62 protein-coding genes and 7 tRNA genes (1 of these 69 running past the window's edge) are annotated in these 55,502 nt (G+C 40.7%); 18 read left to right on the top strand and 51 right to left on the bottom strand.

Annotation, left to right across the window (positions count from 1 at the left end):
• From I6E70_RS14165 to I6E70_RS14130, 8 genes are all read right to left on the bottom strand, one after another.
• Positions 1-341: the 5' portion of a phage protein gene (locus I6E70_RS14165; RefSeq protein ID WP_002960021.1), read on the bottom strand. It extends 109 nt beyond the left edge of the window; only the first 341 of its 450 coding nucleotides appear in the window; the start codon lies at positions 339-341; its stop codon lies beyond the left edge, outside the window.
• Between the two features lie 8 nt (positions 342-349).
• Positions 350-1,450 carry a DUF2586 domain-containing protein gene (locus tag I6E70_RS14160; RefSeq protein WP_197188982.1) on the bottom strand — a complete coding sequence of 367 codons (1,101 nt, stop codon included), beginning with the start codon at positions 1,448-1,450 and terminating at the stop codon, positions 350-352.
• Positions 1,451-1,472: 22 nt separating this feature from the next.
• Positions 1,473-2,105 carry a phage virion morphogenesis protein gene (locus tag I6E70_RS14155; RefSeq protein WP_197188981.1) on the bottom strand — a complete coding sequence of 211 codons (633 nt, stop codon included), beginning with the start codon at positions 2,103-2,105 and terminating at the stop codon, positions 1,473-1,475.
• Complete coding sequence (locus tag I6E70_RS14150) at positions 2,098-2,571, bottom strand: phage tail protein (protein WP_197188980.1); 474 nt, start codon at positions 2,569-2,571, stop codon at positions 2,098-2,100. The genes I6E70_RS14155 and I6E70_RS14150 overlap by 8 nt, the downstream gene beginning before the upstream one ends.
• Positions 2,568-3,005: a head completion/stabilization protein gene (locus I6E70_RS14145; RefSeq protein ID WP_197188979.1), complete on the bottom strand. Its 438-nt coding sequence runs from the start codon at positions 3,003-3,005 to the stop codon at positions 2,568-2,570. The genes I6E70_RS14150 and I6E70_RS14145 overlap by 4 nt, the downstream gene beginning before the upstream one ends.
• A gap of 107 nt (positions 3,006-3,112) precedes the next feature.
• Positions 3,113-3,853 (bottom strand): phage terminase small subunit, encoded by a 741-nt coding sequence (gene gpM, locus I6E70_RS14140; protein WP_197188978.1) that lies wholly within the window; start codon positions 3,851-3,853, stop codon positions 3,113-3,115.
• A 77-nt stretch (positions 3,854-3,930) separates the two neighbouring features.
• A complete protein-coding gene (locus tag I6E70_RS14135) occupies positions 3,931-4,968 on the bottom strand; it encodes a phage major capsid protein, P2 family (RefSeq protein WP_197188977.1) in 1,038 nt (345 codons plus the stop codon).
• A gap of 42 nt (positions 4,969-5,010) precedes the next feature.
• Entirely contained in the window at positions 5,011-5,892 is an 882-nt protein-coding gene (locus I6E70_RS14130) for a GPO family capsid scaffolding protein (RefSeq protein ID WP_197188976.1), read from the bottom strand.
• A 192-nt stretch (positions 5,893-6,084) separates the two neighbouring features.
• On the opposite strand from I6E70_RS14130, the gene I6E70_RS14125 reads away from it, so the two are divergent.
• The 4 genes from I6E70_RS14125 to I6E70_RS14110 are packed head-to-tail and all read left to right on the top strand — an operon-like array spanning position 6,085 to position 9,711.
• Positions 6,085-7,869 (top strand): terminase large subunit domain-containing protein, encoded by a 1,785-nt coding sequence (locus tag I6E70_RS14125; protein ID WP_197188975.1) that lies wholly within the window; start codon positions 6,085-6,087, stop codon positions 7,867-7,869.
• Entirely contained in the window at positions 7,869-8,933 is a 1,065-nt protein-coding gene (locus I6E70_RS14120) for a phage portal protein (protein ID WP_197188974.1), read from the top strand. The genes I6E70_RS14125 and I6E70_RS14120 overlap by 1 nt, the downstream gene beginning before the upstream one ends.
• Positions 8,930-9,256, top strand: coding sequence for a phage holin family protein (locus tag I6E70_RS14115; RefSeq protein ID WP_002960036.1), 327 nt, complete (start codon positions 8,930-8,932; stop codon positions 9,254-9,256). Before I6E70_RS14120 ends, I6E70_RS14115 begins: the two co-directional genes overlap by 4 nt.
• Complete coding sequence (locus tag I6E70_RS14110) at positions 9,256-9,711, top strand: hypothetical protein (protein WP_149592050.1); 456 nt, start codon at positions 9,256-9,258, stop codon at positions 9,709-9,711. The genes I6E70_RS14115 and I6E70_RS14110 overlap by 1 nt, the downstream gene beginning before the upstream one ends.
• A gap of 17 nt (positions 9,712-9,728) precedes the next feature.
• On the opposite strand, the gene I6E70_RS20715 is transcribed toward I6E70_RS14110, so the two are convergent.
• Positions 9,729-10,289: a hypothetical protein gene (locus I6E70_RS20715; RefSeq protein ID WP_231620116.1), complete on the bottom strand. Its 561-nt coding sequence runs from the start codon at positions 10,287-10,289 to the stop codon at positions 9,729-9,731.
• A gap of 343 nt (positions 10,290-10,632) precedes the next feature.
• Here I6E70_RS20715 and I6E70_RS14100 point away from each other — a divergent pair, with 343 nt between their 5' ends.
• On the top strand, positions 10,633-10,878 hold the full coding sequence (locus I6E70_RS14100) for an ogr/Delta-like zinc finger family protein (RefSeq protein ID WP_089368130.1): 246 nt from the start codon (positions 10,633-10,635) through the stop codon (positions 10,876-10,878).
• A 67-nt stretch (positions 10,879-10,945) separates the two neighbouring features.
• Here the strand turns inward: I6E70_RS14100 and I6E70_RS14095 are convergent, their stop codons facing one another.
• From I6E70_RS14095 to I6E70_RS14035, 13 genes are all read right to left on the bottom strand, one after another.
• On the bottom strand, positions 10,946-11,320 hold the full coding sequence (locus I6E70_RS14095; RefSeq protein ID WP_197188973.1) for a hypothetical protein: 375 nt from the start codon (positions 11,318-11,320) through the stop codon (positions 10,946-10,948).
• A 97-nt stretch (positions 11,321-11,417) separates the two neighbouring features.
• Positions 11,418-11,816, bottom strand: coding sequence for a hypothetical protein (locus I6E70_RS14090; protein ID WP_197188972.1), 399 nt, complete (start codon positions 11,814-11,816; stop codon positions 11,418-11,420).
• Entirely contained in the window at positions 11,803-12,090 is a 288-nt protein-coding gene (locus tag I6E70_RS14085) for a hypothetical protein (RefSeq protein ID WP_197188971.1), read from the bottom strand. The genes I6E70_RS14090 and I6E70_RS14085 overlap by 14 nt, the downstream gene beginning before the upstream one ends.
• Positions 12,087-12,353: a hypothetical protein gene (locus I6E70_RS14080; protein ID WP_197188970.1), complete on the bottom strand. Its 267-nt coding sequence runs from the start codon at positions 12,351-12,353 to the stop codon at positions 12,087-12,089. The genes I6E70_RS14085 and I6E70_RS14080 overlap by 4 nt, the downstream gene beginning before the upstream one ends.
• 8 nt (positions 12,354-12,361) lie before the next feature.
• Positions 12,362-15,481 (bottom strand): replication endonuclease, encoded by a 3,120-nt coding sequence (locus I6E70_RS14075; RefSeq protein WP_197188969.1) that lies wholly within the window; start codon positions 15,479-15,481, stop codon positions 12,362-12,364.
• Entirely contained in the window at positions 15,482-15,763 is a 282-nt protein-coding gene (locus tag I6E70_RS14070) for a hypothetical protein (RefSeq protein WP_197188968.1), read from the bottom strand.
• Between the two features lie 18 nt (positions 15,764-15,781).
• Positions 15,782-16,090: a hypothetical protein gene (locus I6E70_RS14065; RefSeq protein WP_197188967.1), complete on the bottom strand. Its 309-nt coding sequence runs from the start codon at positions 16,088-16,090 to the stop codon at positions 15,782-15,784.
• Positions 16,090-16,689, bottom strand: a complete 600-nt coding sequence (locus I6E70_RS14060; RefSeq protein WP_197188966.1) for a DNA N-6-adenine-methyltransferase — start codon at positions 16,687-16,689, stop codon at positions 16,090-16,092. The genes I6E70_RS14065 and I6E70_RS14060 overlap by 1 nt, the downstream gene beginning before the upstream one ends.
• A 9-nt stretch (positions 16,690-16,698) precedes the next feature.
• Positions 16,699-17,103 (bottom strand): hypothetical protein, encoded by a 405-nt coding sequence (locus I6E70_RS14055; protein ID WP_197188965.1) that lies wholly within the window; start codon positions 17,101-17,103, stop codon positions 16,699-16,701.
• Between the two features lie 2 nt (positions 17,104-17,105).
• A complete protein-coding gene (locus I6E70_RS14050) occupies positions 17,106-17,375 on the bottom strand; it encodes a hypothetical protein (protein WP_197188964.1) in 270 nt (89 codons plus the stop codon).
• A gap of 15 nt (positions 17,376-17,390) precedes the next feature.
• The gene (locus I6E70_RS14045; protein ID WP_197188963.1) at positions 17,391-17,681 is read right to left on the bottom strand and encodes a hypothetical protein; all 291 of its coding nucleotides are present in this window, start codon (positions 17,679-17,681) and stop codon (positions 17,391-17,393) included.
• A 10-nt stretch (positions 17,682-17,691) separates the two neighbouring features.
• A complete protein-coding gene (locus I6E70_RS14040) occupies positions 17,692-18,096 on the bottom strand; it encodes a hypothetical protein (protein WP_197188962.1) in 405 nt (134 codons plus the stop codon).
• A gap of 10 nt (positions 18,097-18,106) precedes the next feature.
• On the bottom strand, positions 18,107-18,379 hold the full coding sequence (locus I6E70_RS14035; protein ID WP_197188961.1) for a helix-turn-helix transcriptional regulator: 273 nt from the start codon (positions 18,377-18,379) through the stop codon (positions 18,107-18,109).
• 96 nt (positions 18,380-18,475) lie between these two features.
• Between I6E70_RS14035 and I6E70_RS14030 the strand changes: the two genes are divergently transcribed.
• Positions 18,476-18,784 carry a DUF1889 family protein gene (locus I6E70_RS14030; protein ID WP_197188960.1) on the top strand — a complete coding sequence of 103 codons (309 nt, stop codon included), beginning with the start codon at positions 18,476-18,478 and terminating at the stop codon, positions 18,782-18,784.
• Here I6E70_RS14030 and I6E70_RS14025 read toward each other — a convergent pair.
• Positions 18,768-19,196 (bottom strand): hypothetical protein, encoded by a 429-nt coding sequence (locus I6E70_RS14025; protein WP_024591354.1) that lies wholly within the window; start codon positions 19,194-19,196, stop codon positions 18,768-18,770. The genes I6E70_RS14030 and I6E70_RS14025 overlap by 17 nt on opposite strands.
• Positions 19,193-19,411: a YdaS family helix-turn-helix protein gene (locus I6E70_RS14020; RefSeq protein ID WP_197188959.1), complete on the bottom strand. Its 219-nt coding sequence runs from the start codon at positions 19,409-19,411 to the stop codon at positions 19,193-19,195. Before I6E70_RS14020 ends, I6E70_RS14025 begins: the two co-directional genes overlap by 4 nt.
• A gap of 188 nt (positions 19,412-19,599) precedes the next feature.
• Here I6E70_RS14020 and I6E70_RS14015 point away from each other — a divergent pair, with 188 nt between their 5' ends.
• Entirely contained in the window at positions 19,600-20,220 is a 621-nt protein-coding gene (locus I6E70_RS14015) for a LexA family protein (RefSeq protein WP_197188958.1), read from the top strand.
• 50 nt (positions 20,221-20,270) lie between these two features.
• On the opposite strand, the gene I6E70_RS14010 is transcribed toward I6E70_RS14015, so the two are convergent.
• The 3 genes from I6E70_RS14010 to I6E70_RS14000 all read right to left on the bottom strand — a co-directional run bounded on the left by I6E70_RS14010 (position 20,271) and on the right by I6E70_RS14000 (position 23,771).
• Positions 20,271-21,380 carry a hypothetical protein gene (locus I6E70_RS14010; protein ID WP_197188957.1) on the bottom strand — a complete coding sequence of 370 codons (1,110 nt, stop codon included), beginning with the start codon at positions 21,378-21,380 and terminating at the stop codon, positions 20,271-20,273.
• A gap of 148 nt (positions 21,381-21,528) precedes the next feature.
• Entirely contained in the window at positions 21,529-22,227 is a 699-nt protein-coding gene (locus I6E70_RS14005; RefSeq protein ID WP_197188956.1) for a DUF4760 domain-containing protein, read from the bottom strand.
• 311 nt (positions 22,228-22,538) lie between these two features.
• Positions 22,539-23,771: a tyrosine-type recombinase/integrase gene (locus I6E70_RS14000; protein ID WP_197188955.1), complete on the bottom strand. Its 1,233-nt coding sequence runs from the start codon at positions 23,769-23,771 to the stop codon at positions 22,539-22,541.
• Positions 23,772-24,284: 513 nt separating this feature from the next.
• Here I6E70_RS14000 and fadE point away from each other — a divergent pair.
• Complete coding sequence (gene fadE / locus I6E70_RS13995) at positions 24,285-26,741, top strand: acyl-CoA dehydrogenase FadE (RefSeq protein WP_024594254.1); 2,457 nt, start codon at positions 24,285-24,287, stop codon at positions 26,739-26,741.
• Here fadE and I6E70_RS13990 read toward each other — a convergent pair whose 3' ends face one another.
• From I6E70_RS13990 to dnaQ, 12 genes are all read right to left on the bottom strand, one after another.
• The gene (locus tag I6E70_RS13990) at positions 26,742-27,857 is read right to left on the bottom strand and encodes a DUF6136 family protein (RefSeq protein WP_197188954.1); all 1,116 of its coding nucleotides are present in this window, start codon (positions 27,855-27,857) and stop codon (positions 26,742-26,744) included.
• A complete protein-coding gene (locus I6E70_RS13985; protein WP_121954355.1) occupies positions 27,854-28,444 on the bottom strand; it encodes an ABC transporter ATP-binding protein in 591 nt (196 codons plus the stop codon). The genes I6E70_RS13990 and I6E70_RS13985 overlap by 4 nt, the downstream gene beginning before the upstream one ends.
• 291 nt (positions 28,445-28,735) lie before the next feature.
• Positions 28,736-29,464, bottom strand: a complete 729-nt coding sequence (locus I6E70_RS13980) for a helix-turn-helix domain-containing protein (RefSeq protein WP_121954356.1) — start codon at positions 29,462-29,464, stop codon at positions 28,736-28,738.
• Between the two features lie 280 nt (positions 29,465-29,744).
• Positions 29,745-29,821 (bottom strand) — tRNA-Asp (locus tag I6E70_RS13975).
• Between the two features lie 54 nt (positions 29,822-29,875).
• Positions 29,876-29,952, bottom strand: a tRNA-Asp gene (locus tag I6E70_RS13970).
• 37 nt (positions 29,953-29,989) lie between these two features.
• Positions 29,990-30,066, bottom strand: a tRNA-Asp gene (locus tag I6E70_RS13965).
• Between the two features lie 38 nt (positions 30,067-30,104).
• Positions 30,105-30,181: transfer RNA gene (locus tag I6E70_RS13960), tRNA-Asp, on the bottom strand.
• Positions 30,182-30,212: 31 nt separating this feature from the next.
• Positions 30,213-30,289: transfer RNA gene (locus I6E70_RS13955), tRNA-Asp, on the bottom strand.
• A gap of 41 nt (positions 30,290-30,330) precedes the next feature.
• Positions 30,331-30,407 (bottom strand) — tRNA-Asp (locus I6E70_RS13950).
• A gap of 27 nt (positions 30,408-30,434) precedes the next feature.
• Positions 30,435-30,511, bottom strand: a tRNA-Asp gene (locus tag I6E70_RS13945).
• 97 nt (positions 30,512-30,608) lie between these two features.
• Positions 30,609-31,979, bottom strand: coding sequence for a TIGR03503 family protein (locus I6E70_RS13940; protein WP_197188953.1), 1,371 nt, complete (start codon positions 31,977-31,979; stop codon positions 30,609-30,611).
• Between the two features lie 9 nt (positions 31,980-31,988).
• A complete protein-coding gene (gene dnaQ / locus I6E70_RS13935; protein WP_024606537.1) occupies positions 31,989-32,702 on the bottom strand; it encodes a DNA polymerase III subunit epsilon in 714 nt (237 codons plus the stop codon).
• Positions 32,703-32,770: 68 nt separating this feature from the next.
• On the opposite strand from dnaQ, the gene rnhA reads away from it, so the two are divergent.
• Positions 32,771-33,235, top strand: a complete 465-nt coding sequence (gene rnhA / locus I6E70_RS13930; RefSeq protein WP_197188952.1) for a ribonuclease HI — start codon at positions 32,771-32,773, stop codon at positions 33,233-33,235.
• Positions 33,236-33,396: 161 nt separating this feature from the next.
• Here rnhA and I6E70_RS13925 read toward each other — a convergent pair whose 3' ends face one another.
• Positions 33,397-34,182 carry a class I SAM-dependent methyltransferase gene (locus I6E70_RS13925; protein WP_101217180.1) on the bottom strand — a complete coding sequence of 262 codons (786 nt, stop codon included), beginning with the start codon at positions 34,180-34,182 and terminating at the stop codon, positions 33,397-33,399.
• 53 nt (positions 34,183-34,235) lie between these two features.
• Here I6E70_RS13925 and gloB point away from each other — a divergent pair, with 53 nt between their 5' ends.
• Both gloB and I6E70_RS13915 read left to right on the top strand, forming a co-directional pair.
• Positions 34,236-35,009, top strand: a complete 774-nt coding sequence (gene gloB, locus I6E70_RS13920) for a hydroxyacylglutathione hydrolase (protein WP_197188951.1) — start codon at positions 34,236-34,238, stop codon at positions 35,007-35,009.
• A 155-nt stretch (positions 35,010-35,164) separates the two neighbouring features.
• Positions 35,165-36,745: a LysM peptidoglycan-binding domain-containing protein gene (locus tag I6E70_RS13915; protein ID WP_007586008.1), complete on the top strand. Its 1,581-nt coding sequence runs from the start codon at positions 35,165-35,167 to the stop codon at positions 36,743-36,745.
• Positions 36,746-36,810: 65 nt separating this feature from the next.
• On the opposite strand, the gene I6E70_RS13910 is transcribed toward I6E70_RS13915, so the two are convergent.
• The 3 genes from I6E70_RS13910 to I6E70_RS13900 are packed head-to-tail and all read right to left on the bottom strand — an operon-like array spanning position 36,811 to position 38,337.
• Entirely contained in the window at positions 36,811-37,260 is a 450-nt protein-coding gene (locus I6E70_RS13910; RefSeq protein WP_193154415.1) for a flavodoxin, read from the bottom strand.
• Complete coding sequence (gene truC / locus I6E70_RS13905; RefSeq protein WP_024593675.1) at positions 37,260-38,024, bottom strand: tRNA pseudouridine(65) synthase TruC; 765 nt, start codon at positions 38,022-38,024, stop codon at positions 37,260-37,262. The genes I6E70_RS13910 and truC overlap by 1 nt, the downstream gene beginning before the upstream one ends.
• Positions 38,017-38,337 carry a YqcC family protein gene (locus I6E70_RS13900; RefSeq protein ID WP_197188950.1) on the bottom strand — a complete coding sequence of 107 codons (321 nt, stop codon included), beginning with the start codon at positions 38,335-38,337 and terminating at the stop codon, positions 38,017-38,019. Before I6E70_RS13900 ends, truC begins: the two co-directional genes overlap by 8 nt.
• Positions 38,338-38,441: 104 nt before the next feature.
• Between I6E70_RS13900 and I6E70_RS13895 the strand changes: the two genes are divergently transcribed.
• Both I6E70_RS13895 and I6E70_RS13890 read left to right on the top strand, forming a co-directional pair.
• Positions 38,442-39,470, top strand: coding sequence for a DUF3549 family protein (locus I6E70_RS13895; RefSeq protein ID WP_197188949.1), 1,029 nt, complete (start codon positions 38,442-38,444; stop codon positions 39,468-39,470).
• On the top strand, positions 39,471-39,770 hold the full coding sequence (locus tag I6E70_RS13890; protein WP_002963032.1) for a DUF3301 domain-containing protein: 300 nt from the start codon (positions 39,471-39,473) through the stop codon (positions 39,768-39,770).
• 851 nt (positions 39,771-40,621) lie between these two features.
• Here the strand turns inward: I6E70_RS13890 and I6E70_RS13885 are convergent.
• Positions 40,622-41,275 (bottom strand): GNAT family N-acetyltransferase, encoded by a 654-nt coding sequence (locus tag I6E70_RS13885; protein ID WP_008169301.1) that lies wholly within the window; start codon positions 41,273-41,275, stop codon positions 40,622-40,624.
• 153 nt (positions 41,276-41,428) lie between these two features.
• Here I6E70_RS13885 and I6E70_RS13880 point away from each other — a divergent pair, with 153 nt between their 5' ends.
• From I6E70_RS13880 to I6E70_RS13870, 3 genes are all read left to right on the top strand, one after another.
• Positions 41,429-41,665 carry a DUF2789 domain-containing protein gene (locus I6E70_RS13880; protein WP_197188948.1) on the top strand — a complete coding sequence of 79 codons (237 nt, stop codon included), beginning with the start codon at positions 41,429-41,431 and terminating at the stop codon, positions 41,663-41,665.
• A 96-nt stretch (positions 41,666-41,761) separates the two neighbouring features.
• Positions 41,762-42,028 carry a hypothetical protein gene (locus I6E70_RS13875; protein ID WP_007378199.1) on the top strand — a complete coding sequence of 89 codons (267 nt, stop codon included), beginning with the start codon at positions 41,762-41,764 and terminating at the stop codon, positions 42,026-42,028.
• 13 nt (positions 42,029-42,041) lie between these two features.
• Positions 42,042-42,815 (top strand): Zn-ribbon-containing protein, encoded by a 774-nt coding sequence (locus I6E70_RS13870; protein ID WP_002958242.1) that lies wholly within the window; start codon positions 42,042-42,044, stop codon positions 42,813-42,815.
• Positions 42,816-42,878: 63 nt separating this feature from the next.
• On the opposite strand, the gene syd is transcribed toward I6E70_RS13870, so the two are convergent.
• Entirely contained in the window at positions 42,879-43,418 is a 540-nt protein-coding gene (gene syd, locus I6E70_RS13865) for a SecY-interacting protein (RefSeq protein WP_197188947.1), read from the bottom strand.
• 59 nt (positions 43,419-43,477) lie between these two features.
• On the opposite strand from syd, the gene queF reads away from it, so the two are divergent.
• Positions 43,478-44,323 (top strand): NADPH-dependent 7-cyano-7-deazaguanine reductase QueF, encoded by an 846-nt coding sequence (gene queF, locus I6E70_RS13860; protein WP_197102654.1) that lies wholly within the window; start codon positions 43,478-43,480, stop codon positions 44,321-44,323.
• A 58-nt stretch (positions 44,324-44,381) separates the two neighbouring features.
• Here queF and I6E70_RS13855 read toward each other — a convergent pair whose 3' ends face one another.
• Genes I6E70_RS13855 through I6E70_RS13845 form a run of 3 tightly spaced genes read right to left on the bottom strand, consistent with a single transcriptional unit; the run spans position 44,382 to position 50,715 of the window.
• Entirely contained in the window at positions 44,382-45,269 is an 888-nt protein-coding gene (locus tag I6E70_RS13855; protein ID WP_197188946.1) for a peptidylprolyl isomerase, read from the bottom strand.
• Positions 45,270-45,301: 32 nt separating this feature from the next.
• Positions 45,302-48,991: an autotransporter assembly complex protein TamB gene (gene tamB, locus I6E70_RS13850; protein ID WP_197188945.1), complete on the bottom strand. Its 3,690-nt coding sequence runs from the start codon at positions 48,989-48,991 to the stop codon at positions 45,302-45,304.
• Positions 48,991-50,715, bottom strand: coding sequence for an autotransporter assembly complex protein TamA (locus I6E70_RS13845; protein ID WP_121954060.1), 1,725 nt, complete (start codon positions 50,713-50,715; stop codon positions 48,991-48,993). Before I6E70_RS13845 ends, tamB begins: the two co-directional genes overlap by 1 nt.
• A gap of 214 nt (positions 50,716-50,929) precedes the next feature.
• Here I6E70_RS13845 and I6E70_RS13840 point away from each other — a divergent pair, with 214 nt between their 5' ends.
• Positions 50,930-51,265 (top strand): ribonuclease E inhibitor RraB, encoded by a 336-nt coding sequence (locus tag I6E70_RS13840; RefSeq protein WP_007378192.1) that lies wholly within the window; start codon positions 50,930-50,932, stop codon positions 51,263-51,265.
• 35 nt (positions 51,266-51,300) lie between these two features.
• On the opposite strand, the gene I6E70_RS13835 is transcribed toward I6E70_RS13840, so the two are convergent.
• The 3 genes from I6E70_RS13835 to I6E70_RS13825 form a co-directional block, all read right to left on the bottom strand.
• Positions 51,301-53,052, bottom strand: a complete 1,752-nt coding sequence (locus I6E70_RS13835; protein WP_197188944.1) for a DEAD/DEAH box helicase — start codon at positions 53,050-53,052, stop codon at positions 51,301-51,303.
• Positions 53,053-53,176: 124 nt separating this feature from the next.
• Positions 53,177-53,479, bottom strand: coding sequence for an H-NS histone family protein (locus I6E70_RS13830; RefSeq protein WP_007586043.1), 303 nt, complete (start codon positions 53,477-53,479; stop codon positions 53,177-53,179).
• Between the two features lie 111 nt (positions 53,480-53,590).
• Positions 53,591-54,469, bottom strand: a complete 879-nt coding sequence (locus I6E70_RS13825) for a tetratricopeptide repeat protein (protein ID WP_121954058.1) — start codon at positions 54,467-54,469, stop codon at positions 53,591-53,593.
• Between the last annotated feature and the right edge of the window lie 1,033 nt (positions 54,470-55,502).

Below are 55,502 nucleotides of genomic sequence, written 5' to 3'. Positions count from 1 at the left end.
TCGGCTTTGATGTTTAAAATTTCGTCTAGTTGCGGTAGACAGCCAAACGCTTCAATGTTCTTTTTGCCTGCCGCTACTTCTGCGTTAAATGCTACGTCGAACGGCTCAATGCCTTTCCAGCTACCTGCCTTTGCCGCTTGCGCTTGCACAATTAGCCAGTTTTCGTGGTCGAGCTTTAGGGTTACTTCGCCCTCCACGTCGCCGTCGATAAAGCCTTTTGGTACGCCACGCACTTTTTTAACTGTGCGGCCGTCGGTGATTTTTACGGTTGCTTCGATTACGTGCACCATTGAGTTACCAATGAAAATATCGAAGTCTTTACCGCCTAGTACTTTTTGCATGTTCGCTCCTACTCTGCGTTATCTAACATGATGCCAACTATGATGGTGTTGGGTGAATCGATTGGCTTAACTTTGAGAACGACTTGCAATGTAGTTGCGTTCATAAACGTTAGGCTGATGCTGTCGTCTTTTGGCGTGTCGATTAAGCCCGGGAACTTGTCGGCACCAATGTTAATTGAGCGCGCCATTTCGCGTAGCGGTTTGCCCATGATGCGCTTACCAAATTCAATGCCGCTGGCACTGTTGTTTAGGCGGCGGTTTTTAATGTTTTGAATGGCAATAATGCGCACGTCGCGTGCGGCCTTGTCGACAATGCGGCCTGTTTCGATTTGCTGAAAGTCGCCGCCTTCGGCATCTAACATGTTTACGTCGCCAAAATATGTGCCGTCAAAGTCTGGGTAAAACTGTGTACAACTAAAGCGCAGCGCGTCTAGTGCGGCTGTGGTTGAGTTGGTTAACGGTTTGCCTGCGGCATCTTCCGGATGCGGCATTAGTGACATTGCACCCGTAAGAACTCGCATTGGGCTATCTGCAATAGTGACTGCGCTTTTGCATAAACGCCCAGTTACTGCGCCTAGCTCGTCGCCAAATAACAAAGGAATAACAGCTGTTTGCGGTGCTACTACGCCTTCGGTTATTGGCTGCAATGCGGTTACTAAGTCTGACCAGTTTTGTAGCTCGGTTAGCCCAGGCGCTGCAACTAAAAAGCGCACGCGGCGAGCAAGACTTGCTAGTATTTCAAGCGCTTTAGCTTGATAGCTTTCTACTTCTGCTTTGCCCGTTACGGGCGTACAAATAACAATGATTTCGGGACTTACGTCTTGATCCATTGCTTCGTCAATAAGTGCCATTACGTCGGCGTCGATTGCGTGCGCTATTGCATAACCACTTACTAGGTCGTCGCCGTTGCGCTGCCATGCTTTAACTTGGGTTTTTAACGGTGAGTCGGCTACGCCAAACTCAGCATCAAAGTCGCTTTGTGCATTAATGGGTAGAATTTTGCCGTTGTTTTCGGCTGCTTGGCCGATGAACAATACGGTGCGTTCTACCTGTTTTGTAGCGCCACTGCCTGTTTGAATGGCGGCAACGGATACTTTACCTTGTGCCATGGTCGTTCCTTTTTTGCTTGCGCTACGCCACTTGCATAGCTTTGTTTAAAATAAAATTCATTTGCTCTTTTTGTTCGGCCATTGTTTGCCCCAAAAAGGAGCGGGCCGGTAAATCAATTTTCCATGTGCTCTTGCCTGAGCTGCCCTTTAATTCGCGCAGTAAAAACCCTGCTTGGTTAATACTTAAATTGTTTGTTATCCATTTAATACTTGGTCGCTTGCTGCCCTTGCCTTTGCCGCGCGGTATTTTGTAACCCTCGCTTATTAATGCTCTGGCTAAGTTGCGCGTGGCTGGGCCTTCTTTATTTTGTGCGGCACTGCTTTTGGGCTTACCTGCATCTAGGCTTATGCCCTCTTGGTGGGCGCGGGCTATTTTTCCGCTGTTGCCACCTTTAAAATATACGCTTGCGCTATTTGCGCCGTAGCGCACTTTCATGTTGCGCTTTAGCTTTGTTAGCATTTTCTTTTTTTTGCCGTTGGCGCGGCCTTGCCACCTTTTACCCGCTAAATCACTTTGCCTGGTGATCCGCTCTTTACTGCTTTTGTTTGCTGCACGTATTGCGCTGCGCAATATGTTGCGGCGCTTTTGTGGCTTGAGCTGTAAAAACGCTAGCTGCTCTTTGCTGCGGCCTTCATCAAACTTGAGATTAAGCACGGCTTACCTGCCCCTCAAGTGTGAACGCTTCGGCTATCCATAGGCTTTGCTCGCCAAAGTCGTAACGGTTGCCGTTAAATTCAAACGGGCCGTTGGGCGTTTGTATTAGCTCTATGTCTTCGCAAAGCTGCTTTATTATTAGCTCTACTTCGTTGCTGTTGTCGTCGTTAACGTCGGCACTAAATTCAATGTCGGCGCTGTCGTATCGCCCGCCGTTGCTTTGCAGCCAAAACGATGCAAAGGCACAAATAAGCGCTGCGGGTGCTGCGCATGGGTTTATGCTGATCGCTCCTGAGTAATAAAACCTTGCTGCCAACAGGCCGTTGCCGTTAATGGTTTTGCTGCTTGGCTCTATGCGGCCGCCTTCTATCCAGCTGTCGAACTGGGTGCTTAGCGCTAGGTTGCGGCCTTGATATTCTGCGGTTGCTAAATGCTGCTTAAGTTTTGCTATTTTGCTTTGGCTCATAGTAGCTCTACCGTTATGTTAGGGCTTAAGCCTTGCAGTTGGCGCATGGCGTTTATGCTTTCTCTTAACCAGTGTTCGTGGTTGTCTATTGCCGCTTGGCTTTGTGCTGTTGCGCTGTCGCGGTGCGTGCTGCCTAGCTTTGATACCAACAAGCTGGCTTTTGCTTTGCTGTAAACTGCGCGCTTATAAAACAGTGCTTGCTCGGCGCTTAACGTTTGGCCATTGGTAAGCTGTGTTTTTGCTAGCTCTTGGTTAATTTCGGTCTGTGCGTAAAGTAGCTTTTCTAGTAGTACGTCGCTTTTGCTGGCGTACTCTTGGGCAACGGCGTAATGCTCTATAAAATAAGCCGTGCTTAATGCCGGGTAATAGCCATTGCCTTCAACTGTTACATTGACACTTTGTAAATCTGCCTGTGGCATGCCGCTTAAGTTCATATTGCACCTGTAAAATACACACATTAAATTGGGTGCGGGCGCCACTTAGTCACGCGCGTTAAGCAAGTAATGCTAACGTTGTGCTAAGTTGCCCGCTGGCGTTGGAGCTAGTTAGCGGTTTGCTGCTCTGGCTCCGCTGGTTTAATCATTTTTTGCAATTCTTTTAGCAACGTTTTAACGCCTGCTTTGTCGTTAATGGATTGGGCCATTTCTGCAAAGTAAAGTGCGCTGCCTAAGTTGAGCTGTGCTTTATTTACTTTTGCGGCGATGGCATAAAGCTTGCCGCCCACTACTTCCAGCCCTGCCCAGTCTTGGTTTTTAACTACAAAAATTAAGCGGCGCAGGGTAAAGCCAATGTCGTACAGGCCTTGCTGCTGTGATTCGGCAAGGTAGTAATTTGCGTCGTCGTAGAGCTGGTCGATAACGAACGCTGCCCAATGCTTAGTATTAAACACGGTTGGCAGTGGTTGTTTTTGCTCGATCATTAATGGCAATAAGTCCATTACTGCATCCCAGCGCTTTAAATCAACGAGCCAAATAAACACCCACGCCAACACTTTGTTGTGGTGGTTTTGGCCGCTTAGGCGGTATTGGTTTATGTATGCTAGGTAGTCTTGGCGCTCTAGCGCTTCTGATTTGTATGTTGCTTTGTCGCTAATGTCGGCAAATGTTTTTAATTGAGCCAAGTCAGATTCAATGGCTGCTGCATAAAGCTGGTACTCGGTTTGCTCGTTTACGGTTGCTGGCGCATTGGCTTGAGTGGCGTTAGCCACTGCCGTTGGCGCTTTATTTTCAGTGCTTGTTGGTACTGCTTTAGCTTGGGCTAATGATTTTTTGAAAAGGCTCATTTAAAAATACTCGCTAATTGTTAAAAAAAGCCGCCCCGAAACTAGGGAGAAAGAGGCGGCTTGGCGCTGCTAAAAAACTATTCCCAACTGGTGCCTGCTTTGTTTGGCAGTTTTACATTGGCTGATTCGAAGTAGGCTATTTTTTCTAGGTCTTCGATGTAGTAACAGTCGTTACGCGATAGGTAATCTTCTACACGTTTCTTTTTTGGGTTGTCTTCTACGTGGGTGCGGGTTGAGCCGGCTTGCACGTAGTGGCTTAGGTTGTCGAAACTTGTTACTAAAATACCGCGCGATGGAAAGAACGGAATTTTATAGCTGGCTAAGCCACCATACGTTTTAATGATTTGCTCAATTTCGATTTTGGTTTTTTCGCTTGGCGTGTGCGACTGCTTTGCATACAACTTGTTTTGGTCGTTTGCTAGTAGTTCGTCGCCAATGATGGCAACCATGTTTACGCGCTTATGCTCTGGCACTGCTTGCAGTGCGTCGAACACGGCTTGGTCTAGGTTTTCGTAATCGCCACCTGCGCCAATACGAATTTCACCAACGGTTGCGCCTTCGCTAACTGCGCGCTCTGGTGCGTCGCGGCGAATGAGTTGCAGCCAGCCAATGTTTACGTCTTGCAGCATTGTGTTAGTTGTAATGTTCGTTGAGTCGGCGGCTGACGTGCCGTGAAAGCCAATTTTAATAATGTCGAGTGCAATTGCTTGGCGCACGTGGTTGCGGTAGCGCTGATGGAAGTCGGGGAATTTTGACCACTGATCCATTTTTGCCCATGATAAATGAATGTCGCATTCTACCGGGTAGCAACGGTATTCGCGTTTTGCTAAGCCTGCAACGTCGCGCGTTTGGCGCTCTTTGGTGTCGTCGCTTTCTACACCGGCACGCCCTGTTACGCCACCGTCTACGCTCATCATTACCGATTGGCCTACGATGTCGTCTACTAGTGCGGTGTTGATTAATTGTAGAAACTCTACTGAGTCGTACGTTGCGTCGTATAAGCGCTGCTCAGTTGTTGGCTCTACGTTGAACTGCTCGTTCATTGATGCTACGCCGTAGTTGCTAGCCATGCCTGCAAGTACTGCGATAAATAATTGTTTTGTTCTGGTTTTCATTTTCGTTCCTGCGTTTTGCTAAGTTAAGTTAGGGTGCGGCAATTAAAAGCAGTTGCTGTATTTGCCTTCGTCGCCTTCGTGTTCTTCGTCGGCGTTGGTTGTGTCACCCGCAGGTGTTTTTAATGCTTTGGCAAACTTGTCGCTAAGATCTTCAAGCGCTGCTTTTGTGCTTGATAGCTCTTCTTTAAGCTTTGTTAGCTCGGCTGACTCTTCGGCTGGCGGGGCGGTTTCTTCTTCGCCTTCTTTTTTAGGCGCTGAAAACGCATCAAGCTTTGCAGTTAGGCCGTCGAGCTTTTGGGCAAACTGCTCTAGCGGTGCGCAGAGTGCATCTTTTAATGCATTGGCTAATTGTGTTTCGTTCATGTCGGGTTCTTCCTTAGTGAATAGTCGTTTGAAAAAGGGTTTTTTAGGTGTGTCGATAGGCTCACATGACCCTAAGTCAACGGTTAATAAAGAGACTTCCGTGTCGTCTGGCTTGCTCTTACTACTGAAATGAATGCGGTCGGTGTAGCAGCTTGCTGGGTAGTCGGTAACGGCTAGACCTGTTAGGTATGTTTTACCAGTGCCCATGAAGTCGCGGCTTATTTCGATGCTAAAATATACGGCTTGGTCGGCTTTGTTTAATGCTACAAAACCTTGATTGGGCGCCAGTACGGCGTATAGGCACACTATACCTTCTTCGTTTTCGTATGCTTCTACGCTTACTACGTCGCCGAGCATGCCTGGTATGTCTACGTTGTGTAGGTTTTTAGCAGCCCAGCCTGACCAGTTAAATTCGTGATCGAGGTTTATGCGTGCGCCATATTTGCGCGGGTTGTAGGTTTCTACTATGTCGGCTACGTCTTGCTCGGTTATTTCGCGGCCGTCGACAGTCATGCCAACAGCGGCAATTGATAATGGTTTTGTGCGTAGTTGACCTGGCATATAAACAAACCTTTTAAATGTTTTTTAATTAAGCTTTATGCTTTAAAGTAACTGCAGTTTGCACCCTCCTTTTAACCCTTTCCAACCGTTTAACTTTTTGAAATTCCTATATTTAACTTTTAGGAATGGATAGGTTTTTAACAAACAGATTACGCCCTTTATTACTAATACACTGCCGCCATGGATTAATTAATGTGGCGCAATATGAAGGCTAACTACGGACCAGACATACGCAAAAAAGCACAGGATTTGTATGTTGTTGAGGGCTATACCTACGAGGAAATAGCTGATTTAGCAGGCATGCCAAGTGCGCGCAGCATTAGGCGTTGGTCTGAGTCTGAGAACTGGGCGGACATGTGCCCAACGTATAATGCCGAAATGGCGTTTAGTCGCCGCATTAATTTGTTAGCCGATAAAGACAATAAAACCGATGCTGAATATAAAGAGCTAGACTTTTGCACGCGCCAGCTGTGTGCGCTTAATAAAAGCAAGCTGGCTCCTGCCCCTAAGCAACGCGCTAACAATGACGATGCTGGTGCTGGTAATAGTGGCGGCAGCGGCAAAAAGTCGAAGAAGAAAAAGAAAAATGATTGCTCTGGCATTACGCTTGAAATGCTTGACGAGCTTAAAGACAAGCTTCTTTATCCCCACCAAAAACATTGGTTTGAAAACCAAGATCACCGTGCACGCTTTATTTTAAAGCCCCGCCAAATTGGGGCTACTTTTTACTTTGCGTTTGAAGCCTTTTACGATGCGGTTATTAATGGCCGCAATAAAATATTTATATCGGCGAGCCGTGATCAGGCCGAGGTATTTAAAGCCAATATTGTGGCGCTGGTGCGTGAGCATTTTAATGTTGAGCTAACCGGTTCACCAATGGTGCTTAATTTGGCTGGCGGCAAAACAGTTAAGCTTATTTTTAAAAGCACTAATGCGCGTACTGCTCAGTCGGAAAGTGGCGACTTATATATAGATGAAGTTTTTTGGATCCCTAAATATAAGAGCTTGCGCGGGTTGGCGCAGGCCATGGCAACGCATAAGCATTTGCGCATTACTTATTTTAGTACGCCGAGTGTTACGAGCCATGAAGCGTATGACCATTGGAATGGTAAGTGGTACCGCAAAACTAAGGCGTGTAATGATCCTGAGTTTGCGATTGATGTTAGCCATAAAAGTTTAAAAAACGGCAGGCTTTGCGAAGATGGCATTTGGCGACAAATGCTTACTGTGTACGATGTGGTTACCAGTGGGTTTGACCGCATTGATATTGGCGTGCTTGAAAACGAGTACAGTGTAGATGAGTTTAACAACTTGTTTATGTGCAAATTTATTGATGATGCGCACAGTGCGTTTAACCTTAAGCAGCTTATGAACTGCGTGGGCGACTCTACCAAGTGGCCTGACTTTGATTTAGATTACGAACGCCCTTACGGGTTAAAGCCGGTGGTTATTGGTTTTGACCCTGCGCGATTTGGCGATAAGGCGAGCGTGGCTATTTTAAGTGCGCCGATGAAGCCTGGTGAAAAGTTTTTGCTGCTTGAAGCAATTGATTTAAGCGGTAATGATTTTGAAGCGATGGCAAGCGAAATAAAACTACTTACCGAAAAATACAACGTTGTGCACATTGGCGTTGATACCACTGGTATTGGTTACGGCGTGTGGGAGCTTATTACTAAGTTTTACCCTAACGCTGAGCCAATACATTACAACCCTATTATTAAAAACCGTATGGTTATTAAGGCAATTAACGTTATTCAAAACCGACGCCTTGAGTTTGACCAGGACGCGGTAAACATTGCTAGCTCGTTTATTAATATTCGCCGTAAAGTTGTTGGCGACCAAATTACATATGCTACTAACCGCACGGCCACTACGGGCCATGCCGATATTGCGTGGGCAATTATGCACGCCTTGTTATTTGAACCTCTGGACGGTAATGCCCACAGCCGCCAAACATCTGTAGGAATTGCAGCTTAATGAAACCACGATTACAAGTAAGCAACGGCCAAGCGCCAAATTACAACCAACGAACTGCGGTGACTGATGCGTTTAGTTTTGGCGACCCCGAGCCATGTTTAGACAACCGGCTAACTGATTACGTTGGTGTATTTAGTGACAGCAACGGCATTTATGCGCCGCCCATTAGTTTGCAGGGTTTAATTAAACTGCTGCGCGTTAATGCTCAGCACGGGCCCATTTTGTATTTTAAGCGAAACATGATTTTAAAATGGTATAAGCCTAACCCGCTTTTAAGCCATCAATCTTTAAGTAAGTTTGGCTTTGACTTGCTGTGGAGCGGCAACGCTTATTTGCAAATTATTAAAAATTCGTTTGGGCAAATTATTAAACTGCGCCACCTGCCTGCACTGACTATGCGCTATACGAGTACGCGCGGTGTGTATGCGCAATTAAGCAACCGTAGCCATGAGCCTATTTATTTTAATGCTGGCGAAATTATGCATGTAAAAGAGTACGACCCGGGGCAAGGCATTTACGGTATACCGCAATATTATGGCGGTATTCAGTCGGCATTATTAAATGAAGATGCGACCTTGTTCCGCAGACGGTATTACAAGAACGGTGCGCATATGGGTTTTATATTTTCAATGGCTGATCCTAATTTAAGCGCTGAAGATGAGACGGCATTAAAAGATGCAATACGCGATAGCAAAGGTGTGGGTAACTTTAGAAGTTTGTTTTTTAATTTTAGAAGTAATAAGGCCGATGCCGAAAAGGCGATAAACATTACACCGGTTGGTGATATATCTACCAAAGATGAATTTGAGCGAATTAAAAAAATTACGCTTAACGATATGCTGAGTATGCACCGCGCACAAGAAGCGCTAAGCGGCCAGTCGTCTGGTGAAAGTGCGGGCTTTGGCGATTTAGATAAAATTACCCGCGCCTATTACAACAATGAAGTTGTGCCACTGCAGCAAGATGTTTTAGGTATTAATAATTATTTGCCTAGCGCGCAGCATATTGAATTTAAAGAGCCTGAGTATTCAGACTTAAACCCAACACCCAAGGAAGACACATGAGCTGGATAGATATAGTTGAATTTATTAAACAGTGGGGGCAGTTGCTTATGTTGAGCTTTTTAGCGGCGGCTATACAAATGTATTTAAGCCGCAAGGTGTTTACGTTTTTTCATTATTTTATGAGTGTATTAATTGCTGTTTTTGCGGCTTACTTGGCGGCTATGTTTTGCGAGTGGCGGCAATTTGATGAAAGCTTAAAAACGGGTGTTATTGGTGTAACCGCTTATGCGGCCCCGCACATTTTAGAGGGGATCAATAAATTTATTGAAACGTTTAGCAAAGACCCAAAGGGCTTTATTAAATTAATTAGGGGCGGCAAATAATGGGCTGGTTAAAAACATTAGTTTCTTTTATCACTGACCCAATAGCCGACTTAACCGGCGGCTATGTTGAGCGCAAACGCATAGCGGCAGAAATGGCGGCCGATGTTGCACGCGCTGAAAACAACTTTAAAATTGCCCAGTTTGAAGCTAAAGCAAAACGCTGTATGCAAGCCGAGCAAAACGACGCCGATTATGACTTTCTTGTTTTAAAGAACCGCGACAAAACCATCATGGATGAAGTGATTATTTTATTCTTTTTGGGGTTGTTTGTGTGCCATTTTATACCGACCATGCAACCGTACATGCATAAGGGCTGGCAAGCAATGGGCTATGGAGGTGCGCCCTGGTACTTTGAATTTGTGATTGTAGGTATTGCCGTTTCAACGCTTGGATTAATGCGATTGTTTAGAGCATTTTGGGGAAGTAAGAACGTCAATAAAAAAAGCGCTAGTTAGGAGCTAGCGCTTTGGTGTTACAAACCACTTAGTTTGCTTTGCCATTCTTCTAAATTAAAAATACTGTTATCTATTCTTTGTGTAACCTCGTATTTATTATCCGTTATTGGGTTTAGCACATCATCATAAATGGCAGCCAGATAACAATGTTCATTTTCAGTACTTCGCTTACTTGTGCCTATGTGCTCTACCTCTAGCTCAAGCCTATTAGCTATTCTAAGTGTGTGGTTTTCTAGGTCATCGTTTGAATAATCAAGGCTAGTTAGTAACGAGTTTAACTCAACCAATAAAGCATCAACTCTTTCTTTTATTAGTTCTAATTTCATATCTTGCCTCTTTGAGTACCATTCAATTTCTAATGCGTTTTCCAATTTACCTGCAACAACTTCAAGACGCTTAAGTGCCCTTGTAAAATTTGGCCCAGGCACACCATTAAGTGTTGCTGCATTGGTCTTGCTTATACCGCGAACTAAGTAATCGCTAAGCGCCGATTTTATATCTTCACTGGTGCTTTTACCAAACGACAAAAGCACATCTAATCGCTCTTGGCTTTGTGAGCCTTTATATAAATACTTCATAAATTATTTATCGCTTAAGTGATAATTAATTTATTATATTTCAATATTCAACAAATGCCCACCTATTTGGTCTTTATGCTGTCACTTTGTGTCAAACATTGTCACACTTTTGTCATTGCGATCCTTTTAAACTTCCTTTTAGATCCTTTGGTTATAAGGGCTAGCTAAAAATGGCTTGTCACTGGGGGTGTCAATTAAACGCATTTTTTGCACGAAAGCGGAAGGCGAGGAGGAGTGATTTTTTTAGCTCTTTGATTCTCAGCCAATAGTTAAATGGTTATTTGTAACGCACTCAACCACTGTATATAATGACAGTGTACTTTATTAACGATTGGTGAATATTATGGCGCGGGTTACTTGTCCAAATTGCGAAGCTAAAGCTACGATTACATCGCGTGAAACGCAAAGCGCGCACGTAGTAAATTTATATTGTTCGTGTACTAATACTCGTGAATGCGGGGCGACGTTTCGTATTACCCAATCGTTCGATCACTTCTTAAACCCTCCGGTACAAAGCACGCAACAATTAGCCGCCGCGCTTATTAAAAGCCTACCTCGCGAACAGCAATTAGAACTGGTTGGGCTTTAGCTTTAGCTTTTACTTTATTGCACGCATTAAAAAGCCCGTTTAATACGGGCTTTTTTGTGTGTGCTGTTTACTGTCTGCGCTGGTTATATTGTGACTGGTTTTGCTGTGGCGCGCTTTGCTGCTGATCATACTGCCCTTGGTATTGTGCTGGCGCATAACCTTGGCTTTGGTTTTGGTGGTTTTGTGGCTGGTTATTGTGCGTTTGACCTTGCTGGCTTTCACTTTCCCAAAATATATATAGTTTCAACGGGCCTTGTTGATTAATTGGCATAGTGTCGAGTTCTATTTCAATACTGTCGCTGCCGCCTTGGTTGCTGCTCGGCCATTTAGTGGCTCGGCCTAAAGTGGCGTAACGGTTTTTGGTTTCATTGCCTTGCTGGTATTTTTCAGCAATACAAGCAACGCGGCCTTTATCTAGTGGTTTGTTATTTTGTGGGTGCATAGTGCGCTTCCTTTTTGTTTAATGTTTTATTTAATGATTTGTGTTTTACAGCTGAGTGGTACACCCAGTTGCGACGTTTAACGTTTGGTTTCATTGATCACCATAATTCGCTTAATTCTTTTTCTAACTGCTTTTGCGCTAAGCGCTCTTCTAGCAGTTCGCGGGTTGACTTGCTGCGCTGCTGATATTGCGGGCGCGGCTCTTGGTTTTCGTGGTGCGGCATTTTAGCCGGTGCACTTACTGTTTTTGGTGAAACAATTCGCGCTTTTTTAGTACTTGGCTTTGCTGTTGTTTTTATTTGCCCGGTGCGAAATTTATATTCTTTTCGCTCGCAACCGCAGCCCTGGACATGACCCAAATTATCTTTGCGCACTACGCGAGTGGTGCCGCACACGCATTTACACATAAAATGCTGCACCCCTCGGTTGCGGCGGTCTTCGTTTAATACTGTCCAGTTGTTGAAAACGTCACCCGCTGTTACTTTACCTGTGGCCATGTTCTTGCCCTCCAGCCAATAAGCTTGGGCGCTTAAATAACAATGCGGCATTTTGTAACTGGTCAATAGTGACTCTGCGGCCATCAATAGCGACGACTTTAATTTTGCTCACTGGGTCGTTTTCTTCAATAATTTCGTAGCGTGAGTTCTTTTTAATATTTTCAATACTGCGGTTACCATCTTTTAGCGACTCGCCAAAGGCATGGCCTAACATTCTTGCTGTATAAAATAACCCTGTTGAAAGCATTTTCTCTGCTGCTGATTGTGTGTTCATAATGTCACCTGCTGTTTTGGTTGTGGTCTATTGCTTACTGCAAAAACATCGGCGTTAGGTTCTTGCTGATAGCCGGTGCAAATTTCGGTAGCAAAAACGCTGTTATTGTTTTTTCCGCACTGGCCGTATTGGGTTTTAGGCGCTGGCTTATCGAATTTAGCAATAAACGGGCTGTGCTGATCATCTGCAAAACCTTTTGGGCAAAACGCCTGGCAACTAATACATGCCTTTGGCATGAGTACCTTTGAAATTTGAATAGTCATATTTGCTCCTACGCCATTAAATCCAGTGCCCACCAATCGTTACTGCTGATTGCTGATGCTTCACCAGCTAGTACTAATCTAGCTAAATCTAAGTCGCCGATAATGTCGGCAGTGTATTTATTAAATTGGGTGTTTGATGGGGTGTTACGCCCGTCTAGCTCTGCATACATGTGCGCTAGGTCGTATAGCTCGCGAGCGTATGCATAATGTTTGTCTGTTGGGGTTGGCTTAATAGACGATTTTGGCGCTTGCATGTTCAGTTGCTCAAAGCTGTGTAGCTCGCGCTCCTGCATGTAGTACACGCGGTTAGCTTTAATAACGTTGCCTCCTTGGTTTAACTGCTTCATTTGAGCGCCAGTAAACATATTTAAGAGGTCGCCTTCTGGTTTGGCTGTTTGCTCGTCTACATTTGGGGTGTGTTTTTGGGCTTCGGTATTAGCTATATAGTCAATAGCGTGCTGGCGATGCTCTTTTTGCTGCGCTGACTCGTCCAGTACCACTAAATGGCCGTCTTTTATTAGGTAAATATGGCCGTTATTTCTAACTCGTTTACCCGCTAACAGATCCTTTTTAACGTTAATGATCTCTTTTGAAGTAAATCCGATCATGTCTAGCAATAATTCGTCTGTATGCCCTACAGCTAAAGGCGTACGATTATTCCCACTAGTCCAAGGTAGGTCAGCTACGCTGACGTTGTTGGCATCCTGCCCACCAATAACGGCGGTGTTTTCTGCTGCTGCTGTGCCTATAACTTGCTTAGACCAGGTATGAACGCGGGTAACAAGCGTGCAAAGGCCAAAGGTGTCTTCAACGCCCTTTAGGGTTTTAGTAAATTCTGCGTATTGATTGCCGTACTCGGTATGCTGGTAAGCGGGCTTAAAGCGCGCATCGCGGCCAATGCCAAATCCACCCATTAGCGCAACAAAGGTTTTAAAATCGCCCTTGTCGGCCGCTTGGCGTATTTGCTCTAACTGCTCGTTGCCTTGCACTTCTTCACGCACTCGGCGCAGTTCGCGCCAAATAGTAATTGATGGCGACTTTTGAAACTGAAACTGCCTAATGCCCCATGTGCTAGCCCATGCTTTAACCGGGTTAACTGCTTGGGTTAGCTTTTCGCCTGTTTCTGCGTCGTACTCGTTGGCCAGTGCAAAGCCATCAATATTTTTACTTACGTACTTAGCAACATAAGCCGCTGCGCCGCCTGATTTTTTGCCGTCTTTGCCAATTTGCGCAGGTAGCATTTTTATAGCGGTGTAGCGTGGGCTGCTCGGAAAATAGTTTTTAACCGGTGCACGGGTGTACACCTTTTTAGATTTATTTAAACCCCAAATTCGGCGTGCTTTTGTGTAGCGTGCGCGTAATGATTTGCGGTTTTTAAAACGCTGAAAAAATACCTCACGGTCGTCGCGGGTAAAGTAGCGGCGTAATATGTGGTTAACTTTGTCGTAGTAACGGGTTGGCATCCATAAAAGCATGTGCCAGTGAGTGCAACCGTCTGCATGTGGTTCTGCTACGCGTATACCAAAGTATGGTATTTCTTCGCGGTCTAATTTTGCGCGGGCTTGTGAGTAAAGCTTATTTAAATATAGGCTTGCATCTTTTGGCGTTGACCCATCCCACGTAGGCGAGTTTGCATGAAAACGGCTAGGCGCTGTAATGTTATAAAAGCCGCCTGTGTAGCCCATTTCGTCGGCCAGTTCTTCGGTTTCGCGTATGCGTAGCATTAATTCGTTGCGCATGTTTTCAGGGTTGGCAACGCCTGCTTCTACTGCTTTCATTAGCGATATAACATCGCTTTGTTCGTTTACTAATTCTAGGCTTTCTAGGTAGCGTTGGCCGCGTTCGCGATTGGTGGTGTATTCGGCAATTGCTTGCTTTGAACAATACGCACTTATGCCACGGCGCTTGGTGGTTTTAGCGCCTTTTTTATCAATGCTGTTAAATAGGTCGCGGCCTACTTCGCCCGTTGCAATTTCTAGGTGCTCTAGGTAGCGGCTGCGTACTGTTTTAAGTTTACGCGCCCACCACTTATGATCTTGTGCTTTTAAAAGCGCTACTTCGGCATCGGGTATTGTTAGGTATTCGCTTTTTTCGGCAAACTGTAATTGCACGCTAAATTGTGCGGCATATTCGTTTACTTTTTCGTGTATGTCGGTTGCACCCCACGTAGGGTGTTCTTTTGCTAGGTCGGCTATTATTTCAGCTGTTTGCATAGCCAATACATTTGCATGTTTTTTGGTTTTATCGGCATTGGCTAATATGTGCCACGGTAATGGCATAGCATTAGTAATTTGCTCTAGTATTTTAAGGCGTGGCTTTAATGTTTTAACGGTACGACGTAACCAGTTATTTGCACTGTATTGAGCGCGAATATTTGCGCTTGTTGGCTGTGCTTTTTGGTGCGGGTTTTTAGTGCCGCTAAAGTCGTAAAGCGCGCGGCTTATTTGTATTAGTTCGTCTTTGGTTGCGTTGGCTGTGCTTTTTAAGCTGGTGTCGTATTTATTAATAAAGCGCTTAGCTACACGCATTTGCAGTGGCTTGGGTACTTTGCTTAAACATTGGTAAACAAACTTAACCTCTTCAGCGTCGTCTATTGCGTTAATAACCGACATGGCTGAGCTAGAAACCTGATCGCCTACTGCTTGTTTTAAATTTTGCTCGGTTAAAGGTTGTTTATTTTTTGCGTTGCGCTGCTTTTGTGCAAACTCCATATTTTTAGCAGTTTGGCGTACAAAGCTGGCTTGTATGCTGGGTGCGCGTTTGCTTTCAATAATGTCTTTTACAATAAAATTATGAATATTATTGTTATGCACTTTTTTAAGTGCCGCTTTAGCTGGCTTACTTAATTTAAGGTTAGTTACATCAATGCGGTGTTGTGCTGTTTTAAGCTCATCATAAAGCCAAGCGTTTGCTTTTTCGCTTGGGTTTATGGGCTCGTCTTTATACCAGGCATTATTTGGTGGGGTAATTTTGGCAATGTACTGCTTAACCATTTTATATTGGCTGTACGCAGTAAAACGGCCAAGGCCGTTTATTAATGTTGTGCGGTGTTCAATGTCGTCAACGGCCTTAACCAAAGTTAAAGCCGCTTTACATACATCAAAGTTTACAATGGGCCACATGCTCATTTATGCAAACTCTATTTCTACTAAATCTTTACCTACTTGAACGGCATCAATAGCGGCGCACATTTGGTCGTAAATTGGTGCGTACTCAATGTAGTCATCGGCAATAAGTTTAACCACTGGCATAAAGTCAGTTAGGCAGTTTTCGCACTCCATAAGCATGGCAACGGTAGAGCGCTTGCCTAAATTTTTAATCGTAAAGTTTGCTTGCTCTACCGCGTGCTCAACAATGTTTTTAACTAATAGCTTATTTTTAGGCATAACTTGGTCTTTGATAGTGTTCATTTTAGTATTCCTTTGGGGTTAAAACGGGATGTCGTTTAATTCGTTGGGTAGGTGTATTTGATGAAAAACTTCTACATGTTTTACATCGTGATGATCCTGAATCATGTATTCTTTATATGAGTAGTTAAACCAAGCATCTGCACGCTCAGCCTCTTCTATTGTTTGTGAGTTAATGCAATCAAACCGCGCTGATATTTCTGGGGCGTATTTTTCAAGTGCTTGGGTTGCTATCTCGTGACCAACAGAAAACGTCTTTCTAAAGTCCATTGATTTTTCACAATGAACTAAATAGCTAAGTGCCGCTTTTGCTTTTGGGTGTAGTTTCATTACTTCACTACTCCAAGCGCTGAAAATATCTTTCGGAACTCTGCGGTTCTATCGCCAAGGTAAGTAATAAAACAGCCTTTTGGTGCACCTTTTTTTACATTGCCTTGCGCATCGTTAAAATGTGTACGGCCATCAATAAAACAGCTTAAACCTGCGTTTAGTAACTTTTGGCACCATGCTTCTGAGCTATTAACAAAGGTGATGTTCATTGCTTCTTTAAAGTTACCTTGTGCATATTGGTCTAAGTAGTAATCAATCCAATCGCCATTACTTGCTACATCTTCGGTAATGCAGTGGCCACGGTATTTACTGTAACTAGGGTCGTTACACACTTTTTTAACGCACTTTGGTTTACAGGCCTGCTCACCTTTATTGAATGGGTGATTTAACCAAACTGTGTTTGCTATCCAATTTCGTGTTAATGCATCGTCTTCTTTGGTTAAGTAACACGTTGCTTTTACTGACTTGTTAGCCACTACACAACTTGCTGGGTCTAAATCAATAACCGGAAACATTTGGTGTACATACTTCAAAACTTTGGCGGGTGTGTAGAACTCAACATTGCCACTGTCTTGATTGATTAGTTGATCGGGAGTCATGGCTAATCCTTAGTGTGTTTGTGAATCAGTTTTTGACTGTTCAACTAAATGCGGAACAACATCAAACTTAGGTGGGGTTCTTTCAAAGTGTTCGCGGCCAAGTACGTTTGCGTCGGTAAAAGCGGCAACAATGTCTTGCAGTGCTAAAATGCCTTTACGTACTGCATCACGCTCTTGCAAATTAAATTGATAAAAGCTCATTTCTATATGGCGTTGTTTAAGCCCCGCAGCAATACACACTATTTTGCGTTGTTGATCAGTTAAAACGGCATTGAATAAATAACCTGGTGTGCGCGTTCTATCGCTCATTAATGCTTTTATTTCAGCTAGGCCTTTTGGTACGTGGCGGCTAGTTACTGCTTTTAGTGGCGCTGGTTGTGCATTTTGGGTTTGTTTAATAAGTGCGTTAGCCATGGTTATACTCCTTGTGCTTGTTGTGGTTTAGATAAAGCGTGCGTTTTTAACCAGTACACGGCTTGCTGTATTGTTTGGCTTTCGCTGCCGTGGCAGTAAATAGGCAATGGCAACTCGCCAACAAAGGCTTGTAGGCACGGTTCAAATTCAACTGATTGACAATTAACGGCTTCTTTAGTACTTATTTTGCACGTAAGTAAATACTCAGCTTTGGCAGCTAAATTAGGTAATGCGTTATACGTGTTTTGGTCAAATATTTTGTATGTGCTCATTGCCCTTGCTCCTAGTTATTTGCCGTACTTTCTACCGCAGTAACAGCAGTAGTTTGCATAAATACTTACATCATCTTTGCGCAAATTTTTAGCGTGTCCACCGCCCTTTTTTGGCACCCTAAATTCAAACTCAACTCTTGGATTAACCGGCGCTCTGTCACCGCCACTTAAAGAAAAAGTTTCGTCACGCCATTTGAAATCAACATCTATAGCACCTTCAGGTATTGTTCCCTGCGCAATTAAATGATTTTTAACGCACTCTAGGTTATCGGTAAAACAGTTACATGCTGTATTTTCAGTAGTCATAAAGTTGCTCCTAGTTAACTAAAATTGTTTCTATGCCTTTGCTAATTGCGTAATTACACACCTTCGGGCAGTCATCAACCCAAAGCGTAATTTGCCCTATATGGCTATCTATAAATTTCTTCTTGTATTCAAATGGTGGCGTCTCGTCTTTTGCAGACCTTTCTATAATTACATCAGGATTAAGGCCGTGTTTACCGCACCATGTTTGTGTGCCAAATTGGGAGCTGGTAACAATCACAGGTGACTGGCTGTTTTTAAAAATTTCTGCATTTGACGCTATCAATGTGCCATTTGCGTTAACAAACCTTTGCCACTTATGCCACGCTCTATTTTTAAGTTTTAAAGCGCCTCTTGGAGCAAGCCTGCCACTCCCACTAATGTCTCTAAGCGTGCCATCTAAATCAAAAACCTCCATTGCTTTGCTCCTAGTTTGCTTGATGTTGACCGTAAAACTCGTGAAACTTTTCAGCGCCTAGGCGCATCCACTCTTCTATGTCTTCCTCAACCCATACCACACGACCGCTTGATGCTTTGTGCGATTTAGGAAATTGGCCGCTTTCCATTAAGCGATAAATAGACGAACGGTGAATGCCGCACTTTTCTGCTACATCGGCTGGGCGTAAATAACGGTCGTTAATGGTGATAACTTCGCCGCGTATGTTGCGGCGGTAGTGATCGGCTACGTTTGATTGGCTCATGCTGCATCGTCCTTTTGTATTTCTATAAAATCCCCCTCTGTTTTGGTATGTTGCAAGTGCGAAATATTCACAAACCAAAACAAAGAGGAAAAACTCATGTCAAACCCAATCTTGAGCGACTGCATAAAAGCGCTTTCAAACAGTCTTACACTTGCAAATGGACTCACCCATCCAGTTGACGACTCAAAAGCAAAATGCTTATTTAAAGCACTCCGCAAAAAAGGCATTGCCTTAAGTGAAGATGAAGTACTTTTACTGGCTATCGAAAACAACTGGCCTGAAAAACACGCCAAAAAGCTAGCCGACATAGCACAACGCATTAACGATGGGCGCAGTGTTAAAATTGACCGATCAACAAGCTGGGGTGAAACCACCTTAGAAAAAGCCATTAAAAATCATCCTTAAAACGTGACTCGAACGGGTCAAAGTCATCTTCCATCCAACGAACGGCTAACGTAAGTAGGCTATAAAGCGCAGTTTCTGCGGCAGCAATATCAACGTTTAACTGCGCTTTATATTCTGTCGCTGCTAGTGCTGCCTTATCTACTGTTGTTAACTCGCCATTAGTTTTTTTACTAAGCACGCTTGGCATATCAGATGCTAACCGCCCACCTATAAAACCAAGTAACTGCTGTTTAAATCCGTCTACACCACCATGACACGCAGCAAAGTAGGTGCTAATTAAGGCTCTGTGGTAATCAAGCGCGGCCATACATACTTTTTCTGACGCAGTAAATCGTTCGTCTTCGCGCAATGCTTCTTCTCTAACGCTAATATCCATTACATCAATTGGGTCTACTTCAATTTCAGTGCTCATGCTGCATCATCCTTGTTTGCTTTTTGATGATCGGCTAGTAATTCATGTACCGTTACTTCACCGTTTGTTAGTTCTGAAATACGCGGTATGTATTTCGCTGGGGCTTGCCCGTGGCGGCTTAGCCAATGAAATACAACTGACTGCTTAGTACCTAGAATGTTAGCGAGCTTGGTTTGCCCACCAATTATTTTTACTGCTTTCTTTATGGCTGACATTTTTAATCTCCAATAGCTGCTAACCACTTTTTTCTATAATACGATCTCTTTTATTGGTTTGTAAACCACTATTGGTTGTATTTATAAAAATAAAACCAATAATAGCGATTTGACTAAAACCACTTAAAGTTGTGATAATCTAAATCAACCACACTTAAAGTGTTAAAAATAAACCTTTTGGAGATAATATGGATATTGCAAATCGTGTTAAAAAGCTAAGGAAAGCACTAGATTTAACTCAGCATCAATTAGCTGAATTGGTAGGCGTTGCGCAAAACTCGATACAAAAACTAGAAAAAGGCGATACCAAGAACCCACGAAATATTGAAGCATTAGCGCGAGCCCTTAAATGCACACCCGAATATTTGCGCTTTGGCATTAGTGACAACATAAACAGTAACGTTGCACCTGGGCCAACACTTAAAGCGGCTGTGCCATTAATAAGTTGGGTGCAAGCTGGCGCATGGTCTGAGATTAGTGAAATTAAAGCGTATGATGCGGAACGTTACTTATGCCCCGTAAAATGCAGCGACCTAACTTTTGCATTAAAAGTGCAAGGCGTGAGCATGGAACCTAAGTTTTATGAGGGTGATTTAATATTTGTAGACCCTGAAGCTGAGTGCATACACGGTTCGTACGTGGTCGCGCGTTTGGACGACGACAACCACGCCACGTTTAAGCAGCTAATAATTGAAAACGGCCAAAAGTTTTTAAAAGCAGCCAACCCCAATTGGCCAGAGCAATTAATACCGATTAATGGCAACTGCACGTTGGTGGGTAAAATAATATTTGCAGGTAAGTCTTTTTAGCTTTACTAAATTGCAGGCACAAAAAAGCCCGCTCTTGGCGGGCTGTTTGTTTAGCGTGATTGTTTTATTAGTCTTTCTAAATTATCACCATTAATTAACAGTTCTAAAAACTCCATTTGATTACATTGATAGCGCTGCTTGTAGGTGTATTTTTTATCTATGATTTCAAACAAATCAAATAACACACTGCCTAGATACATTTCGTTTTTATCTCTATCCCAACCCATCTGATCACCAAACTGCACTTGGAGTGTAATATTAGTGTTTTTGGCAGGAAAATTGTCACCCATTTTAAACTTTAGAATTGGACCCTGCGTCCAAACCATTGAGCCAACTTTATCTTTTATTCGCTGCTCATATTTTATATCAAGCGCATCTCTAAACGTGTAAGGCACATTAAAATACCAGTGTTCATTATTTAGCGTTCCTTGGCTTATTGCAGAGTTGTAATAAACGTTAGGCAAGGCGGCTAATTCTCTTTTTATTTTTGTTTTGCCATCAATAGGCCACATTGTTTTCAAGTGTTTTAGCATTGCACTTTCTAAAAATTTAAATTCTATACTTTGGCTTCCTAATAACTCTTTGCACCATGTAAACAAACGATCGGCTGCGGTATTTAAATGGCTATACGATATTGCTGATTTCTTTTTCTTATAACGAACTACCCAATTTTTAGTACGCTTTATTATGACTTCTTTAAAGTCACCTGTTAGTTCATCAATCTCTAGCTCTGTTCTGTATTCTTCAAAACATACTTGTAGCTCTGGTAATTTTTTAGGGTTACCGTTTTTAAACCTTGCGTAAATTGAAAGGTCTTTTTCACTTTCAGTCAATTCAATTAACCACTGTTCAACAGGGAAATGTGGTGCTATTGCATTTTTTATGTCTAGGAGCGTTTGCTGTGGCTCTACCTTTGGTGGCTGACTAACCTCTGACGATCTATCTTTTGTTAGTTCGCCATTTTCAGAAATAACTTGTATTCGTTCCATTAGGAATGTTTTTAAGGCGTTGGTGGTGTAGCATTTGGCTCTTACTTTATTGCCTTTAACACTTATTGGCCCTAAAACACGAGACTGACCGCTCATGCTGCCACCGTGGTAAACCACGTTTATTTTTTGTTTGGTGTCGATTGCGTTTTGAATTTGTTGCTCTGCGCTCATGATTATCCCTTTTCATTGAAAGGGATAGATTAAGTTTTCGTTCAGGTTTTAACAAGCTGGGGATTTATACAGGTAATAAATTGCAGGCACAAAAAAGCCCGTACTAAACGGGCTCGTAATCATCTTGTATTTTCATAAATTTATTCTCCTAGTTTACTAATTCTATAATAGCGGGTAAGCATGGAATAGACAGTAAAATATTGGCAATTATTAAGTACTTTACCTCACTACCACTTTTCTCGTTTGTATCAGTAAATAGTTCGTAAGCTTTTTCTAACCAGTGAAACGGCCTATTTTCTTCTGACTCTCTAAACTTTGGGTGCTTTTCCATTCTAGCCTGTTGAACAACACGCCTTTCAGTTATATATGGCTGTAATGTTTCCCATATATAAATAACAGTTGATCCACGGTTGTCTTGGATTATACCTTTGTCGTAAAATCCTTTAAAAATCCCTTCGCATAGGTGCTCTAGCTCATTTAGCTTATCTAATACTGGTCTCATTTCTTCTATAGTTGCGCTATTTCTGGCAAGGTAAATTAGCGAATCGTTTTTTTGGTTTTCGTTATCTTTTAGGAAGTCTTTTACGTATATGTACTCGGGGCCTATTTTCCCCTTTCCTTGATGGATTACGTCAATAGTGTTTTTTTCACGGGTTCTTATGTTGTGATTGGTTACTGTATAGTAAGCAGATGATAGCGCGATTGTTGCTGATAACAGCACCGCCATAGCAGACGCCAACGGGAAATATTCTTTCGTCAACAATGCTGGCACACCAACATACACTATGCTGCATACAAGAACGCCAGCTAAAAAGCTGGCGTTAATAAGTAGTATTTTTTGTTTCATTGTTAACCTAAGAAGTCTAAACCTTGATCATCGCCCATTGCTATATGTTTAATCATATTTACTCCTATGTATCTACTTTATAATATTAATTAACTAAATTTATGTCTTACTTTTGTTTGCACAAACTTGTTATATGAATTTTATTAGGCCGCATCAGTTTGTTGTAGCCTTATGATATTTTCAGTTTTTTATAAAATTTTTAATAATTTTTTTATCTGCTTTTACAATTTTTTATTAAATTACACGGTAATATAATAAAGCTAATAGAATATATGTCAATATTATATCTGTTTATTTAGTCTCAACCTGTCTTAATTTATTGCCTTTATAAATCTCTCCCACACTTCTATACTTTGACGTTTTTCTTTCATGTAGTCGTATCTGTCGTAGTGCACGCTTGATACGTCAAACTTGTTATGCTGCTGGAGTATGTCGCGGTTTATCTTATCTATGCCTGCTTTGCCCATAAGTGTTTTACATGTACGCCTTAAGTCTCGTGGATTAAAGTGGGGCACGTTGTTTTTTTCACTCCAGCGTATTATTGCCATTCTTAATGTTGATACGTGGGCGGTTGCTGTTGGGTTGTCGCGATGCGGGAACATTTGCCCTGCTTTGCCGCTTTGCTGCATTAGCTCTTGTATTATTGGTATTGCGGTTTCGCATAATGGCACTATGTGATCGCCCCGCTGTTTTACTTTTATTCGGCTTGCGGGAATGGTGAATGTTTTGTTTTTTATATCAAAGTCACTTACGTACGAGCCATAAACTTCTTTTACACGTTGACCACCAAGTAACAATGCTAGCTTTATGTATTGGTGGGTGTAATAAGGTAGGTCGTCGGCATTCCATACTTTTTTAAGTTCATCTTCGTTTAACCAGCGTTCGCCTTTGTTTTTTGGCGTTTCAAAATTAATGTCTCTTATGAAGTTGGTTTTTATGTCGTAGTAATTTGGCTTTTTGTATTGCTCTGGCGAGTTATCAAAATCGATAGCGAATTTTAGTATGCTCATTAATACGCTGCGAACTAGGCGAGCTTGTTCTTTAGCGCCCCGGTTATAAACTCGGTAAATAATGTCGCGGGCCATATCTATTGTGAACTCGTCGGACATTAAATCGGGTGCTATAAATGGGGTGAGGTTTCGCTTTATTAGCTTTTCGGTTCGGTCGATGGTTGATGCTGCCCAGCGAGTACTTATATATGCATTAAAATCATCAAGCATTTGATGCATTGTTTTTTTGGCTGCCGATTCAAGCTTGGTTTTTTGATTTTGTAAGCGGTGCTCTTGGGGGTCAATATTGTCGCTTAATAATGCTGATATTTTTGCATGCTTACTACGCGCTTTTTTCAGATCAACAATTGGGTAGTTGCCAAGACCTATCACTTTACGCTTGCCGCTTATGTGATATTGAACGCGAAACGTTTTAGCGCCCGATTCACTAACCCTTATTTGTAAGCGCCCCTCGCCGTAATTGCCCGACTCGGTTAATACGTAGCGTTTTTCTTTTGCTTTAAGTGCTTTTATTGATTTGTCTGTAAAGTTCATCTTTGCTCGTTTGAAACTGTGACCACCACACGGGTCACAGTTTTGGTATCAGTTTAGCTTAAGATAACAATAACAGAATGAGACAGAATAAACATCTTTAGCCTTTGCATTCCTCATGCTTAAAGGGCTTTGCTACAGCTTGATACAGCATGAATGCTAGAAAACCGACATGCCAAGTAATTCACACATTAATAAAATAACCCTTAAAAACCATACATTAAAATAAATAGCGTTATATTTGTGTATTAAGCGTACACTAATTTGCAGCCCGCTATAACGGCTATACTTACTTAAAAAGTGTCATTTTGCTATTAGATTTATTTATTTTTACGTTAACACTACTTACGGTTAATGCTTTGACTATACGATAGTTATTGTGCGTTCCTCTGTCGGGTAATTAAATATCGTATTTAAGTTACTTTCTACTACAATTTAACATCGTTATGTACTTGAAAATTACTGTTACTAGCGCTACTCTAAGTGAGGTGGTCTGACCTCTATTAAGGAATAAAAATGACACTCATATTTACACTGGTTCTAATCGCGTTGCTTTGCACTGCGGTTTACCACAGAGCAAGTTGGAACACAGCACTTGGTGTTTCGGCTATAACTTTATTAATTGGTACCTTTGCGGGTGCTTTTGGTTTAATTAGCTGGTTGATCTTTTTGATCATCGCGGTTCCTCTTTCTGTTACTGGCCTTCGTCAGCAATATATCATCAAGCCTATTTTTGCTACGTTTAAAAAAGTAACGCCAAGCATGTCTGATACTGAAAAATCAGCTATTGATGCCGGTACGACGTGGTGGGAAGCTGACTTATTTTGCGGTAACCCAGATTGGAAAAAACTTCACCAATACCCAGTTCCTAAACTTACTATTGAAGAGCAAGCCTTTGTTGATGGCCCTGTTGAAGTAGTATGTAGCATGTTGGACGATTGGGAAGCAACGCACGAACTAACCGACCTTCCTCAAGATGTATGGCAATATCTAAAAGATAATAAATTCTTTGCCATGATCATCAAAAAAGAATACGGCGGTTTAGAGTTTTCTGCATTTGCACAATCATGTGTACTTCAAAAACTAACAAGTAAATCAACATTACTTTCGTCAATTGTTGGTGTACCGAACTCTTTAGGCCCAGGTGAATTATTACAACACTATGGTACAAAAGAGCAAAAAGATCATTACTTACCGCGCCTAGCGAGCGGTCAAGAAATTCCATGTTTTGCGTTAACTTCGCCAGAAGCGGGTTCTGATGCAAGCTCAATTCCAGACTACGGTGTGGTATGTAAAGGGCAATGGAATGGTGAAGAGGTTGTGGGTGTTAGTTTAACGTGGAATAAGCGTTACATTACACTTGCCCCAGTGGCTACCGTGCTTGGACTTGCGTTTAAATTACAAGATCCAGACGGCCTAATTGGCGATAATAAAGAGCCAGGCATCACCTGTGCACTTATTCCAACGGATACTCCTGGAGTTGAAATTGGTCGTCGACATTTCCCGCTTAACGTACCATTTCAAAATGGTCCTACTCGCGGTAAAGACATTTTCGTACCACTTGATTATATTATTGGTGGTCCAGATATGGCTGGTCAAGGCTGGCGCATGCTGGTTGAGTGTTTATCGGTTGGTCGTGCAATTACATTGCCGTCAAACTCTGCCGGTGGCATTAAAATGATTGCTATTGCGACAGGTGCTTATAGCCGCATTCGTCGTCAGTTCCGTTTACCTATAGGTAAAATGGAAGGTGTTGAAGAGTCACTAGCTAAATTAGCTGGTTACGCTTACAGCTCTGATGCTGCGGTTAGCATGTCTACGGGTGCGGTTGATTTAGGCGAAAAACCATCGGTTGTTTCTGCCATTATTAAATACCACCTGACAGAGCAAATGCGTGATGCAACTATTCATGCAATGGATGTACTTGGCGGTAAGGGCATCATGCTTGGGCCAAATAACTATTTAGGTCGTGGCTATCAAGGTGCACCTATTGCCATTACCGTTGAAGGTGCAAACATCTTGACCCGTAATATGATTATTTATGGTCAAGGTGCGATTCGCTGTCATCCATTTGTACTTACCGAGCTTGGTGCGTGCGAAATTGAAGACCGCGAAGAGGCGCTTAACGTATTTGATAAAGCGCTAATGGGTCACATTGGTTTTACTATGTCGAACCTTGTACGTACTAAGTGGCTTGCTCTTACCGGCGCTCGTTTTACAAGTGTGCCGTACAACGACGAAACTGCTGAATTTTACCGTATAGCGTCACGCTTTAGTGCATCACTTGCACTTATGTCTGACATTAGCATGGCAGTATTTGGTGGCTCACTAAAACGTAAAGAACGTATTTCAGCACGTTTAGGTGATTTACTTAGTTACCTATACTTAGTATCTGCAACGCTTAAGCGTTACAACGATGAAGGCCGTAAAAAAGAAGATTTTGCTCTAGTAAAATGGAGTTGCCAAGATCACCTTTACCATTGCCAACGTGCACTTGCTGATTTAATTAATAACATGCCTTCGGCTCCACTACGCGCCGTGTTAAAAGTATTGTTATTCCCGTTTGGTCGCCCTGTTCGTAAACCAACTGACCAACTTGAGCATAAACTAGCACAACTACTACAAGTACCTAGCGAAACGCGTAACCGTTTAGCAAGCTACGTATACCTAACAAATGAGCCACTTAACCTTGTAGGTCGTCAAGAGCAAACGCTTAAAGACGTCCTTGATGTTGAGCCATTATTTGAAAGAGTATGTAAAGAAAAAGGCCTTAAACTGCCATTCTTTCAGCTTGATAAAGTAGCGCAAATGGGGCTTGAAGCAGGCATTTTAAGCCAAGCAGAGGCTGATAAACTAGCTGCTGTTGAGCAATCTCGTTTAGATGTTATTAACGTTGATGACTTTGACCCAGCTGATTTACTTGCAGGCAAAGCAGCACGTAATAGCGTTAAAAAAGAAGCTGATGCTGCGTAACTAATTTAGTAAAGCAAGCAGCCCAGCTGTAAAAACAATCCAAACCAGCGCATAATGCGCTGGTTTTTTTTGTGCAAAATAAACCTGCAACAAACACCACGGTAAACCTAAACTCAACAAAATAATGTTTAATCTCTCAAACGTAATGCTGTAAGTTACAAAGGTCGCTAAAAATAACAGCATACTAGGTATAAACTGGCTAATATAAAACGTCCGTGCTTTTTGGAATGTATTAAAAAACAAGCGATATTGTGCATAAACTTTAGCGCAATCAAATTGTAATGAGCTGCAAAATAATACAATAAAAGCCATCGCCACAGCATCAAGTATATTAACGAGATCGGCACGCTCAGCGACTAACGTAGACGAGCCCATAAACACACATAAAAGTAACGACATACGCCATACCAGTGTCCAGCTATGGTTTATAAAGTAGCAAAACCAAAAGCCAAATAATGACCGAACACTAACACGCCCATTTATATTAACTCTAGGTATAAGCAAGCTAATGCTAAAGATGATTGAAAAACCAATATGATAAATAAGCGGCGGTATGTTGGTGGGAGTGAATAAAAAAAGGCCGCTTAACATAAAACCATAAACTAGTGCGCTAGGTTTGTATAAACACACAATGCCTAATCCTAACTGAATAAACATAAACACTATAAAATGCGGTACTTTTAACCACTGTACCAAGGTAAGGTCAAGCGCTATCAACAAACTAGCGATAAGCCAGCCATTGCTGATAAATAACAATTTAATATCGGCTAGGTGAAGCCAGCTAGGGTGAGCGATCGTAAGTTGAAACATCCGTTGGTTACTATTTTTAATCGCCAGTTTCATTGCGCTTATCATCACGCTTTGCAATAACAAGTAAAATAGTGCCATTTGCGCGCCATATAAAGGCGTATCTGCACTATCTATAATTTTCCCTAAGCCTAAAAAAAGCAATAATACAAAACCAAGAGCGGATGATCCCAACACCACTAAAAATAACAAACCAAAGTTTTTTAGCTGTTGAAGCAATTGCTTAAGCTCAAACGTGTACGCTAAATACCGGTAACCTATAAACGCGAGATACTGATTAAGTTTGCTTTTTATGCTTATGATACTCATAGCGAGACACACTTAAAACCATGCTCAATAAACACAGCGGGCTCGTGGCAAGTAATGATAATTTGCCCATTGGGTTTGTCAGCCAAATAAGCATCGAGTTGGCTTAAAAGAGTGTGAATACTGGTTTGATCGAGCGCAGCACTTGGCTCATCTAATAATAAATAAGGTGATTTACGCATTAATGCTAAAATTAGCTGGCATTTTTTTTGATTGCCCGACGACAGTGCTTCGAATCGCGTATTTAAAAATGCATTAAAGTTAAACCCGTTAACCAGCGAATGGGGCCAATCGCAACCTAATGTGTTAACAGATAAATCAATAATTTGATTTGCAGTTAAAAAATCTGGTAACGCAATACGGTCACTGGCAATTGCTACGGTTTTTGTTGGAGTGTTCAATCGGCTACCAGCGAATAAAAGTGAACCACTTTGGGGCTTTTCGAGTCCTGCTAGCATCATAAGTAATGTCGTTTTTCCATGGCCGTTAGGCGCTTCAATACACCCCTTTTGATCTGAAAAAACTTTATTGTAATCCTTAAAAACAACATTGCCTGTAAATTGCTTATTTAAGCCTATAACCTCAATCATAAACATCCCTCTAAATTAATTATTTATTATAAGAGTTCTGTTATGAGAAACAGTTCATGATTGAAGTAATATTTTAGCTAATAGCGCTAAACAGTTTATAAAAAAGGATTAAGGCTTAGCTCCCCCTGATACAGTCTCTGTCATTAATAAGTATTTTAATAATAACATGTTTGTTAAAGGCAATTTTATTCAGTATGACCCCATAGGAAGCCTTTGGCTAATACATGCACTCTACCTGAAAGTTTTTTGCTATAAATATAATGAAAAATTACTATAACTTATTTAAACTTATTACTGACAGCTTGTTAACCTTGGCTGTAACACTGAAAGCACCAAACCAAACACAGCAGCAAAAAGGCCTAAAAACTCAAGCCAACTATTACCCATATGTTCAATCGTATGTGGCTCCACCTTCACTAAAAGATAAACTCTCTTACCACCCTCAACCTTTTCTACAAATGACTCACCGACATACTCACCCATTAACTTGTAAAGCTCTTTACGCCTAACCTGCATTTCATAACGCCCCTCTTTGAATGCATTACTTTTACCTGGGATAAATAGTGTATAGTCCCTCCAATTTTCAAAAATATCTTGAGGTTCATCTGCTCTCACCACACCGAATGATTTGTACTCATAAAAGTTTTCGTTAAATACATCATTTTTATACCCTGAATAAAATAACGCACAACCAATAGATATTAAAAACATAGCCAAGTAAATAAACTTACGTTGCGTGGCCGAGTTTTTCACTGTTTTATTTTTATACCACTGTTCGACATCCGGTATTTGTATTAACCTAGCTTTATCATGACTGGATACGAGGGGTTCCATAAACTTATCAATTGAAAGATCTAATGCTATCAATAAGGATCTAAATATTTCATTTGAGGGAATTGATTTATCGTTTTCAAGTTTTGATAAATAACTTTGCTCTATCCCCGCCTGCTCTGCAAATTCAGGCTGGCTCAATTTTTTGTCATTTCTTAGCTGCTTTAGTTGTTGACCTAATGTACTCATTTTAGTGCTTCCGTTTTTAAAGTGAGACTAGATTCTTGGCTATTCATGCAGATATAAAAAGCTGAATATTAAAGAATAAGCTGGAATATTAGCAGGTTAGTATAAAGGAGTCGATCTGGCAGCTGGTAGCTGATAGCTGATAGCTGATAGCTGATAGCTGATAGCTGATAGCTGATAGCTGATAGCTGATAGCTGATAGCTGATAGCTGATAGCCAAAGAATGTTTTATTTAATTATTTAATCAAGGGTTTTATAAACTTATTATTGAGGAAATAACAAGTGGCGGAGTGGACGGGACTCGAACCCGCGACCCCCGGCGTGACAGGCCGGTATTCTAACCAACTGAACTACCACTCCGCAGTGGTATGTGCATGGGGTAATGCACTTACTAATTTTAATCATGATATCAAATGGCGGAGTGGACGGGACTCGAACCCGCGACCCCCGGCGTGACAGGCCGGTATTCTAACCAACTGAACTACCACTCCGCAGAGATATCATTATACTTGTTATTACTTAATTTGTTGGCGGAGTGGACGGGACTCGAACCCGCGACCCCCGGCGTGACAGGCCGGTATTCTAACCAACTGAACTACCACTCCAGCATACAAATTTTGTAATATAACATTGTTTAAATAGTTGGCGGAGTGGACGGGACTCGAACCCGCGACCCCCGGCGTGACAGGCCGGTATTCTAACCAACTGAACTACCACTCCAGCGCATATTTAAACTGTTATTTTTTCTTATTGGCGGAGTGGACGGGACTCGAACCCGCGACCCCCGGCGTGACAGGCCGGTATTCTAACCAACTGAACTACCACTCCATAATAAGAATATGTTTTACAACCATACGTTGTGTAAGTGTTGGCGGAGTGGACGGGACTCGAACCCGCGACCCCCGGCGTGACAGGCCGGTATTCTAACCAACTGAACTACCACTCCAGCTTTTACTTACAAGTTTTACGAAAATGGCGGAGTGGACGGGACTCGAACCCGCGACCCCCGGCGTGACAGGCCGGTATTCTAACCAACTGAACTACCACTCCATATTTCCGTTGCTGTTTAGGTCTCCCTGACAGCGGCGTGAATAATACGAACCAACCCCTATTTCGTCAAGGGCTTTTTTGTTTTTTTATAGGTTTTTTAGTCATCTGTCATCGAAAGGTTTAAAATTTCACCTGATCTGTCATTTTTTGAGCCATTTTTACCGACTTGATTTTTTCCTGTGTCGGCAACATCACCTTCACTTGTTTTCTTTTTCTTTAAAAAAGGCAGCTTCACTTTAAATTTAATCGGTTTTTTCTGAACAAATATACGAATTAACAACCAACCGAGTAATAAAATGAGCGTATTGCAGCCTACAATTAAACTAATAATTGTAGATGTGGCCATTTTTTCTTCAACAGGCTCACTCTCAATCATTTTATCTGGCGTAATAATCGTTGCCGGATCAATTTCGGGCACCGCTTCTATGGGTCGTTCTATCTCAAATTTATACGTTGGTAGCGTTGCCATAAATTCACGACCATTAATATTAGTGCCAAAAACAGACAGTTCAACACTATATCTACCCCAATCATAATTTTTAACACTAAGTTGACGTGAATCGTTAGCAGCAGCATCTATGGTAAACATTTGCTCTTCGTTATTGGGATAGTAGATTTTCCCCTGGATGATGACTGTTTCTGGCTTAACAATACTTGGGTCTATATTTATAGTTAACAGATGCTCGTCTGTGTCTTGCTCTGCTAACGCGACTTCGGTTACAAAAGGCGGCTCGTGCACTTCTATTGTATTTTGCACAATGCGACGCTGCAGCAGAGGTGTTGCAACGTAAAGCTCTGGTGTCCATTCACCCGCAGGGAAATCTAAAGTAAACTCGCCGGTAAATACACCATCTTTAGGGCGTTCATCAAATCCACGTCCATCGTCTTTAAATTCAGCTACTTCTTGAATGCCTGCGCCAAAGTTAGCAAAGTTTTCATTGTTGGTACTTACAAAGTCAACATTAAGGCTAACAACATCTCTAAATAGGTTTGTGTTAATTGGCTCACCATCGTTTAGTATTTTTCCGGTGATTTTTATTGTCTCCCCCCTAAACAACATTGAAGGAAGAGGCTCTGCCTCAAGAGATATCTCGCCTAATACAACTATTCTGCTGTCGGGTAAAATACTGCCTATTACTTGCCAAGGACCTGCCATAGGTTTTTTTATGGTGACTAAATCGTAGCTGAGTTCGTCAAACCAATCTAAGTTAGGGTTTTTAACAGAGTCAGTAGCAAAGTACTTACTGCCATCGGGCCTCACTAAAATAACAGCAGGTGCACCTGATTTTCTAAAAAAAAGCAGTGTTATTTCATCTATTTTGCTATCTATGCGAAAACGATTGTCAAGTAAAGGGATCTCATTTTGATGCCCATCGCGCTTGAGCACTTCTACTTGTTTTACGCCATATGCATTGCCAGTACATAAACTAGCTGCACATAACGCTGTTACAAAATACATCGTTTTCATTAAATCGCCTTATTCAGCGCGCCATATACATTGGCCGCCTTCTTTGTTTACAAGATCTAATCGTGCTTCGTGTGCGCTTTGCTCAGCGTCGCTTGCTCGTAATACAACTAATGGGGCTCTATCACTATTTAAACGCTTTATACCGCCCTTCTGTTGCTCGCTGCCGTCATCTTTATTTTGATTCAAATTTAGCTTTGTTTGACCGCCCGTCATGGCAAGGTACACATCGGCTAAAATTTCAGAATCCAGTAGCGCGCCGTGAAGTGTTCGCTTTGCGTTATCTACATCGTAACGACGACATAATGCATCAAGATTGTTCTTTTGACCTGGATGCAAGTCACGCGCCATTTTAAGCGTGTCGAGAACTTGACAAAAAGTCTCTGTTTTAGGATAGCCCTGATTAAGTAGTGCAAATTCATTATCCATATGACCAACATCGAACGGGGCGTTATGAATAACTAACTCTGCCCCTTCAATATAGTCGAAAAACTCTTGGGCAATTTGATGAAACAACGGTTTATCACGTAAAAATTCGTTAGTGATACCGTGAACGTCGATTGCTTCTTCTTCGCTTGGGCGTTGTGGGTTTATATAAACGTGAAAGTTATTGCCTGTTAAACGGCGATTTACTAACTCTACACACCCAATTTCTATAATACGGTGCCCTTGTTTAGGGTCTATGCCGGTGGTTTCTGTATCTAAAACTATTTGTCTACGTGCCATATCGAATTTTGCCTGATTCTGGTATCTTTCTATAATCACTTTATTGTACATAAGATCAAGGTAAAACAGTGCAAAAAACCGTAGAGATTTACACCGATGGCTCATGTTTAGGTAATCCAGGCCCCGGCGGTTATGGTATTTTTATGATTTATAACGGCCACGAAAAAGAAATGAGCCAAGGTTATAAACTCACAACGAATAACCGAATGGAAATGCTCGCGGCTATTGTAGCCCTAGAATCACTCACTCGAGAATGCGAAGTAAATCTAACAACCGATAGCCAATATGTTAAGCAAGGTATTGAATCGTGGATCACTAACTGGAAAAAACGTGGCTGGTTAACATCAGCTAAAAAGCCGGTTAAAAACGTCGATTTATGGAAACGCCTAGATAAAGCCTGTAGCGAGCACAATGTAACCTGGAAATGGGTTAAAGGGCATAGCGGCCATAAGTACAACGAAATAGTTGACGATTTAGCGCGCGATGCCGCTGGCGGTAAAGATTTACTAGAAGATGTAGGCTACCAGCCTTAATTTATTCTGAGCTAGTTGTTATACCAATTTTATTAAAAACATGTTCATTCTATCGCATTAAATAACTCACTAACTGCGTTAAAATCATTCATATAGAACAACTATATGTCACAATTTTCGCCTTGTTAATGTGCTATTTTCTTAGCGCTATAATAGATCACTTATTTAATGCAATTGGTATTATTTTCTTGCTCGCACGATTTAAAGTGTTGCTTTGACGTTTGTCTAAGGCCTGCCCCTTTTACTGGCGCAAACTGCGGCCTTGCATGCCACTTAGGTTTTATTGGCGTAAGTGGCGCAACTCTTTTTCGTGCCACCAGCATATAAACACTGCCCATCGGTTTTAAATACTGTTTTGCAAAAGTCCGCCAAAACTCAAATCTTGATAGCCTATTACCTCTTGCCAGTGATGAATAAATAAAACGTTCGTCACTTACAATTTCAAAACCCAATAAATTTAGCCAATCTTTAACCCTCGCAGGGGTAAAAAAGCGCCCCGTCCATGGTAATTTCTGACCACTAAAAGGCAGCATTTGTGCAAGTCCGCACAAACTAAACGGGTTAAATCCCGTAATTACTATATAGCCGCCCGGAATAAGTGTGCGATGTGCTTCTCGTAAAATGTGATGTGGGTCTGAATGATACTCTAAGCAGTGACTTAGTATGCATGCATCAATACTGTGCTCGTAAAATGGCAGTTCATCTATGTCAGCAACTACCCCGGTGTAAGGCCCAGGCTCTGCAACACACACCTGGTGTTTAATCGTACTTATACTTGTATTTAATTCGCCACTTAAATTACCTAGCTTAAGCATATGATAGCCAAACATACGCGGCAGCCATTGCTCCATTTTGCGTTCAATATCTTTGCGCAAATAATCCCCATGAGGAAACTGTTGCCACGACAGTGGTTTGGGTCCTTCTTGAAAACTAAGGGCTGGTTTCATTTTTTGAGCTCGTTATACTATGCGATAAGTGTCACTTTATAGAGCAATTTACCATGGTGCAAGTCAAAGCAATTAAAGCCTTTTCTGATAACTACATTTGGTGTTTAACTACCGATAATAGTAACCAAGCATGGGTAGTCGATCCAGGCCAAGCACATCCCGTATTAACATACTTAGCTGAGCACAAACTAACGCTTGGTGGTATTTTAATTACGCATCATCACTACGACCACACTGATGGCGTAGCTGCATTAGTTGACGCCTATCCGAATATACCGGTTTATGGCCCTGCAAATAGTCCATTTAAAGGCGTCACTCACACACTCACTGATGGTCAAAGCATCAGTGTGCTTAATATTAACTTTAATATTTTGGCAACTCCTGGGCACACGCTTGATCATATTTGCTATACAAATGATGAACTTGCTTTTACAGGCGATACATTGTTTAGCGGTGGATGTGGGCGCTTATTTGAAGGCACGCCAAAGCAAATGTGGGAATCGTTTAATAAACTAAGAGAGCTGCCTGCAAGCTGCAGTGTGTATTGCACGCACGAATACACGCAAGCTAATCTTGCCTTTGCCAAAGCGGTTGAACCACGTAACCCAGAACTCCTTGCGTACAGTAAAAAAGTAGATGAATTACGCAGTAATAACCAAATCTCCCTACCCACTTCTATTGGACAGGAGCTAAAAATAAATCCATTTATGCGTAGCGATTTGCCAACCATTACAGAGTTAGTGCCAGAAAAATTCATCTCGGTTACAAAAAACAATGAACCTTGGGGAAACTTTGCTAGTCTGAGACAGTTCAAAGACAATTTTTAATGCACAAACTAATACTTTAATATTTATTTTATTAGAATCATTAACTTAAGATATAGTGATGATTCTATTTCTGCGTTTTAAAAAGTCATTAAGTGGCAATGTTAACTCATAACAGGTAGTATTCGCCGAGTTTTTTACCCGATGTATTGGTATTTATGAATAAATCTCCCCTATTAGTAGCCTTGGCGTTAGCGCTAAGTGGTTGTCAAACTGTGACAACTCTAGACTCAGACTCTCAAGTCGCCACGCAAGCAAACCAACAACTCGAAGGCGCAAGTCCTAACGACATTAACAATGCATTGATGGTAAACGCACAATATCAGCAAGTTGACCCTGATGAGCAAGAAGCTCCCGTGTTTGATGATGTATGGGAGCGAATTCGCTACCAACTTTCTATCGAAATACCGCAAAACCGCCCTGTTGTTACTGAACGTAATTATTACGCTCGCCACCAAGCCTATTTAGATCGTATTTCTAAACGTGCAGAACCTTACTTACACTTTATCGTTGAAGAAGTAGAAAAGCGCGAAATGCCAATCGAAATTGCACTACTGCCTATTGTAGAAAGTGCATTTGACCCGTTTGGTTATTCTAATCGCAGCGCATCTGGCATTTGGCAGTTTATGCCTGCAACCGGTGAGCGATTCGATTTAAAGCAAAACTGGTGGTACGACGGTCGTCGCGACATAGTGCAATCGACTCGCGCAGCACTTGACTACTTATCGTATTTACATAAAACACTTGAAGGCGATTGGCTAAATGCGATTGCTGCTTACAACTCGGGTGAAGGGCGCTTGATGCGCGCGATTAAAAAGAATCGTAAAAAGCATTTACCTACCGATTTTTGGTCTCTTGATTTACCTAGCGAAACAACAGCCTACGTACCAAAGTTATTAGCACTTGCCGATTTATTAAAACGCTCAGATGATTTTAACGTTACATGGCAACCAGTAATTAATGCACAAGTGGTTGAAGTGGTTGATGTTGGATCGCAAATAGATTTAGCGCTTGCTGCTGATATGGCTGATATGACGCTTACTGAGTTATACAGATTAAACCCTGGTTTTAACCGCTGGGCAACTGATCCTAATGGCCCTCATTCTTTATTATTGCCTGTTGATAAAGCAGAGGAATTTAGCCAAAAACTAGCAAACACTGATGTTAAAAACAGATTACGCTGGCAGCGTTATATTGTGGCTCGAGGCGACAGCTTATCGGTAATTGCCAAAAAGTTTACAACAAGCTCAAGTGCAATCCGATCGCTTAATAAACTCAAATCAAATACGATTAAAGTAGGCCAAGAGTTATTAGTCCCGCTTACTGATGGCGCTATAAATAGCGAGCATTTACCAAAGCAGATGCGTTTAGCTGCTAATAAAGCAACTCGCACAAAGCTTTCGCACACAGTTAAAAGTGGCGATACATTATGGGACATTAGCCGCGAATATGACGTAACTATGGATGAGCTGGCTAAATGGAATAAGCTAAAGAAAAACTCTGTACTGCGCCTAAATCAAAAACTAACTGTGTATAAGTCAGCTAATAAACCACAAGCAACGGCAAGTACCAACCGTACTATTACATACAAAGTACGCCGTGGTGACTCACTTGCACGTATTGCGTCTAAGTTTAATCTAAGCGTTAACGAAATTATTAAGTGGAATAATTTAGCCGGTCAAAAATACTTACAACCTGGCCAAAAGCTAAAACTTAAAGTAGATGTTAGAAGTAGTTAATTTATAAAGCTATAAAAGCAAAAAGGAGCGCATGCGCTCCTTTTTTAATACCTTAAAGTTAAGGATTAAGCAGGTAGTTTTTCTAGCCATACTTTTAACCAAGGCTCAGTTACTGGCCATGGTTCAAAATCTTCACATGCATCTATTTCTAGGCGGTTGCCCACAGGCTTTGCTTGTAAATCGCGTAGTAGCTCGTCAAAGCTTCGCCCAGCGCCACAAAATGTATCGCCGTAACATCTGTCACCCATTGCAATTACACCAAACGGTTTATCGGTAAGCATTGGGAAAGTGCTATTCATTGCAAAGTACAATCCTGCCAAATTACTCGGTACATCACCTTGCCCTGTTGTGGAGGTAACAATTAAAATATGCGATGCATTTTTTATATCATCAAGTGATGCTTCAGTAATTACTGTAGCAGTATGACCCGCTTGCTCAATTGTGGTTGCAACTTCATCGCTTAAACGCTCTGCACCGCCATTAACGCTGCCTACAAAAATACTAATATGTGCCATTAATAATCCTTTTCTTGCTCTGGCCAACCTAGCTGCTTACATATTTCAAGCATGTCTTCACCTAGTGGCGCTTTAATTGTTATTGATTCATTACTATAAGGGTGCACAAAACTAAGCTCTGTTGCAAATAACATTAAGCGTCTTAGCTCAAAATGCTCCCTAAAAAATTGATTATGCTGGTTATCACCGTGATTTACGTCACCAATAATAGGCAGTGATAAGTGCTTTAAGTGTCTGCGAATTTGATGCTTGCGCCCTGTTTTTGGAAAACACTCAACCAACGAGTAACGCACTGTTGGGTACTTACCAATAGGAATAGGCAATGCAACTTGGTGCAAGCAATTAAACTGGGTTTGCGCTTCTTGCGGTGCTTTGTCTTGATCTGCAAATTTATCGGCTATTTTATCAAGTTCTTCTTTAAGCGGTTTATCTAGAAATACTGACTCTGGCGCAAAGCCGCGCACTAAGGCTAAATAGCGTTTAGCAATAGTACCTTCAATAAATAGCTGGTTCATATCGCGAGCAGCTTCAGAGCTCAGTGCAAACAGCAATACGCCCGACGTAGGTCTATCGAGCCTATGTACTGGAAATACATGTTGCCCTAGCTGGTCGCGCAACATTTGCATAGCAAACTGGGTTTCGTGTTTATCTAAAAACGAGCGATGCACTAATAAACCTGAAGGCTTATTTATAGCCACATAGTTTTCATCTTGATACAAAATAGTCAGCTCGCCATATTCAATAGGCGCTGGACGCTCACTCATTTGGTTCTCCTAAAAAGGTATCAAGAGCTGTTAGTAATTCAATTATTTCATCGCTTCCAGCTTTATTCACAAGTGTCATTTGCGCCATAGGGGCAATAGCAAAGTTACGTGGCAGTGGTTGCTTATGCGTTATTAATAGCTGTATTTTATCAATAAATACAAATTGTAACCACTGCTCAAACGCCATTGTATCGTGACAAAAAGGAGTATTTGAAAGCAGTGCATCAGCGTCTATTGGCTCACTTTTCCAAAGCGCGTGTTTTTGTAAAAGTGCCGTTAGCTGCACTAAATAAGTTTGGGTTTGCTGGTACATAACCACCCTCTTTTATATATGTAATGCAATTATACCCTGTTCCCTCATAGGCGGCTATGACGTATAATTAATGTAATTTTGCAGTAAAAACAGTTGAGAAAACAATGAGTGATCAAATAGCTACATTAGGTCAGCTTTTAGATGGTGCGGGTACTCAGTGGCGTGCTTTTGATATTGGCAGGCACATTACTAAGCTTGATAAAAAACAATTTTTAGCTATTGAACAAGCTCAAGTGCCTTACCCTTATCCTCTTGCTGGTCATGCTTGGCTCGCTATTCAATTTTGGGATACTAAAGCCAGTAAAGAACCTTATGTATGGTTTTTAAAGTTTCCACTTGATGAGCAAAGTATGCTTGTAAGTGCTAGTCGCGATCACTTTGCTGATATGGTTATTCAAGCGCTAGGCACTGAAATTACAGGTGAGCAAGCCGATGGAAAACTTGATAATAACCCTTATGTTTTTACACCAAACGCAAATAAATTAGCGGCATTTAACGCCCAATTAAAAGTACTATTAAAACAGCCTGCGTCGCAGTATTACGAGCATGCACAGTTATACTTTAGCGGTAAAATTGGTTTTGATAATTGGCAAGGTGTTGCACTGCAGGGTATTGCCGATTTTGCACTACGCTTAGACAGCGATACAAACTTAAATAATTTGCAAAAAGCATGGGCGCATTTACCTATTGAAGTACTGCAACCACTCAGTGCCATGCTTGAACACGTTGAAATACCAACATCAATGAGTGAGTTACTTGTTGATTACACACAGACCGCAATTAGTAATAACGATACATTAGCTATAACCGCAGCACTAAGATCTGTTTCAAAAAGTCAAGCTCAAGGGTTATGCGCTCAATTAGTTGATACTGTACTAAGCTCGCCGGTAAGGCACGACTCTGACGTGTTACTAACAATAGCTGGGCGGTGTTTTAAGCAATTAGAGAACCCTGAACGCTTACATGTATTTATGGATAATTGCGCACATCATCAAAAAATTGAAGAATTGTTTCCAAGTATTTTTGCTGACTTAGTTGCAATACCGACTATTCGCCCGCATTTATTAGGCTTATTACGTAAAGAAAATCGTAGCGAAACCCTCGCGCGTGCAATTGGAAGGTTATTCTCTTAAATGGCAAGTTTATGGACGTTCATACTTATTGGTAGTGTAATTTACTTATTTTGGCTTAACCGAAAGGTTGCTGAAGCGGCGAACGTTCATGCTAAACGTCAAAGTGAGCAATTGCAGGTGCAGTTGATGAGTGTTGCATGCACAAAACGCCGCTTTGGTTTTTTAAAGAACGGCAAGCCAGGCATCAAAAGTGAATTTATATTTGAATTTTCAAGCGATGGTGAAAATGCTTATCAAGGTGTGTTAATTATGGAAAATGAGTTTTTGAAAAGTGTGGTTGTTCCACCGCATAAAATATAAAACTGAATATACTTTAAGAGTATTTGTCTTAAGTTGATAAACTTAATTCAACACAAAAAACTAAGGCGTAACTAAAGTTACGCCCCAATTGGACTGCATCCTGCTAGATATCCATTATCTTAAATCCGTATTATCATCCCCTGAACGAGTAAACAACCTTGTTTACCCTCACATTGCATCCTGCAATATCCATAGCCACCTTGGCAAACCCACGAAATCTATCGTTTGGCTACATACTGTAGCATCATCCCTGGTAATCCTTTTAAGTAGCTCCTGCCACTTTTTGCATCCTGCAATATCCATAGCCATCTTGGCAAACCCACGAAATCTATCGTTTAGCTACATCCCGTAGCATCATCCCTGGTAATCCTTTAAAGTAGCTCCTGCCACTTTTGCATCCTGCAATGTCCACTTACCATCTTGGCCGTCCTGCGTAAACTAACGCTCCTGCTACTTCCTGTAGCGTCATCCGTGATTATCCTAAAGTAACTCCTAGCTACTAAGTGCTTCATGCACTTCCTTATTCTTCCTTGTATCCGTTTTAGCTTGTCCTTTATGCTTCCTGCTAGCGTCCGCTATGTTGCCTATTCCGTATCCTTGGCAGTAACTCAATCATTGAGCTATGTCGTCTTGACGAAGAGAAGTTTAAAGCAATCAGGGGGGAGAAATAGGACTGGACATTAAATAAATAAACGTCACAAAAATGAAAAATAAAAATAGACTTTAAATAACAATAACTTGGATTGAAAAAGGCCACTTATTAGTAGCCTTTAACTGATAATGCTCACGACAATGTGAGATATATCTCACGGCCTTATGTCCGTTTGGGCGCATTGGCTTACATCATAATTTTAAATAGTTGGCTCAATTATTGATTTAAATAGTAACTCGCCCTCTACTTGGTTAAAAGTAAGGTGTTTAAATGCTTCAAACTTTTCGGTTTTAAAAAATTCAGTGTGTTCTTTACGCGTTACAAATACAGCCATCCCCGTTGACTCAGCGTTACATTTAACTAAATCATCAAGCCCTCGTAGTAGGTAACGACCAAACCCTTGCCCATGAAAATGCGGATCTACGGCAATAAAAGCTAAAAAGTAGTAATTGCCTTTCTCTTTAAGGGCATCTCTAATTGTTTGTTCTTTATCTATTAATTGATTTGTTTGTAAGTAGCCCGCACTCAGCATTAATTTTAAACGCCAGTGCCAATAACGCTGCGCTTGTAATTGGCTATTAGATTCAAATACACACGCTACTGCTTTTAATTTATCGTTGCGGTATAAACCAATTAATGGCTGCTTTTCTTGCCAAAAACTACTGAGCTCTTCGCGAATTAATGATCGTAATTTTTTTTCGTATACTGATTTATTTTCGTCATTGTAGCTAAGCATGTTTTGTAATACAGGATCGTCATGATAAGCCTGATAAATTAGGCTTGCTGCAGTGCTAATATCTTCTGCGGCTAAATACTGCACGCTGAACGTATCAGCTGGCGTGGTTACACTCATTGTATTTCCTTTATTATTTTAGCTGTAGACTGTTTAACTTTATACCTAACTATATACCTAAAATTATTAACCGTAAATTCAGCGAGAGTTTAACTAGCTAGGAGTAGAGTTAATCCTTAGAATAAGTTTTCATTCGTTTAAAGGAGCAATATCATGGATACGACTAAACACGACATCAATACACTATTTGCACAGCTTGGATTACCTAATTCTAATGAACAAATAGATGCATTTATTGCCTCACATGAATTAGAAGACACAACACTACTCCAAGAAGCTTCTTTTTGGGATGAGGCACAACAGCACTTTTTAGCTGAATCGCTTGCACAAGACGGTGATTGGAGTGAAGTAATTGACGAGTTAGATGTACGCATTCGTCAAAGTAAGTAATTTTATTTAATGTACCCTCCCTTATTTATTGCTAACATAGCATCTGCGCAGCATTTATATGCTGCGTATTTATTTTATTAAAGAGTTATATATCTAATGAATTCAGTTGTATTTGATGCAATCAAAGCCCTTCTCGATGAAGGCAAAACCCCTACTGTAGCACTAACTAAAAGCCGTTTGGCGCAACCGGTTCCTATGCCGATGATTATTGCAGCAGTAAGCCAATATAAAAACAATCCTGATTCAATTAATAACTTCATGAGAAACCCACAGCAGTCAGATAATACTGAGCTTAAAACAAGTCAATTAGATAGAATTGAGCAAAAACTCGATAAACTTCTTGCACTGCTAGAACAAAAATAATTTGAGACTATAAATGTTCGTTGTTGATTTAACTTTTGATTGCTACCAAGACACCACCCTAGAACAAGCCGAACAAGCAATAAATCGCTTAGTAAATGCACTGCGTTTTAATGGTCAAATAATGGGTGAAGAGTTCCCAACCGTTTTAAAAGACGGCTTTTTTATTACCCGTGTAATGTGCCCTACTGAAGATGCAATGCACCCGCTAAATAACAGCCCGTTTGTTAAGCACAGTATCGAAAAGTTACATAGTGCGGGGCTACTTGCGCCAAAAGTAAAAGTGATTGGACAAGATATTCACTCCAACGGCGCTGATTGCTGTAAAGAACCATCAAGTTATATTTTATATACAACCTATGTGCATACGTGTAGCCCGCTTTATTGTGGTGATGACTTTTTGCCTGTGCCGTTATTTCGTATTCCGGCAATTGCTAATGGTGACTATAAAACGCTTATAAAATGGCAAGAAGATTGGCAAGCCTGCGATCAAATTCAAATTAATGGCGCAACCCGTTGTGAGTTTCCGGCACTTGAAGAAATATCTAGTATCCAAAGCGACTTATACAGACGCGGAAAAGACATAACAAAGCGAATTAGTTTTTTAACTAAAAAGCCAACCTATTATTATTTATACCGTGTAGGCGGCGTAGATAAAGCGTCTGAACTTGAACGAAAATGCCCCAGCTGTAATGGCGATTGGAAATTACCTGAATCGTGGTTTGGGTTATTCGATTTTAGATGTGAGCCGTGTGGTTTAGTGTCTAATATATCGTGGGATTTTCAGTAACCACTTTAATGAGCGCTTAAAATCAGCTTAGTGATGACGCTAAGCTGATTTATTAAACACGTTTTAAACCTCTAATGCCTTTAAAAAAGCATTAATGTTAGGTGCAAGTGCATGGTGTGTTTTTTTGCCTACGTGTTCTAAACATACTTCACCAGTGTGCACCAATACACTCACTAGTAAATCATCTTGATCTGTTAAACCAATAAATACCGTTTCTGGCTGCTTGAGCTTGCGTTTCATTAAAACGTGACCCGTTATATTTTGCTGTAACAAATTAAAGTCTTCTTCGTTCCATGCTTGTAGTAATTCAACCTGATGCCCATCAATAACTGCTGAAATACTTCCACCGTACATATGCCCATATAGCTCGCTAAGCTCTTTTGGAAACTCAATCTCAAGTGCACTGGCTAAATCATTAAGCGAACCTGCAGGTTGCTGACGCGCCCCCTGCCATTGAATGTTTCCTTGCTCGTCAACCTCACCAACTTCACATGGGCTTGGCCATTGCTCGTCGTGCGCAATAAGTGGGTACTTTGTGGTGTTTTTAAGGGTATTTTCGCTAAATGTTTGATGAAGTTGTTCTATAAGCAATGCAACAGACATACTGTGAAACTCATTTTAATTAGATATAATGTCCCTATTGTAACTATTTAAGAGCAAACATGACAGATTACAGCAATTCTCCAGACCTTAAAGGTAGCGTATTAGGCCAATCTACTGAGTATGTAGATGTGTACACGCCAAGCTTGCTTTTCCCTATTGCGCGCAAACTAAATCGTGATGCTTTAAATATTGACGAAGCAGAGCTTCCATTTAAAGGCCAAGATATTTGGACAGGTTACGAGCTTTCATGGCTAAACAATAAAGGTAAACCGCAAGTTGCCGTAGCCTTATTTACCTTTGAGTGCCAAAGCAGCCATATTATTGAGTCAAAGTCGTTTAAACTTTATTTAAATAGCTTTAACCAAACCCGATTTGAAAGCATTGATATAGTAAAACAGCACTTAATTGATGACTTATCAAACGCGGTTAACAGCCCTGTCAAAGTGACTTTATATAATCCTGATGATTACAATTGCTTACCGTGTACGGCGCTGCCAGGTGAATGTATTGATGACTTAGATATTGAAATTAATAATTACGATATTGATGCTAATTCACTTAAAGCAAAAAGTGATAACGTAGTTACAGAAACGCTCTATAGCCATTTACTTAAATCGAACTGTTTAATTACCTCCCAGCCTGACTGGGCAAGTGTGATTGTACGATACACAGGCGAGCAAATATGTCGCGAATCGTTACTGCGTTACTTAATTTCGTTCAGAACGCATAACGAATTTCATGAGCAGTGTGTTGAGCGTATTTATAGCGATTTAACAACACAACTTAATATTAAAGAGTTAGAGGTTTACGCGCGTTATACTCGTCGCGGCGGGCTTGATATAAACCCGTATCGCTCTACGCATTATAACGACACGCCATTTGCAGTTAAAATTAATCGTCAATAGATTTTTTGCACTGGAATATAAATATTGAAAAAGGAGCCTAGGCTCCTTTTTACATTTTTTAATTAACTTCGCGCTTAGTGGGTATGGGCATACCACACACATCAACGTAGTTATGTGCTTTAACAAACCATGGTTCAACACGGTTTTTACGAGCACTAATTAAGTTTTTAAACACCGGTGAGTTTGTTTTCATCACTTTAAATATACTTTTATCGCTTTGTATATCGCCAAGAACTTGTATATTGGTAATTGGGTTAAATACTTTACCTTCAGTTGGTGTACGCGCTAAACGATTAAAATGCTCTATACCTTCGAGCACTCGACCAAACACCGTAATGTTTTTATCAAGGTAGCGTGGGCCTTGTCCTATTGTTACAAAAAACTCCGTACTCGCACTATTTATATCGTTATCGCGCGCCATTGCAAACACACCACTACAATGCACTTGCCATGTTTGCGTATGTGCTGAATTTTGAGCAACTGCAAAGCCGTTTAAAAAGCCAGTAACTGGTGCATATCCGTCGCCATTTAGCTCAGTAATTAAAAGTGGTTTGTTTGTTGTTAAATAAAACTCAGCAGGGACTGTTTTATCTGCCGTTTTAATTAACTTTTTACCCGAGCTGTCGCCACCTTGCGCTACAAAACCCTCAACAAACCGATAAACGCTAGTATTTTTATAAAACCGTTCTCGCGCTAACTTTTTAATGTTTTGAACGTGCTTTGGGGCAAGCAGTTCATTAAGCTCAATGTACGCATCGCCCGTTGGCAGCGTTATCTTTAAAATATTTTGAGCGTTCACTACTCGCCAGTCATTATCTGTTGCACTAGCAATTACTTCACTCGCGCTCAATAAAGGTAGCTCTTGATTAGCAACATCATCACCGAGTTGTTGAGCACAACCGCTCAACAAAACACTAAGCAGAGCTGGCAATATAATTTTTTTCATCGCTTATATCCTTATAATTATTATAGTTTTGGTTATTCCCAATCAAACTTATATAGCACATCAACATTTTGGTATAGGCCGCTCGTTATTTCTATGTATAACTGTGAAAGTAACTGATAACGCACAGCCACTTCACTGAGCGAATCAAATACACCCACGCTATATTTAACTTGTAAGCTAGGTGCTACGTAACCTGATATTTCTACTTTGGTGCTATCACCACTACCTGATGAGCTTAAACTTACATCTGACAGCCCAAAGGTTTCACCTACCTTAGAAACAACCCCTTCGCTGCGGCTAACCCCTTGAGAAAGCAATAACTGCGTAAGCATCGCATCGCTTGACGAACTTTCTCCATCGCCTAAAGGTTGGCCATTAAGTAAATATGCGAGTGCTTGAGCTTGATCCATCGCAGGCTCAGAAAATATTTTAAGCGTTGGTTGTTCAACATTACCCGTGAGCGTAACCCCTGCAATGACACCATTTGCAGTCGTATCGGGGTTACGTATAGCTTTAATATTTAAAAATGGTTGTTCAATTGAACCGCTAAAACCTACTTGCCCGGTGCTGATTATTAAATCTTGCCCAAAGGCTAAGTAAGTACCTTCAATTAAGTTAAGCTCACCTGTGGCTATAATTGGCGCACCTTGACTCATTTTTATCGCTAAATCACCCGCAACTTTTGATTCCAAGCCAAACGACTCTACTTTTACATCGTTTTTAACAATCACTTTTAAATCTATGTCGTAATCAAATGGGACTGTTTCGGTGGCCTCAGTTTTTTGATCAACAATAATTTCATCATCGCTAACTTGCACCGCGCCCTCAGGAAGCTCTTCAATCATTATACGACCGTAAGGCACAACTACCTCACCAGCAAGCTTGAGTGCATTATTAGCCAAGCCTATTTTTAAATCCGGCGATACTTTAAAAGTGACCCCTTGCTGTGCACGTACATAAAACTGATCGCCAACTACCGCAACATTTACAGCAGGCTGCGCACCTTGCCAATCAACGTCACCGGTTAGATTTATTTTACCGCCTTGATTGTCGTTTAAGTTGCCTTTTATTGTGGCTGTTGTTTTATCAAACAATACGTTTATATTTGAGTTTTGCAGCGCTATAGGTAATTGCTCGCCCTCTAAACTAATATCGCTAACATTAAGCTCCCCATTTAATAAAGGATCTTTTAACGTACCTGCTAACGCCACTTTACCGCTAATATCACCTTTTAACTGCTCAAGGGTTTCAAGAAAAGGTTGTAAGTCTGAAAGGAGTATTTTATCAATATTAATGGTGCCATTAAGCGCTTGCGTATCTTGTATATCATCGATATTAATTTGTGTATTAATTTTGCCTAATACACTTGATTCTAAATTAGCTTCAAGCCTGCCAATTTGAGAGTCCGAAAACGCACTAATAGTTAGAGTTTCGATTGGTAATTTAAAACGATCTTCTTCCGAGGTAAGCACTGCTTCTAAGTCGCTAGAATCGATATTTGCGCGTAATGTTTTAAGCGCACCGCTTTGCCAATTAAGTGCTACATCGCCAGCTATATTACCGCGAGTACGAATGCTATTAGGTAAAAAGTGCTTAAGCTCCTCAAGTGCTAAGTTGCTTAGTTTAGCATTTAACTGACCGAGATTTTTTGACTGCGCTAAGGTGTCTATACATAATTCACTTTGCTCAGATGCCCAACAATGTGCACTTACATCAAAGTCGCCACTTTGCGTATTAACCATAATGGCAATATTTCTAGTATTACTAAAACTAAGCTTTTTATCGCTAAGCGTTACATTACTAAGCTCGCCATTCCAAGTGGTATTATTAATTTTGCCATTAACTTCAAGCTCTATACTGCCTTGCTCGGCATCTACAGATGCCGTAAGTTGATGATCTGTTTTGTCGCCGCTAATATCAATTTTAACGCTATTAATTTGCTGTTCGGCCACCAACGCCGAACCAACACTTACCGAAACATCGGTTTGCCAATCGGCTGCGGTATCTAACTGCCCTTTTACTGATAGTTTATTAATGTTTATTTCATCAAAAATAAAGCGATCTAGTATTAGTGCTAAATCAACAGAGGGCGTTAACCTTTCCCCCCTTACTTTTAAATTTGCGTTGCCGTCAGCAGTAAATGGAATATTAGCTTTTTCATCACTTTTTAGCGTTACTTTGCCATCAACCTGCCAAGTATCGTTAACTTGCCCGCTTAGTGCTAATTTATTGGTGCCGCTACTTAAATAAAAGCTATCAATATTAGCTTTTAACGTGTTGTCTAGCTTAAAGTTTGAGGCAAATTCTAGTGGCACGTCGTTAAGTAATCCGTTTAACTTTGTATTATTCATTTGTAGCTGCCACTTGTCGTCAGCTGCATTAAACGAGCCTTTAAACTGTCCTGAAATATCACTGGTAGCGGCATCAGTTAAATACTGCGCTTTTAAGTTAGCAAGCGTGCCATTAAAGTTAGCCTGTATGCCCTTTTGCCAATCAACATTGGCTTTTATAGTTGCACTGCTTTCGTTCGCTTTAATGCTTAGCGCTTGTAAAGTTGCTTTGGTGAGACTGCCTTTTAATTGGGTATTTAAGTCAACAGCTGGGTACGCACCTAATTGGCTATTCCCCTGTAGGCTAAGCTGATAGTCGTCAGCATTACCTTGTGCGTTAAGGCTTACATTTCGCACTTTAAGCTCATTACTTTGTGCATCAATAAGCCACTGTTTAATTTTGCCATTTAACTCAAACGGATAGTTTTTCTGCTTTAAATTTGCCGTTGCCGTTAAACTAAGCGGATATTGTCCCTGCGTTTCTAAATTTAAGTTTAGATTTGATAAGTCACCATTCAACTGCAAATTGGCTTGGTGCTCGTCACTTTGTAAAACAACATCCCCTTTCACGGGCAAATTCCCTGCAAGCTCAGCATTAAGATGCGTATTAAGCTGCCACTGTTCATACTTTGCTGAGAATGACTCTAAATTAATAACCGCATCTTCCACACTTAATTGCAGCGAGATGTTTTCAATAACATGTTGGGCTTCGTTTTGCTCAATCGTAATTTTAGCTATTTCAAAGTCTTCAACAACTAAATCAAGTGGCGAAGTAAATTCTATATTAGGCAACGCGGGTAGGTGCGTTAAAGGCGCTTGAGTATTTTGCGCCGTTTGTGTTTTCGCATCTTGTTCTTGCTCTTTTAAGGCAACAAGTATGGTGGGAATATTCAGGCTTTTAACCGTCAGCTTTGAACCCTCTGCTTTTGCTGAGAGTTTAAAGTTATTAACGCTTACGTTTGCACTTGGATGCTCTAGAGTAAATTTATTGATCGCAATGTTTTTCACAGCAATATTAAAAGGTAAGCTGATTTTTTCAAGCGGCTCTGCCGCGGCTTCTTCTTGTGACTCTGCAGTTTTTGGTAATGTTAAATTTATAGATTTAGCACTTAAGTTATCTATACAAATTCCATCGCACTGCCACCAAAACAAATCAATTTTCAATTGTTGTGCATTAAAGTCCAATCCGTTGCTAGCAAAGCGTACATTAAAGGCATCATTATAAATAAAACGGCCATCTTTAATTTCAATATGTAGTCCATCTACCGCTTTGTTTGCACTATAAGCAATAAATTGATTACCGGGTGCGGTAAATAACAAACAAAATAGTGCAACAACTAACGTGACAAAAATAGCACTTACGGCGGCTGTTATCTTTTTTAATACTGACATTAAATTTCTGGCCCTATGGTAATACTTAAACGTGTGCTTTTACTTTCTTTTGTTAATCCCCAAGCGTGGTCTATACGCACAGGGCCTACAGGTGTTAAATAGCGAAAACCAAAACCAGCACCTACTTCAAAGTCATCCGAAAAATCATTAGTCGCAGTACCACCATCAACAAATAAAGCTGCTCGCCAATTTTTAGCAACCTGATAGTTGTACTCTATTGTACTGGTTAGTAAGTATTTACCACCGATGAGGTCGCCATCATCATTTTCTGGCGATATTGATTGATATGCAAAGCCACGAACGCTTTGATCACCACCAGCGTAAAAGCGCAGTGAGTAAGGTACGTTTTCAATATCATCAACAAGCATTGCCCCCACATTCGCTTTTAAAAACACCAAGTGGCGGTCAAAATAAGTGCGTAGCCATGCATGTTGCATTTGCACCCTAATCAAATTAGTACTCGAAAGCACATCATCTAAGCCAAACTCAGCAGATATAAGCCACTGCTCTCCCCAATAAGGAGTCGTGCCGCCTTTTGATTTTTTGCGCGCATAGCTAATGCCAGGCATTAACATTTCGGTACTTGCTTCGTCTTCATCACCGATGCGGTAGGTTTCTTGGTCGCGGCGTAAAAATGCAGTACGCACCCACTTATTTTCGGTTAACCATTGGCGCTGTAATTGGCCAGTTAATATTTCGCTGTAGGTATCTTCAGCGAGCTCATCTTCTAATTTATAACCGACAGAAAAGCGCCATAGATCATCGTTAGGATCATCTACAGGTACGGTATAAGCCATTGAAATATTCTGCTGTTTTTCAGAAACATTGAGATTTGTTTCTAAATAATGCCCATTTTCTGTAATCCAAGGCTTCGTCCATTTAAAGCGAACCCTAGGCTCTGTTTCAGTGAAGCCTGCTCCTATTTCAAAACTATTCGCAGGCTTGGATGATACCTCTACTTTAACAGGTACTTGGCCATTTTTACGTGCAACAATATCGGTATAAACACGCACGCTTGCAAAATAAGGAGTGCTTGATAAGTCAAGATTGTAGTCTGCTATTTTTGTTGACTTATAAGGCTGTCCTTGAGTAAAGGGGGCTAAAGAACGTATATATTTTTCAGCTGGGTTATTACTAGCAATTTGTATATCGCCAAACTGATACCTAACTCCGGTATCAATTATGAAAGTAATAACAGCACTATTTTTTTTAAGCGATACTTCTAATTTGCGCGCTGGCCACTTAGCATCAAAATAACCAAGCTCTAGTAGCATAGATTCTATTTTTTTATGAGCAGAGTCATATTTACCATGATTTAAAACATCACCTTGCTTTAAGTGATTGCTTTTAATCAATGCCTGTAATTGGGTATCGCTTTGACCATCACCGTTTAGCGTAATATTAATTGCTTCTATGCGAGTTGCAGGCCCCCGTTCAACTTTAACAATTAGTTCGCTGTCGTCTTTATCATAAATAACCTCGACGGTCGGGCTATAATAGCCAAGTGCTTTGATACTATTTAGTACTTGTTTTTGAGCATAGCGGCGAAGTGTACGGGTTGGCTTCTCGCCAATTAACTGCTTGAGGTAAAGAGCTACGTTATTTTCTAAATCGCCACTTAACCCTTCAATTTCGTAATCTTCTATGACTTTTTCTGCCGCATAGCTATTTGTCGCAATTAAAGCGCTCACAACACACATGCAACGTAAAAACTTAATAAACAAGTAAATATCCTTACTTTTAATATCTAACAAAAAACTGTTTAATTACCCGCATATTAGCATAGCCATAATGAGCAACACATTAACTTAATAACAATCTAACGCGTAAATTTAACTTTGAATAAATATCAGCATAATTAAAATTAGTACGCGTTAAGACAATATTTTAGTTACAATAGTGCCTACGAATAAAAAATTAATTTTAAATGAGTTTTTAATGCAATTCCCTGATGATGATAACGGCCAACTTTTAGCCGAAATAGCCGCTGCTGGCATTGATTTAAATAAAATGCACCAAGTCGATTTTTTTATTTTATTTGAACAAGAAGCCGATGCTGAAAAATTTGCTAAAGAAATAGTCTCTGATGCATTAGTTCAAAATGCTGAGCTCGAAAAATGCAAAGACACTGGCGTTTGGGAAGTAATCACTCAAGTACAAATGGTGCCAGAGCACACCCTTCTAGGACAAGCAGAGCAATACATTGAAAGTATTGCTAATAGCTTTAATGGATACGGTGATGGCTGGGGATTAATGGACGGTGACGAGGCTTAATTGCCTTTTAGTTCAATGTACTCTATCAGTTAAGCTTAGCGGCTTAACTGATTTGCCTTTCTAAAACCCCCTTTATAGTCAAATAGCTTATCAGCCACTTTCCAACCATACTTTTTGCTTTTTCGTGCAATAACAAAATCCGGTGGTACTAATTCAAATTGTGAGTTTACTACTTGCGCTGCAGTTTTAAAATTAATAGGTGTTTGCCCAAGCCCTACTCGTAGACCAAATTGCTTATTAAATATAAATTGCCCGCCTTTATTTGCGAGGTTATATACTTCATCGCAACTTGCACCATCTTCATCAAAATACGTTATTTTAATAAGTTCATCTTTAATTTGAGTTACCGATAACCCACTACATCGAAGCACAAGTGCGTCTTTCAAGTTTAATGCATTACGTAACTTATCATCAGGGTCGGCCATTACCGCGCCGCAATCATGGCATTTACGTGCAGCAATATCATTTTGGGCACCGCACTGCTCACACTCTTTAAACCTAAAACGATAATCGCACTGCTCTTTATGCCCATCATCGTCTTCTAACAGCCCTTTACAGCGCCTGCCAAAGTGCTCTATTACTTTTCCTGCAGAATCAGTTTTACCCCAAAATATATTCGCAAAACCACAGCCAGGACAAAGTACCTGCACAGGTTCATTATCACTATCGCCTTTTTTATCGCCTACTTCTGGGTGAAATAAATTAAAACCATTGCCAGCATAATCTATTACTAAGCAATCCGTTTTTGATTCAGATAACCTGAGACCTCGCCCCACAATTTGTTGATATAAACTAACTGATTCTGTAGGTCTTAAAATAGCTATAAAGTCGACGTGTGGCGCATCAAAGCCGGTTGTTAGTACCGATATATTAACTAGATACTTTAATTGCTTAGCTTTAAATTGCTTAATGATTTTATCGCGCTCAGTGTTTGGCGTATCACCTGTTATAAGTGCACTTTGCTGAGCTGGCAAATAGCTTAATATTTCCTGAGCATGCATTACCGTGGCTGCAAAAACCATAACACCTTCACGCTCTTCACTGTATTGAATTACTTGCTGTAATATAGCTTTCGTTGCGCGCTCACTGTTTTTTAAAAGCGCATTCATATCATCAGTCGTATATTGCCCAAATGCATTGCTATCTAAAGACGAAAAATCATAATGGCTAATCGCTGCATCAACTTCGTTTGGCGGCGTTAAATAATTATGTTTGATCATATACCTGAGTGGTAATTCAAAAATACAACTTTTAAACGGGCTTTCATTAGTCCCTTTAACAAAGCCATGATAATGATGATGGTATATCCACCCCGTTCCTAGCCGATAAGGTGTTGCTGTTAAACCCAATACTTTTAACTGAGGGTTATATTCTTTTAAACTACTTATTACTTTTCCGTACTGGCTTTTTTTATCCCCATTTACCCTGTGGCATTCATCAATAATAAGTAACGAATAATGCTCATTTAATTTATTTAAATTACGAGAAAGTGATTGCACACTGGCAAAGGTTACTTGATGGTTTAATGACTTTTCTTTTAAACCTGCTGAAAATATACTCGCCTCTAAACCAAAACTTTTATATTTTTGCGAATTTTGCTCTACTAACTCTTTGACATGAGCAAGTACTAATATTTTTTGCTTAGCAATACGGGCAAGTTCAGCAATAACAAGGCTTTTACCTGCACCGGTCGGTAGCACAATAACGGCAGGATCATTACTCTTTCTAAAGTGTAAAACGGTGCGTTCTACGGCTTCTTGCTGGTAAGGTCTTAGTTTATAGCTCATGGGAAAACAAATAGGTTTGAGTGAAGAGATTTTAGCAAATAATAGCTGGGAGTTTTAAACTTTAATTATATTTTATTGAGGGGGAAACAAAAAAGAGAAGCCGAAGCTTCTCTTATATTTAGCTTTAGGCTAAAAATTTCTCAAGCTCAACACCTTCAAACGCTTTAGGACGACGGCCACGGCCTGTCCATTCAATAGTCTCACCATTAAGTTCCATACGGTACTTAGGCTTAACTTTAGTACGTTTGTCAGATGCTCCATCTTGTAAATCTTCTAGCGTAAGTCCTTTTTCTTTTAAAAGATCCAAAACTTCCTGTTTCGCTTTTTGCTGCTGGGTATATTTTGAAATTGCATCATTGATAAGCTGTTGGGCTTTTTCAAGATCCGTTAATGATGCTGTTTTAATAAAAGATCGGACTTCTTTCATTTATATCTCGCTAAATAAGTAAATCAAGTTTGATAGTATTGTAATTTAATACGTTAGAACAAACCAAGTAATACTTTAAATTACTATGTTATATTGAATTTAAGTCAAATACTACAAATCAACTGGCCTCATAGCCTGTGTTAATGTTGGATCAGAAAACTGCCACTGCATATCTCTAATAAATCTTTCAATTTCAGTTGGATCGACAATAAATCCGCAATTGGAATCTTGATTTCGGCAACCCATTCCAACTACATTTGAACCCGTAGGTTTGCCTGGAGCAGGTATATATCTCAGTGCAGCTAGCAATTCATCGAACATGTCGTTTAACGATTCTGATTTAACTTCAATCCTCTCAATTGATAAGTTAGGATCTGTTTGTGGCAGTTTTATACCTAGAGAGATCAAGCGAAGATTAGACTCTTCTACAAAATATGCTGACTTTTTATAATACTCAACAGCTTTTTCTTGGTTATTTTCCTCTAATTCATAATACTTTGCTAAAACAAACTGAGCTTTATGATAGTCCTCATTGGATGCAGCCTCTAAATAAGTCTTACCTTTTTTATAATCTTTATCAATTAGTTTACCATCAATATAAAATAGACCTAAAAAGTAATTTGCTGCAGTAACGTCATTTTTAGCAGCCCACTCTAACCAATTAATTCCTTTTTTAACTTCAACATTTCCACCTTCACCATTTAAATACATTAACCCTAGTTTAAATTGGGCTGTGGGACTTCCATATTTCGCACTATTCAAAAAATAACGTCGTGCCTTACTATGATTTTTTTCTATACCGTACCCTTTGTAATAAAATGTCCCTAATACTTCCGTCGCCTGTGGGATATCTTTGCGCGCATATTTTTTAAAATCTTTAAAACGTTGCTTACATACTTTTGTATCGCACTCAGTAATTTCTTCTGAACGGCCATTCTGACTAAACAGTAATACACTTAAAATGAGCAGTAACTTTACTATCGCTTTCATATTTCCCTCTTTATAAGAATTATATCCATTAATCAATCTTAAACTCTATAACGTACTAAGTTTAAATTATATACAACATTTAATATAATCAATAATTAAGGTATTTCCAACTTTAATTAAAAATAAAAAGTTAAATACACTTTAATACAAAAAAATTGAGAAGCTTTGAGAGCTCTTGAATAACTCCTTGGCTATGTGAGAGGCGAATTACTTTGAGAAATTCAGATTTTTTAGTGCAAACTTCTAGCCCACTCAAAATTATTAATAACATCAAACCTATTAAGTAGAAAAACTCGTAGACTTGCTTCCTTTATCGCTCACCTAAGAAACTTATAAAATGACCAGGGTTGTTACTTTAAGGTAAAGAAGGCTGACATTAGAATCAATAGTTTGATTCTTGGTCTGCATAGTAATTGATAATGACAAACAGCTGAGAATAAATCTCATTTTGAAATTCCACTTAAAGAATATTCTATATAAAGTTATTAACGCATTAGGATACAGTGATAAATCAATTCAACTTACATTGAGCCAATTGGCCAACGCTTCCTTATATACTTATTGCTAGGTTAGTTACTCGAAAAGAAAATCATAAGTATACTGACCTTGATGACAGAGCCAATGAGTTACCTATCAGCCGAATATTAGTAATTTATATAATCATTGGTCATCAAGAAAAAGCATTATATGCTTGGTAATCAATTAATATTAAGAAGTTTTTTACGTACAGATAATGGGGTGCACAACACACTTAAGAGAGGTTTTTTACCGTACCAACTGAGTTTTATTAGTCGTTTATTTAAAATAATAAGGTTAGTGTATTCCTTAGTAGCGGCAATAATACCTAGTTATTTTATACGACCACAGAAAGCTTACTTCTACGGCTTCTAGGAGAGGAAGTTTCGTCAGAATCGAGCCTGTAACGGATTCTGTGTAACTGCCCGTTGTTAGATTTTAAATATGCTTACTGAGGCGTTCCTCAAATTCAATGATAAAACGACTCATTGCATTACGCCAGTCTCGAATTGGCATC

Source organism: Pseudoalteromonas sp. NGC95, from assembly GCF_015864705.1.
Classification (GTDB): domain Bacteria; phylum Pseudomonadota; class Gammaproteobacteria; order Enterobacterales; family Alteromonadaceae; genus Pseudoalteromonas; species Pseudoalteromonas arctica.
This window is presented reverse-complemented; position numbering and strand designations above follow the sequence as displayed.

Bases quoted from the DNA above. Each gene is read 5' to 3' on its own strand.
- I6E70_RS14095 (WP_197188973.1), bottom strand. From the start codon at position 11,320: ATGCACCCACAAAATAACAAACCACTAGATAAAGGCCGCGTTGCTTGT.
- I6E70_RS14110 (WP_149592050.1), top strand. From the start codon at position 9,256: ATGGGCTGGTTAAAAACATTAGTTTCTTTTATCACTGACCCAATAGCC.
- I6E70_RS14100 (WP_089368130.1), top strand. From the start codon at position 10,633: ATGGCGCGGGTTACTTGTCCAAATTGCGAAGCTAAAGCTACGATTACA.
- I6E70_RS13895 (WP_197188949.1), top strand. From the start codon at position 38,442: ATGAGTGATCAAATAGCTACATTAGGTCAGCTTTTAGATGGTGCGGGT.
- I6E70_RS14050 (WP_197188964.1), bottom strand. From the start codon at position 17,375: ATGAGCACATACAAAATATTTGACCAAAACACGTATAACGCATTACCT.
- I6E70_RS14120 (WP_197188974.1), top strand. From the start codon at position 7,869: ATGAAACCACGATTACAAGTAAGCAACGGCCAAGCGCCAAATTACAAC.
- I6E70_RS14015 (WP_197188958.1), top strand. From the start codon at position 19,600: ATGGATATTGCAAATCGTGTTAAAAAGCTAAGGAAAGCACTAGATTTA.
- I6E70_RS14000 (WP_197188955.1), bottom strand. From the start codon at position 23,771: ATGAACTTTACAGACAAATCAATAAAAGCACTTAAAGCAAAAGAAAAA.
- I6E70_RS14070 (WP_197188968.1), bottom strand. From the start codon at position 15,763: ATGAACACTATCAAAGACCAAGTTATGCCTAAAAATAAGCTATTAGTT.
- fadE (WP_024594254.1), top strand. From the start codon at position 24,285: ATGACACTCATATTTACACTGGTTCTAATCGCGTTGCTTTGCACTGCG.
- I6E70_RS13835 (WP_197188944.1), bottom strand. From the start codon at position 53,052: ATGAGCTATAAACTAAGACCTTACCAGCAAGAAGCCGTAGAACGCACC.
- I6E70_RS13870 (WP_002958242.1), top strand. From the start codon at position 42,042: ATGTTCGTTGTTGATTTAACTTTTGATTGCTACCAAGACACCACCCTA.
- I6E70_RS14010 (WP_197188957.1), bottom strand. From the start codon at position 21,380: ATGAGCGCAGAGCAACAAATTCAAAACGCAATCGACACCAAACAAAAA.
- I6E70_RS13890 (WP_002963032.1), top strand. From the start codon at position 39,471: ATGGCAAGTTTATGGACGTTCATACTTATTGGTAGTGTAATTTACTTA.
- I6E70_RS14150 (WP_197188980.1), bottom strand. From the start codon at position 2,571: ATGAGCCAAAGCAAAATAGCAAAACTTAAGCAGCATTTAGCAACCGCA.
- I6E70_RS14085 (WP_197188971.1), bottom strand. From the start codon at position 12,090: ATGAACACACAATCAGCAGCAGAGAAAATGCTTTCAACAGGGTTATTT.
- I6E70_RS13900 (WP_197188950.1), bottom strand. From the start codon at position 38,337: ATGTACCAGCAAACCCAAACTTATTTAGTGCAGCTAACGGCACTTTTA.
- I6E70_RS14135 (WP_197188977.1), bottom strand. From the start codon at position 4,968: ATGAAAACCAGAACAAAACAATTATTTATCGCAGTACTTGCAGGCATG.
- I6E70_RS13915 (WP_007586008.1), top strand. From the start codon at position 35,165: ATGAATAAATCTCCCCTATTAGTAGCCTTGGCGTTAGCGCTAAGTGGT.
- gpM (WP_197188978.1), bottom strand. From the start codon at position 3,853: ATGAGCCTTTTCAAAAAATCATTAGCCCAAGCTAAAGCAGTACCAACA.
- I6E70_RS13910 (WP_193154415.1), bottom strand. From the start codon at position 37,260: ATGGCACATATTAGTATTTTTGTAGGCAGCGTTAATGGCGGTGCAGAG.
- I6E70_RS14045 (WP_197188963.1), bottom strand. From the start codon at position 17,681: ATGACTACTGAAAATACAGCATGTAACTGTTTTACCGATAACCTAGAG.
- I6E70_RS14130 (WP_197188976.1), bottom strand. From the start codon at position 5,892: ATGCCAGGTCAACTACGCACAAAACCATTATCAATTGCCGCTGTTGGC.
- I6E70_RS14065 (WP_197188967.1), bottom strand. From the start codon at position 16,090: ATGAAACTACACCCAAAAGCAAAAGCGGCACTTAGCTATTTAGTTCAT.
- I6E70_RS13880 (WP_197188948.1), top strand. From the start codon at position 41,429: ATGGATACGACTAAACACGACATCAATACACTATTTGCACAGCTTGGA.
- I6E70_RS13840 (WP_007378192.1), top strand. From the start codon at position 50,930: ATGCAATTCCCTGATGATGATAACGGCCAACTTTTAGCCGAAATAGCC.
- I6E70_RS14160 (WP_197188982.1), bottom strand. From the start codon at position 1,450: ATGGCACAAGGTAAAGTATCCGTTGCCGCCATTCAAACAGGCAGTGGC.
- I6E70_RS14025 (WP_024591354.1), bottom strand. From the start codon at position 19,196: ATGAGCACTGAAATTGAAGTAGACCCAATTGATGTAATGGATATTAGC.
- I6E70_RS13875 (WP_007378199.1), top strand. From the start codon at position 41,762: ATGAATTCAGTTGTATTTGATGCAATCAAAGCCCTTCTCGATGAAGGC.
- I6E70_RS13980 (WP_121954356.1), bottom strand. From the start codon at position 29,464: ATGAGTACATTAGGTCAACAACTAAAGCAGCTAAGAAATGACAAAAAA.
- I6E70_RS14005 (WP_197188956.1), bottom strand. From the start codon at position 22,227: ATGAAACAAAAAATACTACTTATTAACGCCAGCTTTTTAGCTGGCGTT.
- truC (WP_024593675.1), bottom strand. From the start codon at position 38,024: ATGAGTGAGCGTCCAGCGCCTATTGAATATGGCGAGCTGACTATTTTG.
- I6E70_RS14035 (WP_197188961.1), bottom strand. From the start codon at position 18,379: ATGAGCCAATCAAACGTAGCCGATCACTACCGCCGCAACATACGCGGC.
- I6E70_RS14055 (WP_197188965.1), bottom strand. From the start codon at position 17,103: ATGGCTAACGCACTTATTAAACAAACCCAAAATGCACAACCAGCGCCA.
- I6E70_RS13940 (WP_197188953.1), bottom strand. From the start codon at position 31,979: ATGAAAACGATGTATTTTGTAACAGCGTTATGTGCAGCTAGTTTATGT.
- I6E70_RS13855 (WP_197188946.1), bottom strand. From the start codon at position 45,269: ATGAAAAAAATTATATTGCCAGCTCTGCTTAGTGTTTTGTTGAGCGGT.
- syd (WP_197188947.1), bottom strand. From the start codon at position 43,418: ATGTCTGTTGCATTGCTTATAGAACAACTTCATCAAACATTTAGCGAA.
- I6E70_RS13830 (WP_007586043.1), bottom strand. From the start codon at position 53,479: ATGAAAGAAGTCCGATCTTTTATTAAAACAGCATCATTAACGGATCTT.
- I6E70_RS14125 (WP_197188975.1), top strand. From the start codon at position 6,085: ATGTGGCGCAATATGAAGGCTAACTACGGACCAGACATACGCAAAAAA.
- I6E70_RS20715 (WP_231620116.1), bottom strand. From the start codon at position 10,289: ATGAAGTATTTATATAAAGGCTCACAAAGCCAAGAGCGATTAGATGTG.
- I6E70_RS13985 (WP_121954355.1), bottom strand. From the start codon at position 28,444: ATGATTGAGGTTATAGGCTTAAATAAGCAATTTACAGGCAATGTTGTT.
- I6E70_RS14080 (WP_197188970.1), bottom strand. From the start codon at position 12,353: ATGACTATTCAAATTTCAAAGGTACTCATGCCAAAGGCATGTATTAGT.
- I6E70_RS13925 (WP_101217180.1), bottom strand. From the start codon at position 34,182: ATGAAACCAGCCCTTAGTTTTCAAGAAGGACCCAAACCACTGTCGTGG.
- I6E70_RS14020 (WP_197188959.1), bottom strand. From the start codon at position 19,411: ATGTCAGCCATAAAGAAAGCAGTAAAAATAATTGGTGGGCAAACCAAG.
- gloB (WP_197188951.1), top strand. From the start codon at position 34,236: ATGGTGCAAGTCAAAGCAATTAAAGCCTTTTCTGATAACTACATTTGG.
- tamB (WP_197188945.1), bottom strand. From the start codon at position 48,991: ATGTCAGTATTAAAAAAGATAACAGCCGCCGTAAGTGCTATTTTTGTC.
- I6E70_RS13990 (WP_197188954.1), bottom strand. From the start codon at position 27,857: ATGAGTATCATAAGCATAAAAAGCAAACTTAATCAGTATCTCGCGTTT.
- I6E70_RS14040 (WP_197188962.1), bottom strand. From the start codon at position 18,096: ATGGAGGTTTTTGATTTAGATGGCACGCTTAGAGACATTAGTGGGAGT.
- I6E70_RS13885 (WP_008169301.1), bottom strand. From the start codon at position 41,275: ATGAGTGTAACCACGCCAGCTGATACGTTCAGCGTGCAGTATTTAGCC.
- queF (WP_197102654.1), top strand. From the start codon at position 43,478: ATGACAGATTACAGCAATTCTCCAGACCTTAAAGGTAGCGTATTAGGC.
- I6E70_RS13825 (WP_121954058.1), bottom strand. From the start codon at position 54,469: ATGAAAGCGATAGTAAAGTTACTGCTCATTTTAAGTGTATTACTGTTT.
- I6E70_RS14145 (WP_197188979.1), bottom strand. From the start codon at position 3,005: ATGAACTTAAGCGGCATGCCACAGGCAGATTTACAAAGTGTCAATGTA.
- I6E70_RS14115 (WP_002960036.1), top strand. From the start codon at position 8,930: ATGAGCTGGATAGATATAGTTGAATTTATTAAACAGTGGGGGCAGTTG.
- I6E70_RS14060 (WP_197188966.1), bottom strand. From the start codon at position 16,689: ATGACTCCCGATCAACTAATCAATCAAGACAGTGGCAATGTTGAGTTC.
- I6E70_RS14030 (WP_197188960.1), top strand. From the start codon at position 18,476: ATGTCAAACCCAATCTTGAGCGACTGCATAAAAGCGCTTTCAAACAGT.
- I6E70_RS14075 (WP_197188969.1), bottom strand. From the start codon at position 15,481: ATGAGCATGTGGCCCATTGTAAACTTTGATGTATGTAAAGCGGCTTTA.
- I6E70_RS14090 (WP_197188972.1), bottom strand. From the start codon at position 11,816: ATGGCCACAGGTAAAGTAACAGCGGGTGACGTTTTCAACAACTGGACA.
- dnaQ (WP_024606537.1), bottom strand. From the start codon at position 32,702: ATGGCACGTAGACAAATAGTTTTAGATACAGAAACCACCGGCATAGAC.